This is a genomic window from Burkholderia sp. Bp9016, from assembly GCF_003857765.1.
Lineage (GTDB): Bacteria > Pseudomonadota > Gammaproteobacteria > Burkholderiales > Burkholderiaceae > Burkholderia.
Map to the genome: position 1 here is coordinate 171508 of NZ_QTPY01000009.1, position 56184 is coordinate 227691.

The window sequence follows — 56184 nt, forward strand, 5'->3', positions numbered from 1 at the left end:
ACCGCCTGTGATGTTGACGCCGATACGCTTACCGATATGGGCTGCCGTCAAAGCTTGCGAAGTTGCGATCGAACCCGCGGTCGTCAGCGCCGCCTGGGTGCTCAAGACATCGACGTTCGCATTGAACCTCGTGTTCGCTGTGCGCTGGTCATCGCCGCCTGCACCGGTCGGCGCAGTTCCAAGGTTTGCTTTTTGAAGTGCTGACATGCCAAGCCTTATGGTGCGAAAGTCTGTTCAAACTGAGCGGTGATCGTGTAAGCGCGGCCGTTCTTCACCGGCTCGCTGTACTTCTCACACACGAATAGCCCCTGCGGCCGGAGCGGCGGCGTCCAAAAGAACGACACCGCGCCGGCATGGTCGTCAAGGAACTTGAGGATTTCGGAAATCTTGTCCGCCTTCCCCACGAACCGAAGGTTGTACGTCGACTTCCGGTTGTTCAGCCCATCGGCCGAGCGCTGCGTATAACCGTCGCCAAATGACGCTTTGGCAACCTTCAGCGTTGCGTCGCCGCCGAACCCCTCCACCGTCGGTGACCAGTTAAACGTGTCGGTCATCACCCAATCCCATTCTTGAGTTTCCAGAGCGACCCGCCTTGCCGGCTTTCCGTCGCAATGAGCGCCTGCATCATCTGTTTGAGCTTCTTCACGAATTCAGCGCTCGCCATCATCTGCGACGGATCCCCCGATCCACCTTCGATCGTGACTGGGATATTCAGCATGACGCCCCCATCCTGACTTCCGAACGATCCGCCATCGCCAGCCCGGCCACCACCGACCAAACCGCCGCTCGCAAACTTCGGAAATCCGACGTCACGCCCGCTGTTGATCGCCTCCAGTAACCGGAGCACACCGGGTTTTCGTACGGCAGCAGCACGCACCACGAATTCATCGTTCGAAAGCCACGCAGGAATGCTGTCGCTCGTCGACGTACCCGGACCCGTCACGCGACCGCCGGTTGCCAGGTGGAAGCCGTATGTATTGCCACCACCGCTCGAGACCGCGTTGCTCAGACCACCGGCCAAACCGCCGAGCAGCGACGACGAACTGAACCCGGATGCCCCGGACGCACCTAGGCCGATCGCATTCCCGAGCCAGCCGAACACTGGCGCGAGTGCAGCGCGAGCGGCAAACCGCGCAAGGTCGGCGATCATGCTGTCGACGAGCCCGCGGAAATCCAGCTTGCCGGTCGACGCAAACGACGCGACTGCATCCTCAAGGCTGCGGAACGAACTGGTAAAGGCTTCCTCGGCGCGGCCGGCGGCGTTCTCCGCGGACTCTTGATAGAGCGCTACCGCCCGGCTCGCACCGACGCGCCAATCACGCTGCAACGCGAGTCGCTGATCCAGATAACCGCGCTCACGCTCGACCTGCTCGGCCTCGGCCCGGTTGATGCGTTCAATTTCCGCCTGGTACTCCGGCGACCCGAGCGTGCCGTCCTTCCGCGCGCCCTTCGTGAAATCGTCGCGCCTGCGCCGAAATTCGTCCCCTACACGATTCGTTGCCTGATTGAGCTCGCGCGCGTTGTCGCCCATCGACATCGCGGCGAGCTCGCGCTCGACGTCGCGCTGACGTTCCGACGCGTAGTCGGCAAGCTCGGCGTCGATTTGCGCGCTGCGCTCTTTCAGCTTGTTGATCGCGTCGTGATATCTGACCTCCTTTTCAAGCTGCACCGCCCTGTCGTATGCAGCCCGGATCGACGCCTGATCACGGACCAAGCTCTTGTCGCCGTCGGACAGCTTCGTACGCTTGCCGAGCAGATCGGTCAGCTTCTGGTCGAAGCCGATCCGATCCTTCTCAGACTGCGTGAGCTTGTCTGTCGCGACTGCCTCGACACGCAGCTGCGCGATCCGTTGCTCGATGTTGCCGATCAATCGCTGGCTTTCCGGATCCGCCCGGGATCCTCCCGACCGAGTCTTGTGCCCGAGCCCAGGGGCATTCACGCCGATGCGCGCGACCTGAGCCGCCGACTCCGATACCGTGTCGTCGAACGCCTGCTTGCCGCGAGCCGCGGCGGCCGCACGCGCCGCATCGGCGTTAAATCCGAACTTCTCGAATTTCTTGCTGACCAGATCAGCTTGGAATTCAGCCAACGCGCCAGCGACGACCATCTGCTGATTCATCAGCGCAAGCTCGCGCGTCAGGTTGTCGATATTCCGACGTGCGCCAGCCTCGGCTTTTGCATCCTTGTCCTGGATCGCCTTCTCGAGCGATTTATATGCATCCGCGCGACCGGCGATCAAACCCGCCTGCCGTGCCTCGGCTGCGTTCGCGCCCTTCGTCTTCGCTTCGTATTCGGCGCGCTGCTGCGTGGTCATGCCGATGACGGCAGACGCCTCTTTCAGCTTGTCGACGTATTTGCCCCACGCCTCGGACGCCATGCCGCCCGCGAAGAAATTGTTTTCCTCCGTGAGCAACCTCATACCGTCCGACGTCCCGCGAGCCGCAGCCTCCATCGCGGCAAGCTGGCGCGTGCTCTTGTCGGCCGCCGCGCCCGCCGCATCGATCGACACCGCGGCCTGCACCAGCTCGGCCCGAAGGTCATCGCCGCCCTTCGTCGCGTCGACAAACACACCGACCAACCGAGAAAGCTCGCGCGACTTCTCGTCGACACCAAGGTTCTCCGACTTGATCCGTTTCAGACCGTCAAGGAATCGGTCCAGTGCTACCTGGTTTTCGTCTGTGATAATCGGCGCGCCATCGCCAAACCCCGGAACGATGACGCTCTGCGACGCCCGCGCCGCAAGGCTGCTGTAAGCGGACGCAATGTCGTCCTTCGCCGCCGCCTGCGCCTGCTTGACGCTCTGCCGCGCCGTCTCCTGCTGCAGCGTCGTCAACTGACGATATTTCTCGATCAGTTGATCGAGTGGAGCCTGCATGTCGATCAGGCTCGACGTCGCACTGCTCGCGTGATCCCGGAATACCAGCCAGTTGACGGCCGCACCGAGTGCCACCGTACCGACGGTCGTCAGGATGCCTGGCAGGCCGCCAACCACCGACAGCAACCCAGAACCAACCGTTCGCATCAGCGAACCTGCGCGAGCGGCGGCCGTCTGCGCGACTGCGGCTCGCTCGGTCGCCGCAGCAAGACCGGCAGTCGCAGCCGTCGCGCCCCGTTCGGCGCTTTCGCGCGCCCGCGTCGCAGCAGCCACCTCACGCTCGGCAACGGCGAGCCCTTTCGCAGTTTCCGCCAGCGCCGCGGCATAGCGCGTCTGGTCGACCGTCCCCTTTGCTGCCGCCGCCTCCAACGCGACACGGCGCTGCTGCGCGAGCGCGAGTGACGCCTCGGCCCGCACAAGCTCACCCTGAGCCGACGCCGTCTCGCGCGCGATAACCGCGGCGTATGGCGTGCCCGCAATCCGCGTGCCGATTTCCTGACTGTTCGCGAGGTTCGAGCGCGCCGTCGCGACCTGCGCGACCGCGCTTGCTTCGATCGCTCGCGCCTCTGCGACCTTCGCTTCGGTGTATCGAATCGATCCCGCCGTCAAAGCCGACTGCATGGCGAGGCTTTCGCGCATCGCACGCATACCAGCCAATTCGGCCTGCGCAGCCACTTCCGCCGCCTGTGCGTTCTGCAGCTTTGCCGCCGCCGCGTCGCGGTCGCTCTGCGCCCTGGTGATCGTCACCAAGGCCGCTGCGTTCTCCGCCTGCGCTTTCGCGATCAGCGCCTGGCGCTCGGCATTCCACGCGACCGCCGACTTCCCTGCCGCGACTGCGGTCTGCACGAAATACACAGCGAGCCGGCCGGCCGCGAGCGATGCACTGATCTTCGCGATTTCGTCGATGTGCTCGGCAACGTAAATGATGCCTTGCGACAGCTTCGCGCTAGCGCCGGTAGCTTGATCCGCCTCACCGATATATTTCAGGATCTCCGTATGCAGGCGCGTCATCGACTGATCGACAGTCACCTGCATCTTGGAGAACAGCGCGTCCGTGCTCGTCGCGGCGTTCTTCAACGCGTCGATGAGGTTTTCGACGGTCAGCTTGCCCGCTTCCGCCATCCCCTTCAGCTCGGACGAGCTTCGCCCCATCCCGCGCGCGATTGCCTCGGCGACGCCGGGCAGTTCTTCAAGCACGCTGTGCAGATCCTGGCCGCGCAACTGACCAGACGCGAACGCCTGTCCTAGCTGCACGATACCCATCCGCGCCGTATCGGCCGAAACGCCGGACAGCGCAACCGCCTTGCTGATCGTTTCGACCAGCGGGCCAACCTGCTTGATCGACAAGCCAAGATGGCCCGTGTTGTTTGCGATCCGCTGGTACAGCTCGGCGGTTGCATCCAGCGGCTGGCGCGCCGTGCGCGCGATCTGGACCACATCGTTCTGCGCGATCGCAAAATCGGTCTGGTCGCGCGTGACGATCTTGAGGCGGTTGCTCAGGTTCGTCCACTCATCCGCGTATTCGATGAGCTGGTGCACACCGAACGCCGCGGCTGCAGCCTCGGCATATCCCCGGATAGATCCACGCGCGGCCTCGATCGCGCGCACCGTCACCTGCACGCTCGCAGCGTTCGACGCAAATGCCGCATCTGCGATCCGGCCTCCATCCCGGACCGAATTAAAATACCCAGCGGTTTCCGACCCCATCCGGCTCATGCGCCGGTCGTATTGGTTCGTGTTCGCGGTTACGCTGACGACCAGTTCGCGGAGACTCGTTGACATACTATTTTTCCGCCTACTCTACCAATCTCATTAGGCCTGCGAAGAATGGATCGTCCGCAACCTCCTCAACTTCCACCGAATCTCCACCCCAGTTCGGCATCATGTCGGCGACTTTCACCTTCGCACCCTGTGCCTGGAACACGGCCGACGCGACCATCGCGGCATGCAGGTCGTACCGGTCATCGCTGATCGGCGATTCCGCATCCAGCGCCTGCCACAGCGCAAATTCAGCCGTCGACATCTGCGCGCGCAGCTCGGCAAGCGTCTTGCCGAGCCGCAGCGCCAACGTCAATTCGAGTCGGAGATCGGGGTTTCGGCGGAAGGCTTTTTTCCTTCAGCCTCCGGGTCGACGTTGAGCTTGCCGAGTTCGATCGCCTTGCTGACGACGCGATCGTGTGCGACGCCATACACGGCGGCCACAGCCTCGGCGTCACCGTCCTCGAACATGCGACTCCAGCCCGTATCCGTTTCGGTGAACAGCACGCGGACGAACAGGCGTGCGTAGGCCATCTGATGCACTTCCGGGCTCAGCTCCCCGTACTTCGCGCGCGCCGTTTCTTCATCGTCGCCTACCTCGACGCCGGCGGCCAGGCGAAGCGGCTCGAGCCAGAACGCCCGATCGCCGAGCAGCGGCTCGCGCACCGCGACGGTTTCACCGCCCCATTCCGGCATCGGCAGAAATTCGTGCTTCCAGCCCGCGAGCGGATTGAGAATCGCGGCGCGCAGCACGCCGGCTTTTGCTTTGGTTGTCATCTTCAATTCCTTGTTGGTTCGCGAGATCGATTAGCCTGCCGGCGGTGCAGACGGCGGAACGGCCTTGGGCGATCCGCTGAGCCGCACGCTGTACGTCGAAGCCACGATGCCGTCCACACCGGCCGACCACGTGTACTGACGCACCATGCCGATGAACAGGAACTGCGAGCCGTCCCGGAACGTCACGCGGAATACGCGCTTCTCGCCGGTCGCGCGAGCACCACGGAGAATCCCTTGGCCTTCGTCGTCGGACGAATAGTTGCCATCGATGGAAAATTCGCCGGGATCGGGCAAGCCCATCTCGGATTCCTTTTCGTCGCTCGCGAGCGTCGTCGCATCGATCTCCGACGATTGACCGCCCTGCCATTGGACCGTCTTGCTCGTCGTGTTGAGATCGACGAAAACGAGAGTCTTGTCGTCGAGGTCCGTCGAAACGGTCTTCGACACCTCGACCTTCGTACCTTGCGCCTTGATGCGCTTGCTTTTCTCGGCCATATGCCCCTCAAATTCAAATGAAAAGGCCCGCGCTCGGCGGGCCTAACAGAAACTGAAACGGTCAGAACTGCACGGATATTTCGAGGCTCACCCGGAAATCTCCGGTATCGCTCGAGAAGTCGTCAGGCAGTTCGCTGATACCACCCACGGCGAACCGCCCGCTCGACGATGCCCGATCGATCACCTGATCTGCGATCGAATCGGCCTCCGTATAGGTGCTCGCGTAAACATCGATCTGGAACATGCCAGACTTACCGCCAGTGACTCCGCCAAGCGCCATGTCGCGCTCGCCGCTCACGCGCGACACGACGTAGTACGGCGATACCGCCTTCGATCCAGCGACGCCGACGTACCCTTTCGCGACACCCACAGTGCCGATCGCGTCGCGGACAGCCAATGCGCTCAAAATCCACCCCCGACAACCTGATCGATCGCGCGCGCAATTTCAGTTCGGATTGCCCCTTCGGCCTGAGCTATCGACGCATCGAACGCCGGCCGCATAAACGGCTCGGCCTTCATGTGCTGTGTGCCGAGCTCAATGAAACGCCAATAAAAGGCGTTGCCCGGGGAGTCGCCCTTCCCTTTCATGCGCACACGGACCCCGGCCGTCGCCAAACCCGGTGCATCCTTCTGCCGAAGTGATGCCGCGACGATATTTCGGCGCAGCTTCCCGGTTTTCTTCGGCGCTCGGGCGCGGGCCTGGTCACGAATCACCTTCGCACCGGCAACCGTCGCACGCCGGAGCGCCTTCGTAGAATGCGCCTTCGCCAGTTTCGCGAAATCGGCCTGAAGGTCGGCCATGCCCAAAATTTGTACGCTAGACATACTTCTCCCCCACCTTGACCGACAGATCGAGATAGCCGCGCTTGCGCGCCGGCAATACCGCCGTGATGTCATACAGCCGGCCGTCGTAGCGCACGCGCATCTGTTCGTCGATACCGGCTCGGTAGCGGATGCGCATGCTAGCAATCGCCGCGCCACGAATAGCACCTGAGACGACGTGCTCTTTCCCGTTGAGGAAACGCACGTCAGCCCAAGGCCTCGAATGCTCGACCCATGCGTCCGGCAATGGCTCGTCGTTCTCGTTCACCGCGCCGCTTCGCCGCTCGATGACGATGCGCTCGCTCAGTTTTCCCGCCCGCATTATTTCCTCGCTAGATGCTGATGATCGTGTGACGCCCGATAAGCCGGTTCGTGAAATCTTCGCTCAGCGAACTCACCGTGCCATCAACTTCCGATTCTCGATGCTCGGACAGCGTGCCGAGCTGCAACAGCATCCAGGCGATCAGCGACTCGGGCACAGAGTCCGGCGCCTCGAATGCGCCGCAACGAAACCGAACCTGCACGTCCTCGCCGTACGGAAACATCTTCCGTGCCACGAGGTACGCCCGGTCCATCACGCGATACGATGCTGGCGGCAAGACCTGCCGCACACCGGCCTCATCGAAATACGACACGTCAACGATCTCGATTACGTCGTTCCACAGCAGAATCCGGTCGGGCGGAAATGAATCGACCCGAACACGACACTCCTGCGGCAACAACGGACGGGACAGCGCGGTCTCGAGCGCTTCGCGCGCAGCGACGATATTGCCCTTCAGCAAAATATCGTCGTCGTCGCAATCGATCCGACAATGCGCTCGGGCCAGATCGAGAGTGATCGCTTCCGCCTCAGGGCGCTTCATTACGTCGACGCGTCCCACCGCGACGCGCAGCGGATATGCCACCTGCTCGACCATTTTTTCCTCACGTCGAATGTGCGGCCGCCCCTTAGTGGCGGCCCTGTTCATCAGCCCTGCGGTGCTGCCGGCTGGCCCATCTTCAGCGCCTTCACGGCACCGCCGATGTCGATCAGGTTGCCGCCCTGACGGTTGAAGCCGACGAAACCGACCTGGCCCTTCAGCGTGTAGCGCGAGTCCGTCATGCGGAACATCGTGAGATCCATCACTTCGCGCACGATGTATTCGGAATGGTCGCCGAACGTCAGCGGCTTGGCGCCGGCTTCCGGAACGTCGTATTCCTGCACGATCGTAATCGGGCGATTCAGCAGCCGGTCCGGCGCACCACCCGGACTACCTTGCTCATAACCGGGCGCGAAAATCGGACGCTTCTGCTCATCCTTGATCTTCCGGACGGCCTTGAGCATCTGATCGTGCATGGCGTAACCGCAATTCGGCCGTGAGCGATAGGCCGGATCGACACTGTGTTCGAGGTCGAGCAGATCGTCGTAGGTGATCAGATTCGGCGACTCGGCGGTAACGCCCGTGCCGACGGCTGTCAGCAGACCGACCGGTTGGCTGTTACCAGTGCCCTTGGCGAAATGCCGCGCAGTGATCCGGCCGATGCGCGTTGCCAACAGCCGGATGATGTAGCTTTCCAGGTCGAACATGCTGTCCTGCAGAAGCTCCATCGAAAGAGCGATCGACTTCGACGAATAGCGGAACGCCTCCAGCGACTTCGAGAGGAATTTCGTGTCGCTGTCGCCAGTTTCCTCGTTCTCAGCGACGATCTCGCCCTCTTCCGTCGTTGCGTCCGTAGCCGGGAACATCATCGCCGCGCCGGTCCCCGTCGGCAGTACGGTAGCGAGCTGGCGGAGGCCGCCGAACGCTTTGAGTGCCTCCGACAGCTTGCGATAGAACTCCGGAGCCACGGTATAGCCACCGGCCGCCGGATCACCGGTCGACATGGCGTTCTGGATATCCGGCGTCTGCCGCGCGAGCATGCGCGCACGGTCCTCGTCGGTCAGGGCCAGCACGCCGCGCCGGAGGAACGTGCGAATCGCGCGCGACTCGCCCTCATGCGCACCCGGCGTCTTGACGTGAGCGTTGATCAGGCCCTCGGGATTGCCGGCGAGTGCTTCTTCGGCGAGCCGGTTCATCAGCCCTTCGTGACGCCTGATCTCGGCGCTGACACGATCCATCTCGGCGAGGCCTTCGTCGTACGCCCTTTGCTGATCGGTGCCCCACTTGTCACCCTGGTTGTTTTCCAGCAGCGCGTTCAGATTTTTCGCGAGTGCGTCGCGACGCTCCCGCAGTGCTTGAATTGCAATAGCCATACAGTCTCCATCGACAGAAAAAGAAAGGGCTACCCGAAGGCAGCCCTTTGAATCGACGCGGGAACGCGTCACGAACGTTGTGCAAGCTCCAGTCGTCGCCGCAGGGCATCCATATCCGCTGCCGCTACGGGCGCCTGCGGAACCGGCTTCGGCTCGGGCAACTGCTCCGGCGGGGCGAACGCTGCAGGGCCACGCGCCGGCGTCTGCGCATGCGCCGCGTTCGGCGCACGTTCGTACGCCGAGAGATTCCACGCGGACGCCTGTGCATCCGCGCCAGCGCCCGCGAGTCGATCAGCAAAGCCGCGTTGCACGGCCTCGTCGGATGACATCCACGTTTCGGCGGCCATCCATGCAGAAATATCGTCCTCACTTTGCCCCGTCTCCTTCGCGTAGGTTCGCACCAGCGACGCGTCGACAGCGTCGAGCAGCTTCGCCGATTCGCGCAGATCGCCCGCATTTCCCATCGCGAATGTCCATGCGTTATGAATCATCACGAACGCACCGTCCGTAATCTCGACTTCGTCGGCCGCGAGCATCACGAAGCTGGCCGCGCTCGCCGCGACGCCGTCGACGTGCGCAATCACACGCGCCGAATGCCCGCGGATCGCCGTTTCCATCGCGCGCGCGGCAAACACGTCGCCGCCCGGGCTGTTGATCCGAAGGTGGATCGTATCGGCCGTGATGCCGGCGAGCGCCTGCACGAACGACTGCGCGGAGACGCCGCCCCACCAATCGTCGGTCACGATCACGTCGTAGAGGTAGACAGTCGCAACCGAGCCGTCGTCGCTCGCCTTCACGCTGAATGCCCGCGGCGCCGCGCGGTTGTCATTCAGCAGTTGGAGGATTCGGTTTCGTCGCATCTTTGGTCCCTGAATTTAGTGTGTTTCCGTTCGCCTCCGGCGGCATGTTGAAGCGGCGCCGCACGTCGTTTTGCGTCATCCAGCCCGGCTCACCTGCGCGGCCGAGCGCGATGCGGAACGCCTCAAACCGCGATTTCATGTCGCCAAGGTCGAGCGCGTCGGCGTCGTGTTGAATCGAGCGCTTCGGCTTTCGAACCACCTTCCGACCGACTTCCTGCGCGATCTTCGTGAGGTGCCGGCCCAACGTGTACTTCACGAAGTGCTTCGCAAGCTGCTCGGCCGTCGTGCCGATCGTCGTACCCTTGTCGCTTCGGCCGACCATGTGCGGCATGACTCCGAACACAGAGCACACATCGTCATCGGTCAACTTCCGGTTTTCGATCAACTTCACGTCTGCCGCCGACATCGAAATCTGCTTGATGTCCATTCCGCCGCCGAGCACGACCGGTGCAGAACTGTTGTGCAATCCGCTGTATCGCTGTATCCACTGCTTGCGCAGCAACGCGATCTGATCCTCGTTCAATTTGCTCTCCGACTTGATCACAAGATCGGGACGCAAGTTGTCCGACAGCATCGTGTCGACCAACTGGCCAGCGGACGACGCAACGTTGACCGGCATGCGAAGCACACTGCGGATTTGCGAGAGCCCGCGGCGACCGTCGAATCCGGGGCCAGGAACATGGATCATGTCGTCCTGATCGACCGTCATCACGACGTTGGTGGCCGGATCGAGATACGTGTACACGAGACGACCGTCGACCAGATCAACCCACACCGACAGCGGATGCAACGGTTCGACCGACTGGATTCGCGACGACCAACGCGTAACGCGGTGGATACGCGAAAACAGATCGCCGTGCAGGAGCAGGCCCGTCATGCCGAATTCCCACCCCACCGCTGCCGGCCACCGCGGATGCAGCTCTTCGTTAAACAGCTCCCAATATTCCGATTCCACCGGCAGCACGCCGTTAGGGCCGCGCTCGTACTCGACCAGCGGTGTCGAAGCGACCGCACCGCCGATCAGCGCCACGCAGGAATAGACGGTCGCGACGCTCAACGCACCACGTTCGCTCACCGCCCGCCCTGGTGTCTGCAAGCCGGTCATCCAGTCATATGCATCAGTGCCGGGAACGATCTGGCTCGTCGACACCGCCGAGGCATTCACCTTAGCCGCCTGTCGATCAGCGTTCCATTGGTTCAAAATTCGCGAGCCGCTTGCGTTCGCGCGCGGCGCACCGTTCGTTGCGTTCGTCATAGGATGTAGATTTCCGGGTCCGCTTCGGGCTGATACGTGACCGCACGCGTGGTTGCCATACAGGCCGCGACGATCGGATCGATGCGCCCGTTCGGTCGCGACTTTTTCTTGTCGGGCCGGATGTTGTCATTCGAATCAAGCATCAGCGTCACATTGCTCGCGCACCAACGCATTACCGGATTTCCGCCGTGCCGCATGCTGCCGCCATACACCAGTCGCTCAAGCTGCTTCGCTCCCGGCGAGAGCCCCGACATGTTCTGTTGTACCTGGACCATCGGAATATCTGCCTCGAGCAGCTCGTTCACGATCTGCGTCGCATTCCACGGATCGAACGCAATATCCTGCACATCGAATTTCCGACATGCACCGACGATCGTGTCTCGAATGATCGAATAGTCGGTCACCGCACCAGGCGTAACCGTCAGCCATCCGAGCTCGGCCCACTTTTTATACGGCGCGGCGTCGCTACCCTCCTGCGTATCGACCTTCGCCTCGGGCGCGAAAATATGCGCGACCACATGCCACTCGCCGTCTGGGCCGAGCTCTTCGACAATGTCCCCGCCGTCGTCGTACGGAGGAAAGACGAGCACGAACGCGCTCAAATCTTGCGTACTCGCAAGGTCGAGTCCACCGAAACACCGCCGGCCGGCGAGAATCGCAGGATCGAACGGCGCACCGCATCGGTCCCACACCTGCATGTCGAACCAGCTCAACGCACCGTTGACCCAAACGTTCAGGTCTTTGGTGAGAAAGTTCGCCTTGGCGCTCGGCAGCTCGGCCGCCTTCGCCGCCTGCGCACGCATATAGTCGACCGTCTTCGCGCTGCCTAGGCTCGGGTTCGCCTTGATCCAAACAGCAGGGTCGAATGGATCATCATCATCGTCGAGCGTATAGATGTAGCCGAAGAAGCTGTCGTCGATCTTTTCGCCACGCAGGATCATGACGAGATAGCCACGAATCTCCGTGCAGATTCCGTCGAGGATGTAGCCGGCCGTCGTGATGGCGGAAATTAATGGCTGGAGCCGCGCGCCGAGTGCTGACTCCATCACGTCCCATACCTCACGCGTCTTGTGCGCGTGCAGCTCGTCCACCATACAAACCGATGGGTTCAAGCCGTCGAGCGATTCCGCGTTTGCTGGCAGCGGCTTGAACACGCTGCTGCCGATCACGATCCGCTCTTGGTTCGTCCCGTCGTACACCTTGATCGATCTCGCCAGCCGTTTCGATCGCCGACACCGACGACGGTAGTTATCGAGCGCCGGCTTGAACACGCTCATCGCCTGCTCGCGAGTCGTCGCGATCGTGTACACCTCCGCGCCCTGCTCACCGTCCATTAGGAACAGGTAATCGCCCTGCCCGGCTTTCCACGTCGACTTGCCGTTCTTGCGCGCGACCTCTTCGTACCCAGTGCGAAAGCGCCGCAGCCTGGAATCGAAACGTCGCCAACCGTACATCACGGCTGTCCAGAACCGCTGCCACGGATCAAGCATCAATGCCTGACCGGCGAGCGCGCCCTTGATGTGAAGGAACTGCCGCTCGATGTAGTCGATGACGTGATGCGCATGCCCGGCACTGAACACAATGCCGCGCGCCGGACCGTCGATCAGATCAACGTAGTGGCGCTTGACCGAAAGAAACACGAACTCGCCGACGACAATCTCGCCTTGCAACACCGGCAGGCCGTACTCAACATCCCATCGATGCCGAATCGCTGGTGTCAGGCGGGCAAGCTCGTCGGCCGAGAGCGCGCGTGATTCAGCAACTCTTCGAACAGGTCGTCCTGTTGGTCCGAGTCGTCCATCTTCGATTTCGCGATCAGCATCGACGGCGTCGTCAGGCAGGCTTCCGGCAAACACTTGAGCAGCCCCTCTTTCAACGATTTCGCCGCGTAGTAGAGTTGATGCGGCTGCGAATGGCCGTTCGGCGTTACCGTCATGAACGACCCGTGATTGATCTTCTCGAAATCGCGCAGCTGCAGTTCGACCTTCACCCACCGCACGAAGTCAACGCACACGATCGCCAGCGCGACGCCAGCAGTCCGGTGCGGCACGCCTTCGGCGCGCAACGCGAAACAGAGGTAGTCCCACACCTTGCGGTGCGCAGACTCAAAGTGCACCCCGGGCGGCGGCGGAGGCGATTCGATCGCCTTTCCAACGCCGCCGCCCGATGCGCACGACTCGTCGGCATCGCCGACGTCGGCAAACGGTTGATTCGGACTCATGTGAGGCTTCCCGTAAGCGAGCCGGCGAAAAACTCATCTCGCGTTGCGCGATCGGCTCTATGGGGCGGCTTTCTTAACCCCCCCCTATTCAAAAAGTGGTCCGCGATAAAATGCGGCTGAACGTTCGGTCCCAGGCAAGGGTCCGAAAAATTAAAACCACCCCCCCCTGGTTCGGGGCGACGGCCGGCGCCCGGTCAGCGTCGCCCGCGTCCGCGCGCGGCTTCGCTCGCGGTCTTCGCGTCGTGACACGGTTTGCAGATCGACTGCAGATTGGTCAGCTCGTCAGCACCGCCGTCGGCCTTCGACACGATGTGGTCAACGGCGACTGCACGAGCGATTCGGCCTTTCTTCCTGCACGGCACGCAGAGCCCGTTGTCGCGTGAGAGTGCTTCGCGCCGCAGCTTTGTCCACGCTGTTCCGTATCCTCGGGCGTGACGCGAGCCGCGCAGGCGGTCCGATTGCCAACCGACCGCGTCGGCCGCATGCTCGGCGCAGTAGCCCGGCGTCACAACCAGCCGACCGCAGCCGTAATGGCGACATTGCGTCGGCGCTTTCTTCGGCATCACGAACTCCAATGCAAAAAGCCCTGAGGCTTTCGCACTCAGGGCTTCGTGATTCTTCCGGGCGAGCAGCGGTCCGGCAAAGGCCGCACGCACTCGGTAAAACTCACCGGATCAAATTGTGGATCGAAGTGTAGAACAGCTATTTCGATTCCGCAACACCTTCCGCAATCTTATCGATGATCGTCTGCACTGAAACGTAGCTCGGCGGCGGCGGCACAAGCTTCTCGTCGACAGCACGTTTCGCATGCGCCAGCGCAAAATCGAAGATCGTCGTCGGCCGTACCTTGAGACCGAGCCGCCGACAGATCACGAACGGCGGCTTACCCCAGACGTAGTGCATTTGCAGCAGCTTGCGATCCATCGGCATCAGCTTACGCACCGCGACCTCGACCCTGTTCGCGTCCTCAAGGTCGAGCGTCGAATCGATCGAACGGCCACCGACCGACGGAAAGTAGATATTCGCTACCAGCGAATCGCCACCGCCTTCACCACTGCCGTTCCGCTGCGCACGCGCCCAATTTTCCAACCGCTTTTCAATCGACATTCTTCCCCCGCTTCAAATTTCGTAAATGCCGACGTGCAGCCGGCAATAACCGCGACGCGCCGAGCCTGCGCCGAGGATGGATGTTGCGACGTTGGTGCAGCGCGTACCGTCATCGTCGACATGCGCACAGCATCGATCGTCTTTTCCCTGCTGCTGCGCTGGCTGCCGCTCACGCGTCAACGACTGGTTTCGCTTCGCGCGCAGCTGCTCCCAATTTTTCCGAAGCCGTGCCGGTGAGCGAATCACTGAGCACCAAAAGCCATCCTCAAGAGCCCATGTCCACAGCTTTACGATTTGCTGTGGCTCGAATCCATCGGCCAGCATGCCGTCGACATCCGACGCCCACTCCGCGAGATCGGGTTCGCTCGCGCCCGGATCGTTATCGCGAAGCCTGCGAGCCATCCATGCCGCCAACGCGGCGAAGCCCTCTTGACGATTTCCCTCTCTGCCTGTACCCTCGCCCCCCGGGTATACCACCGGCGTTTGAGAGAGAGATAAGGTTTCGTAATTTCTATTCATTGGGTTGTTAGTTGGAACGTGGTTCCTACAACTTCCCGATTCCACCTCCGCTCCGCCCTTTTTCCGGGTATCAGCTGAACCACGTTCCGCCAATTCGCCGGCGTTACCTGAACCTGGTTCCTCAAATTCCCCGCAGTCACCGGAACGTGGTTCCTGATGGCCTGCTCGCGCACCGGCAATGTCGAGGCTCAGGTCGTCGCGTGCACGCATCGCGACATCCTCGGGCACCGTGAGGCGGTAGTGGCCGTGCGCCCATTTCCTCCCGCTTTTTCGCGACTTCCATCGCCTGATCCATCCCGCTCGCTCGGCCACGCCGAGGTGCTTTGACACGGCGCGCGCGGTCAATGTCGCGCGGCCGGCAATCTCATCGATCGACGGCCAGCACGTGTCATCGATCGAATTGGCGTATTCAGCAATGACGAACAGCACGAGCTTTGTCGTGCCCGGCAAATCGCTCGCTGTCATCGCTCGTCGCCAGGTAAATGATGTTGGCACTCCCGCCATTAATACGCCCCTGTCGGCTCTGCAAAATTCTCGAACCGTGTTAATTCATTTCGGAATGCCAATCGCACAGTCGCGAGCGGCCCATTACGTTGCTTCGCGATGATCAGCTCGGCCATTCCTCGGTCTGCGCTATCCGGGTTGTACACCTCGTCTCGATAAATGAAATAAATTACGTCCGCATCCTGCTCGATCGCACCAGACTCTCTAAGGTCCGACATCATCGGCCGCTTATTCGGGCGCTGTTCGAGCCCCCGATTCAACTGCGAAAGAGCGATCACTGGCGCGTCGAATTCCTTGGCTGTCTTTTTCAACTCACGCGATATTTGCGAAACCTCGCTTGTGCGGTTCTCGCCCGCTCCACCGTCCCCCGACATCAACTGCAGATAGTCGACGATAATCAGACCGAGCTTCCGACCAATCTGCCTCTGCAATCGGCGCAGCTTCGCCTTGAGCTGCAGCGGCGTTATCGAAGCACTGTCGAGAACATAGACCGGTGCGTCGACGAGAACTTGCGTTCCGTGCGTCAGCTTCGACCAGTCATCGTCGCGCAGGCTGGCCGTCCTGAGCTTGTGCTGATTGATGCGCGATGTCCCTGCCAGCATGCGCGAAGCCAACTGTTCATCGGGCATTTCCAACGACAGAACCGCCACCGGAAGACCAAGCGACACAGCGACGCTTTCAGCAATGTTCATCGCAAGCGAGGTTTTTCCCATCGAGGGCCGGCCGGCGACAATGATCAGTTCACCGCCATGCATGCCGTCTGTATGCCGATCGAGATCGACAAATCCCGTAGCAGTCCCACCAATTTGCGTTGCACCGCCAGCGTGATAGCGCTCGTCGATACGCTGAATAACAGCCGTCAGCGCGCTCGATATCGGCCGAAATTCATCGTCGGCCGACTGACTGGTGTCGGCTATTTTCAGCAACTCCCCTTGCACGAGATCCAGCAACTCGACGGGCGATTTCCCGCCGGGCTTCAATACTGCATCTCGCAACCTCTCAGAAACGCGCAACATCCGCCGCGAGATCGAGCGGTTTCGGACGATTTCAGCATAGTGACGAACACCCGCCGCGCTCGGCGTTGCGTGCACCAGATCATTCAAAAATGCGAGCGGCTGATCAACCTTTGCGTCGACGGAATTCAACCGCTCAAAGACGGTTACGACGTCTGCAATTGCACCGCGCTGAATCAGGTCGCGTATCGCCCTAAAAACGAGGGCATGCTCGCCGACCGTGAAATCCGTCTCGGAGACGACACCCGCTATTTCCTCGAGCGCGCCATTGTCGAGCAACAGCGCACCGAGAATGCTCTGCTCGGCCTCTGGCGCCGAAGTACGGGCGTGCGCATCCGATGGGTCGTGTGCGCCCATTCGAAACACCTCAGGGAATTGATGAATTAGGAGCCGCGGCGACGCCGACGGTTTTGAGCGGAACGACGTGCAATCGCGATCGTCTGCTCGATCTGACGTTGCGCTGCACGTCCGACCCGCTCGATAGCTTCGGCGTCGCGCGGATCGATCAGCCCATCGTCGGCGGCCCGCCGAACTTCGTCGGCCAATCCCCCTGCCTTCGTGCTGACGGTTAGCGCAGAGTCGACGAGCGCGCGGATGCAGTCTGACTCAGCATCGGCGAACGTTTCGGTCGCGACTAGCCCGAATCGGGCATTGAACGCGTACACCGCGTCGAGTGCATGCGGCTGCTTTTTCTCGAGCATCCACTCGATTAAGAGTTCGAACATTTCGCCAGTTATGCGCGCGCCTTCAACCTCACGGAGCCGCAACCGCAGATGCTCGCCGGAAATTCGAGTGCCCCGGCGTTCGGTAAGAAACCGGGCAGCGTCTTCCACTTTCCCCGGCGTGTTCGATACGGACGTATACAGCACGTCAATCCATGCGGTTTGACTGTAATGGTGAGCCACATTTACCCCTTGAATTTCACCGTTTTTCATACTGTTAACGTGCTCGCGTTTCCGAGAGAATTGCTCCATCGCCAAACGGAACAACATCATGAGAACGCAGAAATTCAGAATTCAGCACGCGACAGCAACCCCGAAACCACAACTCAAACGACACATGCGCGACGCGATCACGCGCGCAGTGAATGACACGAAGGCAACACGCGCATTTACAGCGCTCATGCATCAGGTATGCGACGCGCCCGCGGTCGAGCTCGCGCACGATCCTGCAAAGGGGGCCGGCGCATGCCCTCCACGTCACAGCCCGTTTGCGCACCGAGGCCAACTAGCACGTCCGGCCGCGCAACAGAGATGAACTGCATTCGGGCTTTCGGGATGCCGTTACGGCGCCACTGAGACACGGCCGCGGCGTCAATCTCGAAGAGATCGGCGACGGCGCCAGTCCCGCCCAGTCGGGTGATGATTTCGCTCGCGTATGCGATGCGCAGGTCGTTTTCCATGGCCGAGATTTAAGCACACTTAATTTCAAAAGTGAAGTGCTCTTACTTGCGTAGGTTTAGCCTGCTGAAATGAACGACCTAGACACCTTCGTAGGACGACTCAGGTACGCCAAGGAACTTCGCGAGGCGGAATTGGGATCGTCAATCGACGATAAGGAAATCGCTGCGAAGGCAGGGGTTTCCCCGTCAGCTGTTTCGCAATGGACGAGCGGCAAAGTGAACGTCGAAAACCTGAAGGCCGCGCCCGTATTCGGCGTCGCACGGTTTCTACGCGTGCGCCCCGAATGGCTTTGGGAAAAGCGCGGGCCGATGAAAGATGCCCAGGACGATCTACCGGTGGAAGCCCAGGCGTTTTACGCGGATCTAAAGCGCGCGATCGCGCTCGGTATGACGGAACTGGCCGTCACTGCGGTACACGCACCACTGCGTGCAGTCCTTGCTATGCATGAGCGAGCTCGCGGTGAGCTACTCGATTTGAACGCACCGACTCCGCCAAGCGGCTCAGGTTCCAGTCGAAAACTGCCGCGCACCTGAATACCCCGACGCGGTCGTGCCCGGCCGCGTACCCCTCCACCGGCATACCCAGCAGCTCGACGTCCCAATCGTAGTCGGACGTCGCATGCGGCCCCATTACCCTGACCATCAGCCCGATATGCGCGGCGTTCGCGCATCGGCTAACCACGGCCAAATCCCCCGGATTGATACGGCCCCCGCCGATCCCTGCATCGCAACTCATCGAAGCCCACCCTCAGTCTTTTTCTTCAAACGGCTTTCAATACTGTATGGATAAACAGTATGCCCGCACTCTAGACCGCGCGTCAACTTAAGCCCGCTAAATTTTCTTTGCAGCGTGAGATTAAGTGTGCTTAAATTCGTCCTCGTCGCAGCGCCGTTGCTGCGCATGTCATAGGCGAGGTTCCGATGCACACCATTTTGATTTGGCGCACCGAATTCACGCGGCTTAAATCCCGCGCACTGCCGGCACGCGACTGGTACCCCTTCGTTGCACTTGCAGCGCTCTATCTGATCGCAAGCGCGATCGCTCCGGAATTTGGCATCTGAGGCCCGACATGAAATCTCGAGCTCAAGTCGCCGACCGGCTCCGCGCAAATTTCTCCAGCGCAGTAAGAAAGGCCGTCGAACACGGCAAGCAGCGCGGGCTCCGCCCCGACCTCTTTGCTGATCACGCCATGCAAAACGTCTGGTACCTGATCGGCTACATCGAGCACCACGAACCGGAACTCGCAAAAGCGCTCGCCCGACTCGTCGGCGACGAGGAATTGCTCACGAGACAGAGGGAGGAAATCCAATGAGCAAACACAGGGCCGCCCCCATGCCCCTCTGGAAAATCGTGCTGCTCTGGCTCGCCGTCGGCGTTGGTTGCGTCGCGTGGACGTACACCGACGACGCACCGAGCACGCCGATCGCAAACACGTACAGCGCGTGAGCCGGCCATGCAGAAAGATCACCTGCCAACCCATCTGCTGCGCGTCGAGTGGCAACTCCTGCACATGCGCGGCGACTTCGACGCCGCGATCCAGCGCGCCAGCGTGCGCGACGCGCTCGAATCGTCGGCTCGAGCTCGCGAAACGCGCGAACGACGCCGCGCTGCCGTGCGCGTCGACGTGAAACGCCTGCAGGCCGGCGACGCGGAGGATTGATCGATGCCACGTTGCCACGTTCGCTGCGCGCACTGCACTGCGCGCCGATGCCTGCGGCGCCATCCCGACCGCTACACACGCCTGCCGGCTTGCCGCACGTGTAACCGCCGCAAATACCGCGTCGACCACTGGATGAATCGCCGGAACACGACGCGCATGCGCTGCGACTGCGCCGGCTACTGGTTTCCGCACCGACGCGGCTCCCTTTTTTGCTGGCATCGAGTTGACGGCTCGAACCGCTATCCCGGCGATACCGATTTCGCCGATCGCAATTTCGACGGCCTCGCGGCCTGACATCACCTGAGAGGAAATCGCATGTCCCTGTTCACATCACTGCACGCGCTCGCCCGAACGACGAGCATCAACATCCTGATCACCGCCGAAGGCGACGAAAACCTCAGAGTCAACGTGACGCCGATGCCGAACGGCAAGGGCGAGAAGCAGCGCTGGCCGCTGTCGCTGCTGGCGACGCCGGAGGAACTCGACGCGGAATTCGCCGCCGCAGTCGATGTGTACGCTCCCGGCGCCACGCCGCTGCTCGACCAGGCGCGTGCGTGCGCGGCCGCGAACCAAAGCGATGCTGCGACCGCGCCACCCGCCCCGACGGCCAGCGAGGCAACCGGCACCCCCGGAAAGCGCGGCCGCGGTCGACCGCCGAAGGCGGCAAAGGCCGACGACACTAACACCCCGCCCGCGAACGATGGCGCGAACGCCAACGCGACGGATCCGCGCCAGATGCGTATCGACGATGCCGGCGAACCGCGCGCCGACGGCGAGACGCCGGCCGCAGAAACGCCGGCAACCGCACAACCCGCGAGCACGGAGCAGCCACAATCGACCGACGCTGGTGTCGACCTGTACTGATCGGAGACAACGACATGCAAATCGAAACGCTCGCTCGCGAATTCTCGTACAACGGCGCCAAGCTCGCCGATCCCGCGCCGACGTTCACGCTCCAGCAGGTCCGCGACTTTTATTCGCAGACCTATCCCGAGCTGACGAACGCCGAGATCGAAGGGCCGGTCATCAAAGGCAATCGCAACGTCTACACGTTCCGGCGCGCTGTGGGCACGAAGGGAGCAGCCGAGCGCGGACCGGAAGCAGGCCTCTCATTAATGATCGGCGCACTCGTTAGCGCCGCCGGTAACGGCATGCCGCACCAGATCGTCTCGTACCTGATCGACATCAGCTCGACCATGTCCGCGCACGTACTCCCGCTGCTCGACGAAGAAGTCGCGTTCATCAATGCGCTCCACGCGCGCTACTGCCCGCAACCGAAATGACACTCCGCGAACTTCGAAAGCACCTGCGCGAGAACACGTTCGCGGGCGAATCGACGCCGCGTGCGCGCGCGAAGCACGTCAACAGTCAACTCGCGCGCCACGTGCAACGCGTGACTCAGCACGCTGACCGCACGTCACCGCGCCTGCGCCTGCCCTCGTCCATCATGCCGGTACTGCCATGATCGCGCCAGCACTCGCCATCCCGGTCATTGCCGCCAGCGTGCCTGTGCGGTACGTCACCGGGAACAATCACGAAAGCGACAGCAATTTCGCACACGAGCTCGCGCTCGCGCTGATGCGCGGCAAGTTGCTCACGGGCGATGATGCCGCGAATGCGGACAGTCACCGTGACGAAACCGAACTCGCGCGCCACGCAATTACCCGCGAATGGCTGGACCGCACCGACGGCCTGACGATCTTCGAGTGGAATTTGCGCGTCAGCGAAGAGCATTATTCGCCGACGCCGTACGCCTCTGGAAGCACTCATAGCGCGTGGTTCTCGATCCACTCCAACCAAGGAGCCGGATCGGCGCCATGCCGCTATCTAAGCGCGGGCATTAACCACCTCGAAAACGTAATGCCCGGCCTCGGCCAAACCGCGCTCGCCGTACTGTACGAGGCATGCCACCACTACTTGCCGAGCGTGTGTACACCGCGCGAGACGCTCTACATTGCCGAATATCAGTACTGGCAAGGTTACGGGAGCGAAACCGACGCGCTCGAAGAGTTGATGTTCATCCACGGCGTGAATCCCAAAACAACATCCGCGGAGGAATTCTTCACTGAGTATTCGGTTCCTCGCCGCGTCGAGTTTTTCCGCGGCGCGCCCGCGTGGATCGCACAGCCAGCGCAGGCACTGAGCACCGCCGATGTGGGATATGCGTCGCTGATTGACGATACCGCCGCGGCCGTTGCCGACGCATGCGACGAAATTCACCGCATCATCGTCAACGGAGGGCCATTTGCCCGCGTCGACTGCCGCGACGCCGGCCGCGGCCCCGTCGATTATTCGCTGTATCTCCTCTGGGATCAGCAGGACGGCACCGACCGCGTACTCGACGATTTCATCGAAGACGAAATGCAGGCCGATCCACTCGATGTCTCGTGCGCGGTACAGCTGTCGCTCACCGGCAACGAGATCGGCAACTGGTTCGCGCGGATGAGCAACACAGCGCGACTTGCGTGTGCAGTCGAAACCCTGCTCGATCTGCTCGCGCTTCGCACGCCCGAAAATGTCACCGTGCAGGTACGCGTATGACGACCGTCGATATCTATTGCGAAGGCAGCACACACCTCGAACTGGATTCGGCACTGCTGCTGTACCGAAACAAGTCAGATACGCACGTCTACGTGACGCGGCATGCCGCTCGCGTCGTCGACGGCGCGCCCACGTTACTCGCCGGCGAGCCGGTCACTCAGCGACAACTTGCGACCTTCGCTGCCGCAGCGGCGAAACACGTCGGCCAACAAGGCTTCGTGCACGAACGCGTGATCTTCGCCGGTTCCGGTGTCGTCGCGTGGTGGATGCCGGCAGGTGTCCGGCACGTCTGGTTCCAATCCGACAAGCCGCTCGGCACTCGCGCGGGCCCGGCACAACAACCCGCATTGCTTTTCATCGCACACGGCGACCGACGACACGTGTTCGCGCTCGCAGAGAATGCACGGCCGCAACGCAGCACCGCCCTGTTTCAGGCGCCGTACTACAACGTCTATTCCTCCGGTTCCGTGTGCACCGGCAACGTCGAAATCGCGAAGCAGCCAAACGCGGCCGACGTCGAGCGGTACGAAGAGGAATTCTTTCGCAGCCGCTTCACCCACCCGAATGCCCCAAAGCTGATTCAGGGCGGCAGCATTTCCACGCTCTGGCGCCAGTTGCTCGACGGCGCCGAATTTCCCACCGAAAGACTGGTCGCGGTCAATCTGACCGTCGAGTCCGCAATTCAATGCCTCACGCAACGGAGCTAACCACATGTCCACCAAAATCGAAGAAATTAAGGCAACGTTCGAAGCAGCAACGACCGACACGCTGCGCTCGCTCGGCGATGCACTCAAGATTTTCAGCGAAGCAGTCGCGGCCGAAGTGCGAGCCGGCCGGTCGCGCCCGATCGCCGCCGACGGCACCGACGCAAACATCGGCCTGGACGAAGCGCTGTTCGACAGCGCCCCTGTCGCCACTGTTCCGCGCCACGCTGAATTTGCGCCGCTGCTCGACGTCGGCCACCGATTCCTGCTCGCAGCCGACGGCCTGTTCGTCGAGATTCGCCGCCCGTGGCTGCACCTGATTCAGCCGGTCGCGCCAATCGAAGGCGCTTGCCCGCGTCCGCCGTACGGATCGATCGACCAAAAAATCGAATTCGCGTTCGGACGCATAAGCGCCGCCGAGCCGCACCTTCGCCGGTTCGCGGCCGACGCCGCCGACGCCGCGCCAAACGAGCACGCCGCATGGATCGTCTGGAACGAGACGAGCAAGGAACTGGTGTACCGCGAAGTCGAAGTGACCAGCTCCACGCCGACCGCGATCACCATCAATCGGCCGACGCTCGCCGACGACGAGAGCCTCGCATTCGATCTGCACAGCCACGGCGCCGGCCCGGCAGGCTTCAGCTCGACCGACGACGCAGACGACGCGGGCGAAGTGAAGATCGCTGGCGTGATCGGCGGTGTCGGAACGGCCAACCCGAGCGTCGCGTTCCGCCTGTGCGCCCTCGGCAAGATGATCACGCTCCGTGTGCCGGTACAAGCCTTCTTCCCGTCGACGGAGAAAGTCGCGTGAACCAACTCGACATGCTCGAACTTGCCGCGCGGGCCGCAGGATGGGAAACGAAGCGTCACACGGTCCGCGACCTCACCGCAATCCACGTCAGACCGCACGCAACCGCCACCTGGCGAGCATTCGATTCGATCGGCTCGCGCGCCGACGCCTTCGAACTGTCGAGCGCGGCCCGTATTGACGTGACGCACTTCGCGGATTACGTGACCGCGCACGCTGGCGCCGGCGCATTCCGCCACTTCACCCACGACGACATCGACGCACGGCATGACGTCGGCGCGCAGCAGTCGGAGCGCGAGCGCGCTACGCGCCGTGCGATAACCGAATGTGCCGCACTGATTGGCCGCGACGTCGGTGCACCCTGGTGGAGGACGGTATGAGCCAGCACAAGACGCCGGCGCGCTTTCTCAGCGATCGACGCGTAACGGTCGCGCTGATCGGTTGCGGCGGTACGGGCTCGCAGATGCTGACGGGGCTCGCCCGCCTCAATCACGCCCTCGTCGAACTCGGCCACCCGGGCCTGCACGTGACCGCATTCGACGCCGACACGATCAGCGCCGCGAACGTCGGCCGGCAGATGTTCAGCCCGGCCGACATCGGCCAGCGAAAAAGCGTCGTGCTCGTGCATCGCCTCAACGCGTTTTTCGGGATCGATTGGTGCGGCCGGCCGGTACATGCCAGCGCCGACGCAATCATCCGCGGCGCCCCGGATCTTGTTGTCATGTGCGTAGACAGCGCAGCAGCCCGCGCGAAATTGGCGCCGGCCCTGAATAAGTCGGGCAGCTACGTTATGGATCTCGGCAACCGCGCGAGCGACGGCCAGGTCATTTTCGGCGCGGCGCCCGACTCGACCGGAAACATCGCCACAGCGGACAGCACGCCGCTACGCTGGCCATACGACGTACTGCCCGAGCTCATCGACACGACGATTCCCGAGGACGATACGCCGAGCTGCAGCCTCGCCGAAGCGCTCGAGCGGCAGGAGCTGTTCATCAATCAGGCCGTCGTCACACAGGGGCTCGCGATCCTGTGGGAATTTTTCCGGCATGCGCGCCTGACGTGGTGCGGCGCGTTTATTAATCTGAAAACCGGCCAAGTGCGGCCCGTATTGGTATAGAGGAAAATCATGACCACAGCTAAGGCCAGCCCAGGAGAAGGCTAAGAATGGACATGAGCGAACTGCAGCAGCTACTCCCCGAACTGCGTCGACTCGTCGCCGCGCTCGAGCAACCGAAGAGGCTCGACGAAACACTGTGGAGCACAGAGCAAATCGCGCAGTGGCTCGGCCTGTCGAAAGCCACTGTTGAATTGCGCGTCGTCACCCGAAAGGACTTTCCCGCCGGCATGCGCCCGGTCGAAAGCCAGCAGGCGCAGCGACGATGGTTCGCAAGCGATGTACTCGAATGGGCGCGACGGAACCGCGGCACGCTGCCGACGCCGAGGCCCGGCCGGCGCCGGAAGACGGACTAATCGAGGCGTGCCGCCAGCTCGGCGGCCGTCTCGTCGTAGTAGATCATCAGGGACTGAATATCTCGGTGGCCGAGCATTTTTGCGAGTGCCAGCACATGTAACTTCTTCGCGAGTCGTGTGGTCGCTTCGTGCCGAGAATCGTGAAAATTCAGATCCGCCATTTCGGGATGCTTCTTCACCACCCTCGCCCGAACCTTACGCCACAAGGCGTCGACACTCCCCTGCGCGACCGGAAAACAGCGGGGTTCTCCTTTGGCCCTAGGCAGCCTGCCCAGCAGCTCTATCGCTCGCCTCGATAGCGGCACGTCGCGCGCATCGCCGTTCTTTGATGTCGGCACGTGCACGTATCGCTTGTCGATGTGGACGTTCGGCCACGTCGCAGCAATAATCTCCCCTTGGCGCATTGCCGTTTCTATCGCGAAAAGAAACGCAATCGCTGTGTACTGCTGCGTCGTTTGAACTGGCCCACCATCCGTCAATCCCAACGCGGTACACATAATCGCAGCGTCTTGGTCCGGCACCCTACGCCGGCGAGGAGGCGGATCCTTTGGACGGGTCACTTCGCGAACCGCGTTCCCACTGGTCCACTTCCACTCGTCATGCGCGGCCTGAAAGACCGCTGACAACAAATTGAGATCCCGATTAACGGTCGACGGCTTGACGACCTTGAGCCGCTTATCTCGCCACTCTGCGATCTGCTCAGGCTTGACGTTCCGTATCAGCACGCCGACGAAATCGAGCTCGTTGCGCAGAAACTCCAACCGCGTCTCGTTCCACTCGTGTTTTGCTAGGTTCGGCGATACCTTATCAAGATACTCATCGAACGCGTCGCTTACCGTCTTCTGCACTTTCGAGTACTGCCGCCGACGGCCGGCGTCGATCTCCGCCTCAAGCTTGGTCGCCCAGGCTACCGCCTCCGCCTTCGTATCGAACGTTCCCGAGTCGCGAATCCCAGCCTTCGCGACCTCCGCGCGCCACGTCCCGCCCCGCTTTCTGTAGCTTGCCATCCTGTGCCCTGGCGTAAATTTGGCGTAAAGGATAGCGGAATTTTGATGGATTTTGGGGAACTCTGGAATCGAACCCGTACCCTGATGCCGCCCGCTGATGGCCGCCAATATTGGGTTTCCGGGAAATTGATAGGGTTTGATAGTAGTTGAAGGAATCACGACCGATTCCTGTCGGGGGGACCAATCTTCCATCTCGTGCGATCCCCAGAATTCCGGCAACCCGTGATAACATAAGGCTTCGCGGGTTTTTTCAATTCCGTATACGTCCCGGGACGTACTGCGACAGCCGGGGGTATTTGGGGGTATCTCTCGGGGTATCCAAGATACCCCTTGGAGGGATACCCCCATGCCCTTGACCGACAAAGCCGTCAAAAACGCGAAAGCGGGCGACAAGCCTGTGAAGTTATTCGACGGCGGCGGAATGTTCCTGCTCGTTACCCCGGCCGGTCAGCGCTACTGGCGACTCAAATATCGCGTCAACGGCAAGGAAAAGTTGCTGGCACTCGGCGTGTACCCTGACGTTTCACTAGCAGTCGCACGCAAAAAGCGTGACGAGGCGCGGGAAAAGCTTGCGGCGGGTATCGATCCCAATGAAGCAAAGAGAGAAGTCAAACGAACGGCGCGCATCGCAGCCGCTAGTTCGTTCGAGGCGGTTGCGCGCGAGTGGTTCGACAATCAGCGCGCAGGATGGACCGAGACCTACGCTGAGAAAGTCATCCACTCGCTGGAGATCGATGCATTCCCGAAGATCGGCTCACGGCCCATCGCCAACATCGAAGCGCCGGAAATGCTGGAGATCATCCGCGCAATCGAAGCACGAGGTGTCCGGGAAACCGCCAAGCGACTGTTGCAGCGTTCGCGCGCCGTATTCCAGTACGCCATCATGACTGGCCGTTGCACCCGTAACCCGTCCGCTGACATCGATGCGGAAACGATCTTAAAAAAGGGGCCGGGCGTACAGCACATGGCCAGAGTGAAGCCGTTGGAGATCCCGCAGCTCATGCGCGACATCGCCGCGTATCCCGGTGAGCCAGTTACCCGACTGGCGCTAGAATTGATGGCCCTTACCTTCGTCCGGACGAAGGAAATGATTCGCGCTCAATGGGCAGAGTTCGACGAGACTGCGGCAGAGTGGCGGATCCCGCCCGAGAGAATGAAGATGCGAGACCCACATATTGTCCCGCTGTCACGGCAATCACTGGCCGTGTTAAAGCAGCTCCGGCAAATCAATGGCGACCGGCCACACGTGTTCTATAGCGTACATGGTCGAGCACCGATTTCGAACAACACTATGCTATTCGCGCTTTATCGCATGGGCTACAAGTCCCGGATGACAGGGCATGGCTTCCGCGGGCTCGCCGCCACAATGTTACGTGAACTCGGATACAGCCGAGACGTTGTAGACCGCCAGTTGGCTCACGCGGAACGCAACCAGGTTACTGCTGCGTACGTTCATGCCGAGTACTTACCCGAACGGCGCGGGATGATGCAACATTGGGCCGATCATCTCGACAAACTCAAACTGGTTCGCAACGACCCGCGCCTGCCTCACTGACCGAGCCACAAGGTGACCCCATCCCAACACACCCTGATGTTTCATCGGTGCGCTCCCTTCGACCGCTCCGCTTGAGCAAACGCCTATGATCACGGTCGATACCCACCGCTGGGACACTCGCTTCGAGTTCGAGGACGTCCAGCTCGCCCTGCACCGCCCGCGGGTTCGCGCGTTCCTAAACGGCGTGGTGCACCCGGCCCTCGCCGCGATTGACGCTGACATCGAGCGCTGAGCCACCATCCAAGAGAGCGGCTGGATGTACGCCGTCGCCGACGGGCAAGCCCTGTTGCAGGCGACGGTCCAGGCGTTCTGCCTCTCCATTCAGTCGCTATGGGAACGCCAACTCCGCAACTGGCTGAACTCCTGCATCGTGCCCGCGCCCCAGAGCATGCGCCAACGCCGAACGGCGCGCGATGGAAGCCTGTCCGAGTTGAGTGGTCTTCTGCTCGAACTCCGAGGCATCGCCCTCACCGCATTCCCCAGCTACGCGGACCTCGACCTGTTGCAACGGGTCCAGGGCACCGATCACGCGGGCCGGCACGTGGAACTACCACGAGCAAATCATCCAGGTTTGGCGTTGGGGGGCGAAGTTGTTGGGGCAATATTGACGAGCGCGATCGTCGATCGTAGGAACAATGGGGCCGTTCGGCCCGGTTGTTCTTTACAGGTTTCGCCCGCTGACGCTCTGCGTCGACGCGACTTAGCCGACGACAAACCGCTGATTCACCGCTCCGCTCCCTGGATATACCGTGCCAACAATGAAAGAGCACTCGAGAACGGGGGCGGGGATGATGAACCAACGACGCATGAGTTTTGCGGGCTACCTGGCGGCGATCGTCGGGAGCGCGCTGCTTCTCAGCGGGTGCGGCGATCGCTCCGTGTCCGGGTCGTACGTATCGCACAACGGCAACCAGGCCGATCTGCTTCAAGTCACCGAAACCCCCGATCACCGCTTCACGGGCACACTGCGCCACGCGGCGCTGACCAGCGACGGCACGCTATCGTCCAGCACTAGCAACGTGAGCGGATCGGTCGACGGGACCAACATCACCCTCACGGTCCTCGCCACGCCGCTCCCTATCGGGCAAAACTTTGCCGGCATGGCAACGAGGAGTGGGATAGACCTCACGGTGCCGGACGGTGCTCAAACGGGCGTACAACACTTCACGAAAGGCCAGCCCTCTGACTTCGACGAGGCGGTCGCAAAACTGGACAAGATGGGCCAAGCGATCATCGCGGCGCGGCAGCACGGTCAGCGCGCCGACCAGATGAACCGCCAAGTCAACGCCCTCACCGACAGTCTGAATCGCTTCGTCGACAACGCAAAGCACCACATCGACCGGCTGCCGCGCGCGAAGGCTTACTATGATCACGCCGTGACGTTCGAGCAGGCGAAGCTCAAACGCGCGCAACGTCTGCAAGCTATCGGCAACGAGGTCGCGCAGGGCCAGGCGGGGGTCATCGTCGGTCAGATGGGGGTGGACAAGGCCCAGATTTCGATCGTTGACGACGAACTGGACCGGGTGCGCAACGAAGCAGCGGCAGCGGAAAACGGGCTCAACGCCCGGATCGACCAGTGGCGCGGAACATGCCTCGACGGTGCTGCTGCGGTCAAAGCCGCCGACGTTATTCCCGACATGGGTTCATGCAAAGGGCTAACGCGAGCCGTGTCTGCGTACAACGCCGTGCTCCCCACGCTGCACAATGCCTTGGCTGCAGCAGGCCAGGCCAGAACCCAAGGCCATACCCGGTTGACGGCGATCTGGACAACCGCCAACTCGGTGCAGTGACCCGCCCCATCGCATCCGCTCACACAGGTTTCTGCGTTCGGTTAAAATCAAAATGAAGCCCCGGCAACGCTGGTGTTCCGCCGCCTTGCCAGGTGGGTTTGCCCCTGCTCGACCAATGAGCGGAACATAAAGGAGTCACTCCATGGGCGCGAAGAAAGCTGCCGAAATAGCCGAATCAGTCGTTAACCGTTTGTTCAGCGACCAGATCGACCGTACCGGGCATTCCGCCAAACGCATTGCTGCGGATGGCAAGAAAACCGGCGATTACGAAGCAATCGCCAGGGACATGAACGAAAGTTCGCGACGTAACAACCCGGATTCTCCAGCAACGTTCACGGCGGATGATGCCCGCGTGGTTGCTCGATTCTTCGATGCCAACCGCAGCCGCCCCGTCTATACCAAGGCGCAAAGCAAGGCGCGGAACAAGAGTGCAGCGCCAGCAACGACGCCGTCCGGTGCCGGCGCACCTGACGGCTTCCAGCCGACGTAAGACAACGGGGCCTCACAGCCCCGTTTTTCTTTACATGCTGATGCCGCGCCCGGTGTCCCGCTGCGGGACCGGGCGTTTGGCTGCCGCCCTCTCCTGCTCCCGCATTTTGACCTCGGCCTGCTGCACCGGCTTGGCCTCGGCCTGGCGCTGTGCCTCGACCTTCGCCGCCCCCTGGCGTGCTTGCTCGGTCTGCCGCTCTTCCATCATCTGCCGCACCGCGTCGCGGCTGAGCCTGCACGCACACGTTCGATAGGAGCATGTTTTCAGCGAGCGAACGAGCGGCCTGGGCCGTGTCGGGCGTGATGAACGAAGCGGCGACGAGTAGTTCCGGCAGCGATCACGGCCCCGCCAAACGTCGAAAAGCTACGCACGTCCCGATGTCGGAATCGACGAGATCAGCGCAGCGCCACACGATGTCTTGTGACCGTCAAAAGCAACCGCGCGACCATCAATACGGACGTTTTCGTCGCCTTCCACGATTTCGCAATGGTCGTGACCAGACATGGGGCAAGTGCAACGGTCCCCGACACATGCGACGGAGCGCCCCATCACCGTTGAATTCTCGCGGCCAGTTTGAACACGCCCACCATGCGAAGTCGAGTCACCGACACGTATTACCCCGCGCATACGCGCCTCCCAAACTGGTTAATGCGGCATCCGATATCGGAAGGGATTCGGGCCACGATGCTCCGAATTCTTGGCCTTGGTTGCCTCGTCCGGGGGACTGACCATCACTATGCTCGCTCGACCATCGTCCATCAGATTGATCGTCGCACTACTTCCGCCGTCCTCATAGTTCGCGATAGTCGCGAGCGACAATTGGACGAGCGCCGAACTAACGCCAGTATTACCGATGCGCCGACCGACATCGTAGCCCTCCTTGACGTTACCGAGGTCGATACCTTCCGTGTTCCCGTGCAACGCTTGCGTAAGTGGGATCGTCCACTCGCGATCTTGAGTTGTGTCATAAAACACTCGCGTGGGCTTTGCACCATCCGGTAGCGTCGCCACTGCTTGCTTCCAGCCCTCCTGCAACTGCTTCACTTGTTCCGCTCGCTTCAACAGCTTCCCGTTGTCATCGGTCAACTTGATGTCGACAGGGCGATGAAGGTAGCCCAACAGAGGCGCCTCATCGAACTCCTCGACTTGCCAGTTGGCCCAGCGGACCGGTAGGTACGGACTAGACTTGAATTCTCCTGGTCCCTTGTTGGTCACCTCTTTCCACAACTCGGGCAATTTCGATATCCACCAGTCGGAGCGCATTGTCGGAGGACCATAAAAGTGCCCTCCGGCTTCGGCCTCTACCTTCTCGGAAAAAGCACTATCCTCCTTCCAGTAGAAGTTCCACAGCTTGACGACGTCGTATTGTGTTTTTGTGCTATCAATATCACCTGGCATGTCGACCTGATACGGGCGAACAAGTTTATTAACCCGATCCGTTCTTGCGACAAGCAATGCGCTCATGCTATCGACGACAGGTGGAATAAACGCGCCCTGCGGCTCTTTAGCTGCTCCGGGTGTATTTAGCCCCCAACGATTAACCATACCATCTTGACTCATCACTAGTGCAGCCGGAACATCAGGATGCTCATCGAAAAATTTAAAAAGCTTGTCGATAGCAGGTGCCGCGCTGCTGGCATTGGCGTCATCCAACCAAAGAAATTGAGTAACGCCAAGCCCGGCCTTTTGGCGCACATCGGAAATTTCATATGCCGCTCGATAGTGGCTGTCAGCCCCTTTGGGCGGCCCATAAATAATCACAGGAACTGGCCAGTGATCAACAGCTTCGCCAGCGGCATATTTAAATGAGGCACCAGCAGCCACTTCTGCAAAGATCCTACGTTCATCCGGATTTTCCCCGTAATCCTTCGGGTCGGAGGAAAGAACCGTCTCGTAATTATTCGATTTTGCGACAATTTGCTTCCAGATCGTGTCTTGGTGTCGCCCTGTTACCGCCAGCCCAACCGCACGAATCTCCAATGCGTATTTGGCCCCCGTCCCTGCCAAAATTTTAGCGCTCTCGGAGTTCGTCTGCGGCGTGGCCACTTCAGCGGCCGCCGCAACAGGCTGCACCGTTGCTGCCCGACCTTCGCCATGCGACGCTCGCCAGATCCACTGCCCAGCATATGCAGCGGCAACCAAGCCTACAATTACCAAAAAACCGTTGCGTATCGTACTGCCCATATGCGGATCCTCGATGCCAGTGTTTTCCCAGTAGTGATATGACCGCACCAGCGTAACAGCCGTCCAAGCCAACGCCAGCGCGAAAAGTATCAACACGTACCCGCGCAACCGGGGGCGCGACAAAGGTGACAAGCTTACATTCATTGGCGTTTCTCGCGTTGAGCAAATGTCTCCCCGTCCACCATCTTTGGTGGTGTTTTAGGAACAATGTCGAACGGAAACTCCCCCCGAGAATAATACTTAGAACTTTTTTCAATTATCACTTGAGACGAACCAAGCAAACTTCCATAACACTTGTTATTCTGAACTTCTTTAAGCTTTGTTGAATCCAATTTCCAGTCAGCAATCGCCACCAACAGCTTCCTCATATCTGGATCATCGAGACTGCGTGCTTGACCAATCGCAACATCCATAGCCGCAACACGTCGCATGTTATTCGAATCTCGATAAATCGCGGAATGGTATGAATTATCGTCCCATTTACCACTATCCGTCTCCAGTCGCGCGCGTGTCTCGTTGGGCGATTCCTCACGCTCCCAATTTATTCCATACCCGTCGGCCGCACGAACGACGTTTGTTTGATCCTCGGGGTCCGCAATCTTGCTGTTATACCACTTCATGATCGCCGGGCTACCTTGCTTACGTACATCTTCGGGCAAGTCCGCCAATGGAATAAACTTCACCTTAGCTTTTGGATTACCGAGAAGCGTGTCACGCGCCACGTAGTCCGGCTTATCCTTACCCGCCTTGCGCTCCGTGCCGCGAATTGCTTCATCACCATAGAGATTTGGCTGATACGGCGGAAACAACTCATCTGCGTTGATCAAGCGCTTCTCGAACTTGTGGTCATCCCCAAGGTATTGCCCGTCATAGTATTCGGGTTTTTTCCCGACAAAACGAGGCCGACCGTATAAATCGGTAGGAACCTTCGACCAGAGTCGCTGGTAGAACCGATGAGCCTTCAGCACGTCCATTGCTTTTAGCGTCGTTGTAGATTTCATCGGCATCCCCAACACCTTGCGTGTTCCCTGCCACACTTCATCAACAGTGTCAGGCACGCCATGTGTGCCAATACCTTTGACCGTGACGAGATCCACCGTGGTGTCCTCAGTACAGAAGTACAAGTACACTTTTCCTCGGTTGTCCCGTTCCGTGAACGGATAGGCCTTTCCATCCTTGTCTTTTCGGCTTGCCTGCACGGGACTCCATCCGCGTCCGGTACGCCCCTGATGATCTGGGTTATCGTCCTTACAGACGAGTTGCGATAGCGGCGGCTCCGCGTGTGGATGTGCGGTGATTGCCTGGACAATGTTGATGAGAGTATTGAGCTTGCCGCGAAGCGTATAAGGAGTCGCACTCGGTTGAGCAATCTGGGCCATCGCAGGCTCGGTCAGGCTATACGGACTGTCGGCCAAGATCACACAGTCAGCACATCGCGAGCCGTCCTCGTTACTCTCCGCAAGCATCGCCTGCGCAAGCAGCGTAATAACGGTCCCTTGACTATGGGCCATTACCGTCACCGTTTCGTTCGGGTCAACTCTCCGGATCTCGCGAATCAACATTGCGAGACGTACCGCGGCCAGAACGTAGTAGTGCCGCTTCGGGCTTGACGAACTGTACTGGTAGTCGCTCATGAATAGACCAGCACCCCAGTTGGCAGCGTTGTCCATCCAGCCAGCATCGTACATTGCCGGAATATTCGTGGTTGCATTGTTGAACATCCCACCGCCTTTCGCGAACTTCTTGCCCAAGCGGTTTCCGTTGCCGTCCTGATACTGACCACGAAACGTCGACGGATTTTTTTCCCCGCCTTTGATCTCACCGTCCGACGCTCGATATCCCCAATAAAACGGGATAAACATACTATGAGTCTTGTCCTGACCTTCAGTGATTTCGGTTCGCTGATAAAGATAGGTGTCCGGATCGTACTTGATGTCCTTCCACTGATCAAAGTTGGGATTTTCACTCTTATACTTCACGGCCTTGTTAAAGAGTGCACCATACACACCCGGCTTCAGATCGCTGCGACTGAGGCGTTCGTTCAACCCTTCGCATAACCCCTGCTCGATGTGATCATAGTTGGCGCCCGGATCATTAACGCCATGCAGGAAAATTACAACGCCTGGCCGATCGGCCGGAATCTGGACGTTTCGCGGGCCGGGACGATTGGACATCGTCACAGCCATGCCCTGCGAAACAACGGTCGGTTGCGAGGTATTGGTCATCGTCGTAGCTAGCTCAAGCGAGCGGATTTTTCAGGATATCGATCTTGACGATCCGCATCGCATCGTCCGATACGAGATCTGTCAATCCGTCGGGGCCACTCTTGCCTTCGACGACGCGCCCATCATCCAGCGTCATTCGATATGCGCGGTTCGCGGCAACCGGCGTGTCGCCGTCTTGTCCCGGAAAATGCAATCGGAAACGCTGATCGGTTGGTTGGTTGGCGAATGAAGTCTTCGAAGCTTGTTGCGTTGATGGCCCGCCCCATTGATGCGAAGCTGATAGCAGCTTGATATCGCCGTTCGTGCCGAGCGTCACACCATCGCCGATCTTGATATAGCTGCCATCCTCAGCGACTAGCCGAATCGTTGGTGCGGTCACCAACACCTCGTTTTCGTTGGTCGCGATCTTAACCCCCTTCTGCGCATTCGCCGTTAGCGAATCAGCCTGAGCCTGCAGCAACATCGGACCTTCGCCTGCGACGGCTTGCACACCCGTGCCACGCGCAAACAACTGCATGCCCTGACCCGCAGTTGCGTTAAAACGCTGGCCGCTCATCAGTTGGAGATGCTGCTGCGCGACCTGATCGATGTTCTCACCCGCGTAGGTAACATGCGTCTTTGGAGTGACATTGACCGACCCAGCCTGCGCGCCTAACGCCATCAATGCCTGCGAAGTTGCTGCCGGCCCAGATCCGGACTCCGACGTACCGCTGCTTGGTGCCCAGCTCTTGAAAGCTTGCGAAACAGCGGCCTGCCCTGCCGTATCAGCAGCTTGGCCGCCGTGCTGCCCGGCGTAATCACCGAGCGACTTAAATAGCTCAGTACATTCACCAAGCAGTTGAAGTAATTCGTCGCGGTCGAGTTGCCCGCCGCTCGCCTGCGACCGCGCATAGGTCGTCAGAAGAATGCCTTGCGCCGCCCGTAAGGCGGCCGCTGCATCGGTGCGCAGTTCCGCGCCTTCGCCACGATCCTGCCCCACACCGTTGTCACGTGGTTGGGTCAGGTAGCCAAGGTTCAATTGGGTATGCGCATGCTCACTCGCCAACTGGCTGGAAATTTGCCCCGGTGTATCGTCCAGCCTGAGCTGGTTATACCGCTTGCCCTTAATTTCCTTTGTCTTGATCCCGGACACATAACGGTTTCCCGGCAATGAGCCGGTATGGGTAAATGTAGCCGGCTGATTCACGCCGTTCCCCAGCACCGAAATGATCACCAACCGGTCGGGATCGCCTCCGATGCTGCCCAGCAAAACCTCCATTCCGGCGCGAGGCAGGAACGAAGCCCCGAACTGTGCGCCCGCTAGGCTCGATGCAACGCGTATCGGAGCACTATCACCAACGTTGTCGTTAGTGCCAGCGCCTTGCGCGTGGGTGTGATCCGCCGGATCGAGCCCTTGGATTCGCACGTAAACTCGGCCGAGTTCGTCGCAGACGACTTCCTCGCCATCACGCGTCACTATCACACCAGTCATCAGGTGCACCGGCGGTAAATCGATTTTCGGATCGTAGGCCGGTGTGAGCGGCACACCACGGCGCACGCAGGTGAATGTATTTTCGTAACGCGTGTCCGCCTCCTCCGCCGACGCAGACGGCCGCGGTCGTGATTGGAACGCAAGATTGTGGCTTGCAGCGAACAGTGCCTGCACGCGTTCGGTCAATCCCTTTGGAAGATTGTTCCAGACCTCGTGATCGATCGATGTAAGGACGAACTGTCTCTTGTCGATCGGCTGCATATCCAAGTCTGGATCGCCGGCCAGGGTGATCCATGTGCCAACGGCAAGATCGCGTACGCCGCTTGCTCCGTCGTACTGCTCAGCCTCGAATTGATGCGCCAGCATCCGCGCGCGCGTGAGCCGTTCATGATCGTCCCACGAGTCACCCGCATGCGGGACGTCGATCGCCACGTCGGTCAAGAGCTTCGCAAGATCATTGCCGGCCTCGCCCTGATCAACGCTGCCCGCCACAGTCGATTCGTCGATTCGAGCCTTCTTGTAGTCCCACGATGGGCGGCTGATCATGCCCGGCACCAGCCGCGCATGCAGCGCAAACAACGTGACCGTATCGCGCTCCTCCGTGCCGGCATCACGAGGGTGCAGGCGCACCGTACCGGCTGGCGCTTGAGGTAGCGACCCGGGATCATCGCAACACACCAGTGTATGAGTCGGTGTGTCGTCATGGGTAGTGCGCTCGCTCTGAGCCGTCCCGGCTTTGGCGAAAACCGTGATCCCTTCACGACGCAACAGGCGACGTACGAATTTCGCGTCTGATTCGTTTACCTGTCGAGTTAATTCGCGAGCCGGATAGCGATCCCGGCTCAGACCGGACAGGTCGAACTCAAACGCACGAGCAAGAGCAGGACTGCGCTGCCGCCATTCGTTGAACAGCGTACCCAGGATGTCAACAACACTCAGCTTGCGAAACACTCGAGAATTGGTGCGCTTGTCCATCAGGGATAGAGCGTCGCAGACTGTGAGCTGGTACACACAGAGTTCGCCGTCGCTCTGGCCAATCTGTACGTCCTGGACGATCGCGTTGATCAAATGAAGCTGACCACGGTCAGTGACAAGCCGCACCGAGACAGGCACGCCGATGAACAGCTTCGGTGAAAGATCATGGCGAGCTGATACGCAGGTGAGGTGTCCGTGGATGCCGGCCATTAACCCCTCGCGAACGTTTGCGTGCTGAAGCGCAAGCAAATGCCCTAAGGTACTTTGCAACCGACCAAAGTTCAGCGCTACAGGACGCCTATTCCAGTCAACCGCCCCCGCGGCAAAGCTACTTATGGTTTCGGATAGTGACACAGCCGCCCTCTCGATTTTTTTTTCGATTTCGTATTGATTTAGGCGATCAACCCACATACCGGGACGAGCGAATCACCATTTCGTACATTACAGGATACCAAATCTACAGACGAGAGCAGGAGATTGGCGCAGCACCTGCATGTACATAGGCCTCATTTAACCAAAATTGACAGGCTGGCACGCAAATGTACCGAACCTTTCATGGCAGAAAGATTGTCAATTGCTTCGCTAATCGTGCCAATTGAAATCTATGCGAAGAAGAGCACCCAAAGCGCGTCCCTTCCATAGACATAGCTTCTTGCAAGCCGCTGTCCGTCTCTCGAAGGGTCACGTCGCTCAAAGAAGCAATGCGTATCCAACTGGTGGTTGCTGCCCGTCACATCCAACCGTCCGCGTCCCGCCGATCTAGATCGATGCTCGGCCCCATCCGTCATCAACATCATCCCCAGGCTGCAGGCTGGCACGGCAACCCAGCAAGTACGAAAACACCGCCCCGGCGGTCACAAATCGTTGCAGCGATGGTCAGCTCTTCGCCTGCCATGTCGCGCCTCTACAAGTCTTCGCTATCCGGGCTGATCGGGAATCCGAGGAAGCCCTGAACCCCTTGCCTCGGCTTAGTCGCTTCTCTCACGCTATTCGCTTGGGATCGGGGGCGTTTCGAGTCAATGCTGGCCATACCGCTTTGCGTCGACTTCGTGTTCGGACCTGGCACCGGTTGACACCGTTCCGCTTCCCGTCCGCCGTGCCGAGCTCGTCCCTTTCCATCCGCACGACGCATCGCATATCTCAGAGAATTGAGGCTCACACCGATGCCGTCTTGTGCTGCTTGTTCAACCAGTTCCAGCAGCGTGTAACCCTTTTCACGCGCTGCGCTGATTTGCTTTCGAATCGACTTGACGCCATCCCCGACCTTGACCGACTGCTCGTCTTTGGGTTTTTCCGGCAGTGCGTCAAGTCTGCGACCAAACGCTTCCCACTGCGCTCGCGTGAAACGTCTGGATACCGACATGACTCGCTCCGACATATACCGTTGATAGCATCTTGCGCAGGCATCAACTCAACGTCAACACTGGTTGAATGCGGTTTTCAGATGAAAAGAACGCATCAGAAACCAGAGGAATGTCTCGGAATGCAAAATATTTTTATCTTGTCGTCCATGTCCCATTCGACACGCGCGGAAGCACACCCGCCCTCTCATTCGTGCACACGCACGTAAATCTCGGCGACCATCATACGCTTGGCACGTCACCCCCAAGAACACCGAGAATGCATTCGATCGTACCAGCGCACGGACGCAACATGCACCACTAGCTCCCTGCAATTTGCGACGCCTTCGCGATACAGTTGCCGCTACCTTGCGTAGATGGTCGCAGCCAAGCGACCTTAGATCAGTTGCGATTCGCAGTCTGACGACACGGTGCGATTCGTCGAGCACACCATACCGACGATGCGGTCTAACACGCTACCGTCCACTCATCTACAGCTATCGCACTTGGGATCGATCGCCTATGCATGCCGGGCTAACTTTCTTGCGCTGCCAGCCTCACACTGCGACACATTGCGATTGCAGAGGACGCGAGTTTTCATTGCACACGATCTGCACATCGCGCGCGTAAAAATCACGTTAACGCCAAGAAAAATATGAAAAGCGAAGTAGTGCAGGATAGGCTTGCGCCGGTTTTGGGCGCCATGCACATGGAACTCTACGCGCACCATTGATAGGTCGAAGCAGTGAGGCTCAATTATCGGTATGGGCAGCATGTACGCCGCCGACTCACCATGACGGCAACTGAGAGCGTCTGGGTCCCACGTCCATGTTGATTGCGCCGGTGTAGCGGTGGCTGCGGCACGAAGTCGCGCCGAACCGGCAGCGAACGGTGTGTGCGGTTCAACCGCCGACAAGTTGCAGTCAGGGAGGTGTCCCCATATTCGCCCGCCTCGGCCAGTTACATCATCACGTTGCGATCAATTGTCCTCGGTGCCGTCCGACTCCCCCGACACGGGTCCGTTAATCGCGTCGACCAGCGCTAGCACGCCCCTCTTCTCCCGACTCTTCAATTCTCTGAAGCCTGCGAGAAGTCGCTCCTCCTCATCGGCAAGCCGGAGCGTCGCAGGATTTGACGTTTGACCAGTCAGCAGATACTGAACATCAACCCCGGCCTCTGCAATTCCAACCAGGTAGTTGGCGTCCGGGTACCGCAAACCCTTCTCATAGTTGGACTGCGCCTGTTTTCGAACGCCACCAGAGTTGCCCAATTCGTCCTGCGTCATACGCAGGCGCCGCCGCTCCTGCTTCAGACGCAGCGCAAAGTTATCCAAACGTGGATTCGCAGTTGACATATACGTTTTTGTTGACTAGCGTGATAAGTACACGATCGAGCTTCGACGTTATCGCGTGCAGGAAAATTCGACTGCATACGCCCCGAAAAACAGCAGTCCTTTGCTGGAGTAGATGCTATGTCATTCACCTACGAAATCTGCGGCACCTTGTCCGTTCTCGACAATTTTCGGCACAGTCATGCCCAACAGTTCGCCGAGAGTATCGCGAACCCGGCCGATGTCTATTTCGCGACCGATGCCGTCACGCACTCCTTCATGACCCGTATTCGCGGTGCGCTCACCGACGACGAAGCGGAGTCAGTCGAAGACACACTGGAAGAATTCTCCCAAAAATGGGCGCGGACCGGCGCCATCTTCAAACGCGTGCGGTATGGAGAGCCGTCGTTCGTTCCCGTCGGCCTCGCCGAACACGTCGAGCTGCTTGAGGAACTCGCCTACGAGCATCTGCAACTGGAGGCCTTCCTGCGGCGCCAAGCGCAGATTCTGGACAGGTTCCGGCAGCCAGCGCCCTGACACGCGCGACTTGATACGCCATTACCGACTGCAGACCTAGGATAACCGAATCAGCTGAGGATACGATGGAAGAACCAGCACGCTACGTCTTGTCGGGTGCGCTGCCCGTCCATGACGATTTGGAAGACGAACAGCTTGATCGGGTGTCCCGACATCTAGGCGGCATTGCCTCGGTGTACCTGAGGCACGACGAGGTGGCACACGCCGTCTCACTGCGCATCTCCGGCACGCTGATGCGTGACGACATGCGCTACATCGAGCAGCGCATCGAGCGGTTCGCCGAAGAAAACGCCCGCGCCGCTGCGATTCTACTGAGCGAGTGGAACTGCGAAACGAGCGAGCTCGTCGTGGGCATGAACTGGGACGCCCAATGCCTGATCCGACTCGGCGCAGTACAGGAACAACTCGGGAAGCTCACCGGACGGTACTTCGACTTTCTACTGCGACTTGAACCACCCGACGCTCCCGCCCACGGCAGCCCACTCCTGTGCGTCTCGGTCGGGACCGGCAATGAATAGCATGTCGACAGATGAGCAGATTTGGGCCGCAATATGCCCGCGGCATCTTGCGTCGCGACGAGGCGGGTTTGGGCCAGCGGCAGAATGTGCCGAGCATCGTCCTGCGCGAGCCCTCTACAGATCACCCCCTGGGGGTATTTTTGGGGGTATTTCTTCAAAGGTTGCCGGCTATTCCCATAGCCGGCGGACCAGCATGGATTCTGTCGGGGAGACCAGTCAAGCCGGCTTGGCGCGCGAGTTGACGAATCTGACGAAGAGCCTCGTTATCGCGACACGCTGGGCACTCGACCATCGTATCGAACAGATAGGATCTGCATCGGCTCGATTCGTGTCCCTGACGACATCGAAATCGATACTGCGCGTGCCAACCTTTTCTATTCTGGCTCCAGCAACTTCAGTCCATATGGGCGAAGTGCCTGGCGCATTCGTTTCAGCTGATCGACCGACAACGTTGCAGCTCCGCGTGATTGCTCTCGCATACCCAACTGCAAAAATGGCACTGCCAAATCAATCAGTGAAAATTCGAATCGACCGTACGACACGGCACAATCAACACTTGGCTCAAAACCGTAGCCGCGCATGACTCCCGCCGAACCGGGCGCCGCCCTATGCGGCGCTCTCGTAGCCACGATCTCCAGGAAGCCGCGACATTCGTCTTTTAGCCGGGCCAGTCATCGAGAGGGATGAACTGCATCTGCTTTGTTCCATCGACGATCGTATCCAGAAATTCTGAGAATCCATCTGCTACATAGTAGAGATTGCCACATTCGGCCACCTCTGCGATATCCGGCTTAGCAGTGTCGTCCGCATGCAGATGCGTTCTATCCCAATAAAGAACTTTGCGAGCGTCACCGAACTTCGCAAGTGCGTAGTAATTACCTCCCGGATCATCTCCGATCACAAAGAACTCATTCAGGAATCCAACCTCATCTCTGACTCGTTCATTTTGCTCCACCAAATCAAAATTACCATTGCTTGCACCGAGTCCAAATAGCGATGAAAATGAAATAATCCCATTATCGACACCTGAAAAGTCGAGATCTAGATAATCAGCGCCATCGATAAATAAACCATTCCACTTTCGCAATAAATTCGCATATTCCACCGGAATACCGAATCCAATCTGCGATTCCAATTTAGCGAAAAGCGGCTCCGCAGGCTTTACTCCATACAGAACTGGCACATTACCTCCTCAACACGACGGTTGGCTCTTCAGATTAGAGACGCCACCTCGATGGGTGAACTCACCGTGAATATCTTTCGGGACTTCCTGCATAGTTACCATGTTCTCGTGGTGGTGCCAAGTATTGTTTTTGTAATCCGCCACACTTCCAGCCTTAGCATCGGCCTTTCCAAAATCCCCTGTTGGCGCCTTACTATGATTCCCTTGCAACCCCTCGACATCCACAGATCTAACCGCGTACGGGCTGAAATCAGGATAGCCATTTGGATATCGGACAACAGTACCCTTTGCGTTGGTATATACCCACGTCCCCGACTCTACCTCGACGTGGACGGTCCCACCTTTATCGAGCCATTTCGTCACATCTGGCGAATTCAGAGGCTTCTCCCCGAACCAGCCCCACGGATCGACCCATCCGGTCGGATTGGGCGCATATGCATACAGATTATCACCACCCATCAACCCGATCGGATCGTGGTTGATGAACCGACCTACATCCGGATCATAGAACCGGAAAGTATTGTAGTGAAGGCCCGTATTTTCATCGGCATACTGTCCCGCGTAGCGGAGCGGCTGATCCGTGCGTGCCGCAGTCAGTTGTCGACTGCTCGGCTCGACCTTGCCCCACGCCGTATATTGCCCTGCCCACGCCAGATCTCCAGCCTCGTCGGTCACTTCCAGCGGTGCGCCAACCAGATCCGTATGGAAGTGGTATATCCGCGACGCTCGCTTCGCCGTGTCGATCGCTGCCGCCGCCAGTGCCTCTGCGATAACTGCATCGACGCGTGCCGCTGGAGAGTAGGACGCATCTGGGCTGTACACATAGCTGCTTACCCCAGTCTCGCGCACTTCCTGCGCGAGCCGTAACCCCTCCCACACAAACCGCTTCGTCTCGCTGCGCAGTTTCACGCCACGCACATCGAAACTGGTATCCGTCTTCGCAATACGCCGCCCAATCGGGTCGTATTCGAAACGGGTTTCGACTGCACCGCGCACGTTCTGCGTTCGGACTGCGATCAGCCGATTCTGCCCGTCGTAAGTGAAGCGCTGCGTCTGGTTCGCTCCGCGCAGCTTCGTCACCAGATTGCCGAACGGATCGTACTCGAAGCGCAGGTCTTGCCACATGAGCAGGCGGTTGCCTTCGACGTACCCGCGGCTCCTGCGCTGCGCATCGTCGAGCAGGTTGCCGGCGGCGTCCCACGTGAATTCTTCAACCTGCCGGTCCATCGTGTTCACCCGACGGGTCAGCTGTCCTGCGGGATCGTAGTTGTACTGTGTACTGCCACGCATGCCGTCACTCATCTCGATCAGCTCGCCAGCAGCGTCGTACCCGTAGTTGCGCCACAATTGACCGCGCCCACGGCCCAACACTTCGGGTTGGAATCCAGCCGACTGCCAAACCTTCCGACCGAGCGGATCGTATGCGGAACGCTGAGTCAACCGCCCCTGTGTGCGCATCACCTCACGATGCAGATCGTCGCGCTCGAAGTCGCTCACCACCTGATCGCCACAACGAATCTGGTGCACATGACCGGAGCCGTAACGCAGCATCTGCAAGGTCTGATCGTGAGGCAGCGCGAGCGTTGTCACGTTGTCAAGCGCATCGAGCGCATATTCGACTGTGCCATTCACACCGTGCTCGGCAACAAGACGACCCGCTTTGTCGTATTCGAAGCTCACGACGTCCGGCGTGATGCCAAGTGCAATACCTGCTGGAGTTGGCGTACGCTCAACCTTCACCGTCCGGTCACCCTTGTCGCGCTCAAAGCGGGTCACCTCGGTCGGTGTATGCTGGACCTTCAGATTGCCCATCCGGTCGCGCTCAAAGCGAATAGTGCGAATCGGGCGAATCGTCGTTGCGTCGCTGATCGGCGCCCCTACGATGTCAAGAGCAAGCAATTCGCCAGCGTCCCCATACTCGAACCGCCGCTGCACACCGTCAGGTCGCGTTTCGGTCAAGAGTCGGCCGCCGGCACTGTACGTGAACGTATAGCGCGCGTGGTCCTGCTGAAGCTCGCGAAGCCGGCCCTCGGCATCGTACCGATAACGGGTCCGTCGCCCTGCGGGATTGATCGCCTCGACGAGTTGCCCGCGAGCATTGCGCAGCGACTGTTGGACTCGTCCACCAAGGCCAACGTGCCGAACCATAAACCCAGCCGCATCATATTCAAAGGTCTCCGAACTTCCATCGGGATAGGTAATGCGGCGCGGCTCGCCGGTCGGACGCACATCGTACGTGATGCGTTGACCAAGCGCGTTCTCTCGCAGAAGTGGCAGGCCAAACAGATCAAAACGGGTTCGCGTGGTTTTACCAGAGCAGTCAGTGCGCGCAACGAGCTCGCCGAGCCGATTCCACTCCAGAGTCTTACGTCCCCCGAGTGCATCAATGTGCGCGATCGGCAGCGAGGTCAGTCCCTTCGGATACTCGTAGCGGTTTTCGCGACCAAGCGGATCCTGACTCAACAGCAGTCGACCTTGTGGATCGTATTCGGCACGCCAGGTGCCACCGTCAGCCCCGACAACCTCCACGGGCCGCATGCTGTTACCGTCATAGCGAGTTCGAGTCGTGCGCCCAAGTGGATCCGTCTCGGCGACGATCCGACCCGCGTCGTCGTACTCGAATGCTGCGGTGCGTTCACCCGGCAGCATCAGCATCACAGGCATACCTGCGTCGTTGTACTTGATCCTGTAAAAGCCGCCGTCGAGGTCGGTGTACTCGACAATCTGGAATTGCGCGTCGAAGCGCCAGTGTGCGGTGCGACCATCGGCGTGCCGAACATGGGTCTGCCGACCTTCGACGTCGTATTCGAACACCCAGTCCTCGCCCTCGCTGGTGCGCGTCGCGACGACGCGCGGCTGGCCTTCGATCGTCGACCATGCGTAGCTCGACGTGAAGCCCAGCGCGTTTGTGTGGCTCGCCATCAGGCCGTTGACATACGCAAATTGCCGCACAACCGACCCGTTCGCGTCCGTCACCAACGCTAGCTGGCCGTTCTCGTCGTATCCGTAAGCGACGGCCAGCCTGCGCTCATCGCCATGAACGAGCGTAATCGCGCTAAGGCGCCCGTGTTCCTGCTCATAATCGAGCACAGCTTGCAGCCCGCCGCACGTCAGAATCTCACTGACGCGCCCACGGCTGTCGCGCTCGAACTGGTACCACTGCCCCGCCTGATCCTCAATACGGCGTACCCAAGCGATGCGCCCCGAGTCCGGATCATATCGACCGAAATCGTAATACCGCTCGCCGAGGTCGTGCAGAATGTAGCGCCCGTCAGGCGTACAGGTCAGGTACCGTTGCTCGGCCTCGCTGAACGCCGCTTGTCCGGCACGCAGCAAAGGAAATCCACTCTCGCGCCCTTGCGCGTCGGTGTACCAGAGGCGCCCGTCGCGGGCGTGCAAACGAAGCTCCCACGGCAGCACCCAACCGCGGCCGAGCGTTCCCGCGTACTCAATGCCGCTCGAATAGAACCGCTTGATCGCGACCGGCATTGGACTCTGGATCACGTAGTCGGTTTCCGAGTCGGCCAGCAGAATCTTCCGCCCGGTCGTCACGTCGACCGGGTTGCCGAACAACCCGCCGATCGCCTTATTGATCGCGGGCCCAGCGACGTAGCGACCCACAGCTTCGCCGAGCACGTAGCCGCCGATAAACTTCGTTGCACACGGCATTACGGCGCGCGACAAGCCACCGGCCTGCTTCAACAGTCCGCCCAACCCGCCGACCAGACCCGCCAGCACGAACGCCCATTCCGTCGCGGTACGTAGCCAAGGCGGCACTTCGTCATCAACCGGCAGGTAAGTCTGGGTGCCGCCGTGAAAAAACGTGTCGTGCGAACCGTCGGCGATCGTCGCGCCGCAGGTAATCTTGTCGTCCTTTCGCGCCGCGGGACGCCCATTGATGAAAATGTTCGTCGAGCCTTGCGCGACAAGCGGAATGGGATTGTGCTTGCTGCAAGCCACGCCGCTCAGCGTCGCATAGGCCGCCGACAAGGAGTTGACGTAGACGTCCGGTGAACCAGCAATGATGTTGCCGGATTGCGAACTGAACATCTTCCCGATCGACTCCCCTATTGATAGGAGAGCCTGCGCTCCGATACCGGCCATCATGCCCGCCAGCAACGCCACGCCGAAGCCGCATGTGAATGTGGCGAAAGCGACTGCGGCGATCAGGGCGATGCCCAGCACGGCTCCGACCAGAAAGCCCGCAAGCGCGCTGGTGTGATCGATCGGATCAGTGACTCGTGCGGCTTCGTACACGATGATTGTCCTTTGCTGTTGTTATACCGACTCTTGTTCTGCCGGACGGTAGCCGTCGAGCCAGTTGCGCCACAATGCGTCGAGCGTTTCGCCGAAGCTCTTCGCGCTCGATGCGGTAAAGATCAGCACGCGCCCCGGGGCAACAATGAACGCACCTTGCCGTTGAAAAACGGTCTTCGGACCGTTCCGATAGGCAGCGTCAATGCGCTCCCCAGGCACTCCATCCGTTTCAGGTCCAAGCCGTTCAGACTGACGCGAAAGCACCCGGTGTCCCTGCAACCGCGATTTGAGCAGCGCGATCTGACGATCGATATACGGCGCAAGGGTCTCTCCGTCCTTGAGCCAGTCGCGTGCGACACTGAGGTTCGGCTGTGCGGCCGTATCGGCCGGCACGAAGAGATTGGTCGTGCGATCCTCGAAACCGTCCGGCAGAACGATGCTGCCTTCGTGAATCCGGATACGGTTTTCGGAATCCGTCATGCTGGTTCTCTCGAAATATTTGGAAATTGGAAGTTGTCGATATCAGCGTCCGCACCCGCCCAAACTCATTCGCCCGGCAGCGCAGCGGTGGTTTCACGACGCAAGCGCACGCTGCCCAACAGCAATGTGAGTTGCGCGATGAACCACGCGTAAAACGCGATCCCGAAGCTGGAAATCGGTGTCGCGCCTGCTTCGTTGAAATACCACTTCGACGTGAGCAGCGAACACAGTGCGCAGGCGAGCGCCGCAGCCGAAAACAGGCTGGCGCGGGCATATCGGTTCCGGGCGAGCTGAACGATCGCAACTAGATAGAGCGGATTGGCGAGCCATGCGGGATTGAGCATGAGCAGGCCCCACCAGCCCTGAACGAGAACCGACATCCCGCTAAGCGGCGCTTCCTTCTCGAAATACATCGCAGGCAGCATCAGGGAGAATATGTACAGCGCCCCGGACACTCCAAGGACTGCCTCTCGCCTGACACGCGGCGCCGAATCAAAAGCGCTCATCATTTCCGGAGTGCGCGTTCAATCCGTTTGGCCGGCCGGCGTCACGACTTTCTCACCGCGCGCGCGCATCGCTGCGCGTTGTGCCTTAGGATCCAGCGGCGGCCAGGGCGCGCCGACCGTGACAATCTTGCGACGGATCTCTTCGATGCGCGTCCGCGCGGGAGAATCCGCAGTTGTGTGGTTCTTCAACTCGTTCTGCAGCACCCACCCGTACGAAACGCCAAGCTGGCTGGCGACCTTGGGATCCGCGCCGTGCGCAAGCAGATAGTCAACGACGTCCCACTGTTGAATCATCGTCGCCTCGAAGATCGCCGTCTTACCAAGCGAATCTCGGGCATTCACGTTCGCCTTGTGCTCGATCAGCAGCTTCAGTTGGGGCAACAGCCTGTTCTCGGCCACCGCGAAAATCATTGGCGTGTCGCCGTTGTATAGCCAGTTGGGATCGAGCCCGCCGTTCAGCAGCACGCGAAGGAGATTCGGCGTATCGGCCCGCAACGCGACATCGGCCACCGAGCCGCCGCTGGCGCCCACCGGCGCCTTGGGATCCGCCCCGTTCTTCAGGAGCACCGAAATGATCTGGTAGCGCGGATTCGACGCATCGTTCTTGACCGGGACGATTTCCTGCACTGCATACGACAGCAGCGTCGTATTCTTCGCGCCCGGCGCATTCAGATCGGTCTTCGGCGCGAGCTGCTGAACGCGGCTGAGATCGCCGTCATGAATGGCCTGAGCCAACGTGAGTTGCTGCCCCGAAAAGAAATCTTCCGGTGCGTAACGTTTGAAGCCAGTCATGTTCGTCCCTTGGGCTTGAGTGGGCCACCAGAGCGGCGAGGTCACTCCAACGAGTGCGGCAATCGCGCCGGCGGCTATTGCTTTCTTGTATCGCATCAGTGAGATGAATTCAGTTGGGAGACGAGGTCGAGTTGATCCTTCGCGACCTGCTGGTTGATCCCGTTCGTTACGTCACCCATCAGGTGACGTCCGACCGTGGTCACGCTCTCACCGTCGAGTGTGACGGGGCTGCCGACCGCTTTGGGCATCAGCGCCGCCGTACCGTCGCTGATCGGACCGAGTCGACCTTCCTGCAGCCCCGTCAGGATGTCGCCATCGACCCGGTAGGCCGTGATGTTGGCCGCCTGAGCAGTCCCGCCGTATTGCGCAACCGTCTCCGGATTGAGACCCGCTGCATTGAAGGTCACGGCTGAACCGCCGCTGGCCTGGGCTGCTGCGGACGCCAGCCCCCCACCCAGCGAGTGCCCGGTGAAATCGACGCCGGACGACGCACCGGCGGATTCGAGGTCCTTGCCGATCGTGACAGCATTGCGGTAGTACGGCGCATCCGCGCCGAGCCCTTGCGCCATGTTGTTGGACATGTCTTCGCCGAAGAGCTGCTGCGTCCCCTTGAACGCGACCGTCGGCTTCATGCTGTCGCCGAAGACTTTCGGATCGGGGATATACATTTGCGAACCGAAATTGCTGCCGGTTTTCTCGAAATCGCTCGGCTTCAGTCCGAATGCCTTGAGCGCTTCCGGATCGTTGCTGGCCATCTTCCATCCGGTCGGCGGCGGATCGTTCGGGTGATAGACGTGATCGGCGAGTTTCGCCAATTGCTGTGCTTTCAGCGAACTCGCCAGCTTGGCTGCGGCCGCGCGAGTCGCGGGGTCGGGACTCGCCAGCCCCTTCGCGATGGTTGCTTGCTCGGCCGCCCACTCAAGCGCGAGGGCTTGTTCAGCTGACTGCGCGCTGCCCCGATTCAGATGGATGACCGGTCCGTCGAGATAGATGCCGTTCGCGTTGATGACAATCGTCGAGGGACCGAAGGTCAGCTTGATGCTGTCCGGCGTCATCGTGACGACGCCTTCTCCGACGCGATGCTCGATACCGTCGCTTGCCTGATGACTCTGCATGCCGGGCCCGGCTTTGCTCGCGATGGCCTTCGTGTTGATGACGTTCGCCGTGGTGTCGCGAGTCAGCGCGATGGTTTCCTTCAACCCGCCTTGCGCGATCTGCTTCGTCTCGCTGCCCTTGAGCAGAGAAATGGTACGTGCGCCGGCCTCGACCGTGTGCGTTTCCGAATCCTTGATGACCGTGTTCATATCCTTCTGCGCGTGCAGAAAGACTTCTTGCGCACCGTTCACGTCGGAAAACCGCAGCTCGTTAGAGCCCGCGCCTTTGTGCGTCTGGCTCTTGATCCCCATCGTTTGCCCTGCGGCGCCGTGGTATGGATTGCCCTGCTCGCCGTTGTACACGCGCCCCACGATGACCGGATTGTCGGGATCCCCCTGATTAAACGCGACCAAGACCTCTTGGTTGATCCGTGGGATCGCGGCCGCGCCCCACCCGTCGCCCGCCCACGGCTGTGACACACGGATCCACATCGAATCCGAGCCATCCATCTTGCCGCGGCGATCCCACAGGAAGTGCACCTTCACGGCACTCCCGTTGGTGTGGATTTCTTCGCCCTTCGGGCCGACCACAATTGCCGACTGCGTGCCGTGAATGACTGGCTTCGGGGTATTTCTGGGCGAACGATATGGAAACTTCTTTGGGAGCAGAGAAAATGTATTGCGGTACGGCAGATTTGCGTTGTGTTCCGTGTAGTCGTTCACCGCCTCGTGACGCACGTGCAGAATGGCGTATTCCTGATTGTTCGCCATGACGGGATGGTTCGTCACCGTCACGCTGCCTGCAGACGTCATCCGCCACGCATAGCCGCCGCCCGTATAGCGATGCGCGCTTGCTTCTTCCGCTTGCATCGCAATGCGTGCGTAACGGTCGCCGTCATCGCCGTAGTCGAACAATGACTGATGTTCAAAACGCTCCGTTGTCTCGAGCCCCGCATGCCGGAGATTCTCCGGCTCGGCCTGCGCCAGCATCAGCGGCGACGACGGATTCTGGTGATTGAAGTCGCGAAAGGCGATCTTGCCGACGCCGAAACGTCGACCTTCATGCAACTGGTCGATACCGTTGTCTTCACTCGCCGCGGTGGCGGCATACGGCAAATTGGCCAACCCAGCGATTGGGCGGAAAACGAAATTCGTATCGCCGATGACAAGGAAGTGCTTTTCCTTCTCGTACCGGTGCGTCCAGATCAGGCCTTCCTGCTCCATCAGACGCGCACAGAAGTTGTAATACGACTCCTGGTACATCACGATGTATTCGAGCGGCTTCTGCGCGGTCCGGATGTCGAACTCGAAATCGGTGAACCCGTGATCCTGGAAAATCTCGGTGAGGATGTCCTGAGCGGTCTTGTTCTGGAAAATCCGGCAGTCGGTCGAACGCGTCAGAAACCAGAACCACGGCGCCACCGTCATTTGATATTGCGTCACCTTGCCCGGGTTGCCGGCCCGGTCGAACGACGTGACGTAGCCGTCGAAGTAGCGAATGCTATCGGCAGCACCTGACGAAACGATGCGTTGCAGCGTCGACTGCCGCGCGCTCTGGTCGAGTCGGATCTTGATCGGTTGACCGATCAGGTGGTCGGGTGTCAGATCATGCTGGTGCGACAGCAAATCGAGGTGGATCTCCGGCAGCCGGTTCACGTGTTCATCGATAACCGCGGTGCTGACCAGCAGCACGTCCGGACCAAGCGGCGAGTCGATCGTCACGTATCGGTTCAGCTGCGTCAGGCGAGCGACGCCACCTGTAGCATTGTTAAGCGCGTCCGCAATAGCGGCGGGCGTCTTGTTCATCAATGAGAAGCCGGTCTGCGCAAGCTGGACAGCACGTTGCACGGTGTCGAGATGACCGGCGACGCCGGCGAGCGGGCCAATCTGGCCTGCCACCGTGGACGCAACCGGCCCGGCAAGGCCGCCAAGCGCGCTCAGCGAGCCCAACAGATTCCCGCCGGAACCGACCGGAACACCGCCATTCGGGGCGAAACTCATTTGAATACCCTTTATTTTCGTCTCAGGTTCTGTCCCCAACTGGCTTACCAGCGCGAGGCCCCGCTAATGTAGGACAAAACGTTTGCGAACGAAAGATGTCTGAAATACTCCTTTGCAATTTCCTTTCTCTCGCATTCGCCCAGGTCGTCTATCAGGCAAGTGGCTGGCTTCCCGGGCAGGGTTCACCGCGTCGCAGCACCGCGCCCGTATCGGCCGAAAACAACACAACTTGCACGAAGCTGGTAACCGGCACATAGGGCGTAAAAAATCGCTCCATCGCGCGACCCAGCCCATCAAGACTGAACCGCAGAAAGCGCTGCTCGTCGATCACGAGCCGAATCTCCAGCCCTTGTACAAAAGCAGAAGCGGGCTTGCCGGGCATCCAACGACGTATGCGAGCGTTTGACAGAGACACCAGGGCATCGAAGCGGCGCCCGGCGTCGGGCGCAAACATCGCAAAACGGGTACACAGCCGCTTGAATTGAGCGAGGCCATCGGCATTCAGCCGTATCGCCTGTGGAACCAGCCAAAACAGCAGCTCCCAAAGCTCCCCCCGACGAAAAACCGGCGCGGGGCTTGCACTCGGCGGAGCCAGCAGCACAATCTCGTCAGCGGAGTCCCCATCCCGTAGCGCCAGCTTCCGCTCGCGCATGCCAACCAGATTGCCATTCGTGCAAGACAAGGTAACGTCGAGTTGGCGCCGCGCGGCGGGATCGACGGGTTGACCGTTGGCGCCCACAAGGGCGAGCTCCAAGCCGCGGAGCACCTCTCGGTTCACCGCGACTGCCCGTTCGTGCGGCGCCTCCTGACCTGGCTTGGGCGGTTCGGTGGCCGCCTTCGGCGCACGTCGGGACTCGTCGCGCCAAATCATCCAGTACAGTTCAGGCGCGGCCCCAAGCGCGTGCTGGAACGACTCGAACGGCGGCAGAATCGCGGTGCCTTCGGCGGTCGTTACGCGCACCTGGTCAACCGACCAAACTTCCGTCGTAACCGCTGTTTTGAGCGAAAACGGCTTAAGCGCGTAGTGCGCCAGGCCTGTCTTCGTTTCGATCGGCTCGGCGTTGCTCGAGAACAGGTTAACTTCGGCGCAAGCCAGCGGCACACCTGCGCGTTGTTGCAACTGTCCCGCACGGTCTACCGTTACGAGTCGGTCGCGCGGGATCAAAGTGCACTGGAAATGCGCATCAAGGAGATCACGGAAGTGCGAGTGCATGACGGTGCGCCGCGCGTGTACGTGATGCTTCGCCGGGAAGGCTGGAGAGACAATGGCCAAGCCCCTTCGCAGCGCCAGAGACAGGGCCGGCCAGCAATACCGGGCGCGCATCGTAAAGAGATTGCCCCATTCGTTTGACACGGAGGTAGCACTCCGCGTACACTTCGCGCCGCGGGGTGGAGCAGTCTGGCAGCTCGTCGGGCTCATAACCCGAAGGTCATAGGTTCAAATCCTATCCCCGCAACCAATTTCGAAGCCCGCTCTGCGTCAGCAAGCGGGCTTTTCTCATTCGCCCCGACGATTGCCGCCAGATCGGTAAGCGCAGAATGCCCGGCGTCTTCGACGGCTGTTGTCGCCCCCGGTGCGGTAGACGTAGCGGCCCTGATCAACCCGCTGTCGACAGTCGCAACCCGGCGCTCGGTGGAGCTGTATCCGTTCGGTTTATGAAGGCAGTGCGGTAAACGGGCTTGTACAAAGGCACCGTCCGGCGCTCCTCACTGCATCAACCCCGTCCTGACCTGCGGCATCAAGCTCGCGCTCGCCCCGGCCACCGTCAACGCCCCCGCCAACGACGCCCCGGCCGGCAGCGCCAGCGCGGTGCCATCGCCAAACTGGTTCGCATCGACGACGATCTGGCTCGCCGCGCAGCCGTTCGTCAGCAACTGCACCGGCGAGCCGACGATCGAAGCGAACGTATTCCCCGTCACGCTGAACGAGCACACGTTCCCGTACGCCCGAAACCCCGAATACCCGACTCCCGACACCCGGTTATCGGTCACCGCGACGTCCGACACCGTCCCCGACCACGTATCCAGTTCGATCGCAGCCTGCTGCGTCGGCTGAAGCCCGTTGTTCACGGTCGAGTTCTGGATGTTGGTGACGGTATTGCCCTTGATGACGACATTCGACGCCCCGTATGTCTGCCAGCTGTCTTCCTGCGCGACGAGGATGCCCGCCGCCTTCTGAACGCCGTCGACCGTGTTGTTCGAGATCGTCACGCCCTGCCCGCCGACGACTGAAATGCCGCGCCCCCAAGCGTTGCCCGACACCGCGTTATGGTCGATCAGCACGTTGCTGCTCAGACGGCCGTCGCCGATATAGCTGACCACGGCGATCAGATCGTCGCCGGTGCCGGTCACCGTGTTGTTCTGCACCAGCACGTTGGTCGAACCGTAGGTCGTATGGATGCCGTCGGCGAGCGTCGCCCGCACGGTGTTGTCCACGATCGCGACGCCGCTGCCGCCGAACACGAAGATCCCGGCGCTTGCACCGCCCTGGATCGTCACGCCGAGCACCTGAACGTCCGTGCCCGTCACCTCGACCTTGGTCGACTCGGGCGTCGTGAGGCGCGTCGTGCCGGTGCCGGCCAGCGTCACGCCGACGAGCGTCGAACCGGTGCCGCTCATCACGATCGTCTGGTCGGCCGGATTCGTGGCGGCCAGCGTCGCGCCGTATCCGGAAATCACCGCCTGCGGCACCGTCACCGCGAGCGAATGCCCGACGACGTAACGCCCCGGTGCGATGATCAGGCGCTGGCCGGCCTGCAGGCTGTCGATTGCCTTCTGCAGTGCGTCGGCCTGATCGCTGCCGTCCGTGGCCGGAGCGATCGTCATGTCCGCGATGACAACCGGCTTGGCGCCGTTGACGGGCTGAAGTGTCGCGCCGGCCGTGCTGGACGAACCGGCCGTCGGCACAGCACTGCCGGAATTCGTCGATGAAGTGGATGTGGCCGATGAAGCCGAAGCGCCGGATGCCGCGCCGGCAGGTTCGGCCGGCGATGTCGATGTGCTCGCAACTGTCTGCGGTGCGGGCCCCGCGTTGTCGTCGCCGCCACCGCATGCGGCAAGACCAAGACAGAGCGCGGCAAGCGTTGCCCGATCGACTGTACGCATACGATGTTCCACTAGCCCAAGGTGGCCTCATCGTAAGTACGCCAGGCTACTTTGTAAATAAATAATCTGGCGTGCTTCGCATCAACCGTTCGGTATCCTCTGTCATTCATCGCAGCGTCATCACGACGACATGCGACATGCGCTCGCGCGTCTACGTGACAGTCGAACTGGGGATATGGATTCAGGCAGGCGACGGCGCAAGCCGTCGTGATCGGGAAATATCGTGCAAACCGCACGCAGCCACGCGGCGACAGGCGCCCCGCGCGGCCGCGCCAATACCGCTTTACTGCGTCACTGCATGCTGCACGTCCTTCGACGCATGCCACACGCGGTAGCGCACGTCGAAACCGTCCGGCACGTACACGACGAGCGGCAGACGGCTGTTGTAGCGCAGCAGCTGGCCGTCGCCGCGCACCTGGACGAACCGCTGCTGCGGCGCCTGGCCCGGGCACGCCATCAGCGTCGATGCCGGCCCCTTCACGTCGGTCAGCCGATAGTACGTATAGCCCCAGCCCTTCACGTCCTCGGCGGTCAGCTCGCCGCCGAACCATTGCTGGTTGCAGTCGGTCTGCAGCGTCTTGCCGATCATCAGCTCGACGCGAGCGTCGCCCTCGTTCTCGAGCGCGGGCAGCGCGATCACTGCACGCTGCTGCCCGGCCGCCGGCTGCGGGAACATCTTGATCGACTCGGCCGACACGGCGGGCGCCGATGCGGGCCCGGCCGCGCACGCGGCGGCGGTCGTGACGCAAATGGCGGCCAGGACAGCCCGGATCGCGAATTTCATCGATATGCTCCTCATAAACAAAATAGGCCCCGGATGCTAACACTTTCGTCGCAACGGCTTACGAATCTGTAATTTGACGACACAATTGCAAACAGCCGGCAATCTCCGCGCGCGGTACTTATAGGGGAACCAAGGGAGAACATCATGCTGAAGCTCATTGCTGCCGCCGGCGTCGCCACGTTGCTGGCCGGCTGCGTCGTCGGTCCGGGGGCCGGATACGGCTACGGACAGCCCTACTATTCCGATCCCGGCTATGCGTACGGCCCGTCACCGGTCTACGGCACAGTCAATATCTGGGGCGGTGGCGGCGGCGGACGCGACTGGGACCGCGGACGTCGCGACTACCATCGAGGCGGCTGGGGTCACGGCGGCGGACGTCGCAGCGACTGGAACGAAGGCGGTGGCGGGCGCGGTCATGGCGACGGCGGCGGTCATCGCCACTGAGCCAGGCGGTCCAATTGCAACCGTTTGTATCCGCACGCCGCCTCGCGCGGCGTGCCGTGTAGCGCACGAGAATCTGTATTCGCGAAATGACAAAGGCCCCCGCATCATGCGAGGGCCTTGCTTTTTGTCGTCCTGCGTACCGGCGGCTCGATCGGCGCGTACCACGCCGCGCCGAATCCGGCCATCCTCCCGCTTACCAGCCGGCCGGCTGTGCATAGCCACCCGATACGGGCGCACCGCACACGTACGCACGCTGATAGCGGTCGTAGCAATAGTTCGGGCCGTCGCCCTGATACTGCGCCTGCTGATAGGTCGGATAGTCCGGCTGCTGATACGCCGGTGCCTGGTAGTAGGCCGGCGCCTGATACACGGGCGCCTGGTACGCGACGGGCGGATTGATCGCGGACGTCACGATCGCGCCGAGCACCGCGCCGCCGATCAGCGCGCCGATGACGGCGCCGCCATCGCGGCCGTGTGCGGACGCCGGACCCGCCGCGACGAGCGAACCGGCGAGGACACATACTGCGGCAATTTTTTTCATGATGGACTCCCACGCGAAGTGGTACTGGATGCGATGCATTGTGGCGGCACCCGGCCGTAATAGATGCAGCAAGTGGTAACGCGCCATTACGGGTATCACGCACGCCGAAACGCGGCACCGCCGTGCTACGATTTTCGGCATACAGGAGACGCCTTCATGCAGCCCGAAACCGCCCGCCGTTTCGATACCGAATTCGCACCGCGCATCGCGCAGGCAATCGCCGCTTTCTTCGCCGATCACGTCCAGGCCGACGTCATCCCGTACGGCGGACACGGGCAACCGACGCGCGTACGAATCCGCAGCGCACCGCACGAGCATGTGAGCGGCTATGTGCATCCGCTGAACCTCGAGCTGACCTGGGACGGCGATGAGATCGAACGGCTGATGGAGCCCGACGGGCCCGCACGCTTCGAGCACTACCTGGGCGCGCTGCCGAGGAAGCTGAGCGCATGGGAAGGCGCACGCGACATCGATCTGGCATCGCGCACGCAGGCCGACCCGCTGGTGCGGCTCGGCGGCCTCGACTTCGAAGGCTGAGCGCGCGTCGACG

Annotated in this window: 59 protein-coding genes, 1 tRNA gene and 1 pseudogene (1 of these 61 only partly in view); 23 read left to right on the forward strand and 38 right to left on the reverse strand. The window is 60.6% G+C overall.

What is annotated here, in order from left to right; genetic code table 11:
* The 20 genes from DIE13_RS13525 to DIE13_RS13620 form a co-directional block, all read right to left on the reverse strand.
* Positions 1 to 207, reverse strand: partial view of a hypothetical protein gene (locus DIE13_RS13525; RefSeq protein ID WP_124827671.1) — the start only. 1014 nt of this gene lie to the left of the window's left edge; the window shows 207 of its 1221 coding nt (coding positions 1-207); its start codon is at positions 205 to 207; its stop codon lies beyond the left edge, outside the window.
* 8 nt (positions 208 to 215) lie between these two features.
* Positions 216 to 554 (reverse strand): phage tail protein, encoded by a 339-nt coding sequence (locus DIE13_RS13530; protein WP_124827672.1) that lies wholly within the window; start codon positions 552 to 554, stop codon positions 216 to 218.
* The gene (locus DIE13_RS13535; RefSeq protein WP_124827673.1) at positions 554 to 4657 is read right to left on the reverse strand and encodes a phage tail tape measure protein; all 4104 of its coding nucleotides are present in this window, start codon (positions 4655 to 4657) and stop codon (positions 554 to 556) included. Before DIE13_RS13535 ends, DIE13_RS13530 begins: the two co-directional genes overlap by 1 nt.
* Positions 4658 to 4670: 13 nt before the next feature.
* On the reverse strand, positions 4671 to 4949 hold the full coding sequence (locus DIE13_RS13540; RefSeq protein ID WP_124827674.1) for a DUF4035 domain-containing protein: 279 nt from the start codon (positions 4947 to 4949) through the stop codon (positions 4671 to 4673).
* Complete coding sequence (locus DIE13_RS13545) at positions 4946 to 5410, reverse strand: phage tail assembly chaperone (protein WP_124827675.1); 465 nt, start codon at positions 5408 to 5410, stop codon at positions 4946 to 4948. Before DIE13_RS13545 ends, DIE13_RS13540 begins: the two co-directional genes overlap by 4 nt.
* A gap of 30 nt (positions 5411 to 5440) precedes the next feature.
* A complete protein-coding gene (locus DIE13_RS13550; RefSeq protein WP_124827676.1) occupies positions 5441 to 5905 on the reverse strand; it encodes a phage tail tube protein in 465 nt (154 codons plus the stop codon).
* A 61-nt stretch (positions 5906 to 5966) separates the two neighbouring features.
* On the reverse strand, positions 5967 to 6311 hold the full coding sequence (locus DIE13_RS13555) for a DUF3168 domain-containing protein (RefSeq protein WP_124827677.1): 345 nt from the start codon (positions 6309 to 6311) through the stop codon (positions 5967 to 5969).
* Complete coding sequence (locus DIE13_RS13560) at positions 6308 to 6730, reverse strand: HK97-gp10 family putative phage morphogenesis protein (RefSeq protein ID WP_124827678.1); 423 nt, start codon at positions 6728 to 6730, stop codon at positions 6308 to 6310. Before DIE13_RS13560 ends, DIE13_RS13555 begins: the two co-directional genes overlap by 4 nt.
* Complete coding sequence (locus DIE13_RS13565; RefSeq protein WP_124827679.1) at positions 6723 to 7049, reverse strand: phage head closure protein; 327 nt, start codon at positions 7047 to 7049, stop codon at positions 6723 to 6725. The genes DIE13_RS13560 and DIE13_RS13565 overlap by 8 nt, the downstream gene beginning before the upstream one ends.
* A gap of 10 nt (positions 7050 to 7059) precedes the next feature.
* Positions 7060 to 7644, reverse strand: a complete 585-nt coding sequence (locus DIE13_RS13570; RefSeq protein WP_124827680.1) for a head-tail connector protein — start codon at positions 7642 to 7644, stop codon at positions 7060 to 7062.
* A gap of 50 nt (positions 7645 to 7694) precedes the next feature.
* Positions 7695 to 8960, reverse strand: a complete 1266-nt coding sequence (locus DIE13_RS13575) for a phage major capsid protein (RefSeq protein WP_124827681.1) — start codon at positions 8958 to 8960, stop codon at positions 7695 to 7697.
* A gap of 68 nt (positions 8961 to 9028) precedes the next feature.
* Positions 9029 to 9820 carry a head maturation protease, ClpP-related gene (locus DIE13_RS13580; protein WP_260435051.1) on the reverse strand — a complete coding sequence of 264 codons (792 nt, stop codon included), beginning with the start codon at positions 9818 to 9820 and terminating at the stop codon, positions 9029 to 9031.
* The gene (locus DIE13_RS13585) at positions 9786 to 11075 is read right to left on the reverse strand and encodes a phage portal protein (RefSeq protein ID WP_124827682.1); all 1290 of its coding nucleotides are present in this window, start codon (positions 11073 to 11075) and stop codon (positions 9786 to 9788) included. The genes DIE13_RS13580 and DIE13_RS13585 overlap by 35 nt, the downstream gene beginning before the upstream one ends.
* A complete protein-coding gene (locus DIE13_RS13590) occupies positions 11072 to 12748 on the reverse strand; it encodes a terminase large subunit (RefSeq protein WP_124827683.1) in 1677 nt (558 codons plus the stop codon). The genes DIE13_RS13585 and DIE13_RS13590 overlap by 4 nt, the downstream gene beginning before the upstream one ends.
* 44 nt (positions 12749 to 12792) lie before the next feature.
* A complete protein-coding gene (locus tag DIE13_RS33410) occupies positions 12793 to 13296 on the reverse strand; it encodes a hypothetical protein (RefSeq protein ID WP_124827684.1) in 504 nt (167 codons plus the stop codon).
* A 194-nt stretch (positions 13297 to 13490) separates the two neighbouring features.
* A complete protein-coding gene (locus DIE13_RS13600; RefSeq protein ID WP_124827685.1) occupies positions 13491 to 13859 on the reverse strand; it encodes an HNH endonuclease in 369 nt (122 codons plus the stop codon).
* A 139-nt stretch (positions 13860 to 13998) separates the two neighbouring features.
* Entirely contained in the window at positions 13999 to 14403 is a 405-nt protein-coding gene (locus DIE13_RS13605) for a hypothetical protein (protein ID WP_124827686.1), read from the reverse strand.
* 12 nt (positions 14404 to 14415) lie between these two features.
* Positions 14416 to 15387, reverse strand: coding sequence for a helix-turn-helix domain-containing protein (locus DIE13_RS13610; RefSeq protein ID WP_124827687.1), 972 nt, complete (start codon positions 15385 to 15387; stop codon positions 14416 to 14418).
* A 38-nt stretch (positions 15388 to 15425) separates the two neighbouring features.
* Complete coding sequence (dnaB, locus tag DIE13_RS13615; protein WP_124827688.1) at positions 15426 to 16796, reverse strand: replicative DNA helicase; 1371 nt, start codon at positions 16794 to 16796, stop codon at positions 15426 to 15428.
* A gap of 26 nt (positions 16797 to 16822) precedes the next feature.
* Positions 16823 to 17434, reverse strand: coding sequence for a phage regulatory CII family protein (locus DIE13_RS13620; protein WP_311768330.1), 612 nt, complete (start codon positions 17432 to 17434; stop codon positions 16823 to 16825).
* Between the two features lie 476 nt (positions 17435 to 17910).
* Here DIE13_RS13620 and DIE13_RS13630 point away from each other — a divergent pair, with 476 nt between their 5' ends.
* From DIE13_RS13630 to DIE13_RS13685, 13 genes are all read left to right on the forward strand, one after another.
* On the forward strand, positions 17911 to 18375 hold the full coding sequence (locus tag DIE13_RS13630) for a helix-turn-helix transcriptional regulator (RefSeq protein WP_124827689.1): 465 nt from the start codon (positions 17911 to 17913) through the stop codon (positions 18373 to 18375).
* 387 nt (positions 18376 to 18762) lie between these two features.
* Complete coding sequence (locus tag DIE13_RS32875; protein WP_185731200.1) at positions 18763 to 18903, forward strand: hypothetical protein; 141 nt, start codon at positions 18763 to 18765, stop codon at positions 18901 to 18903.
* An 8-nt stretch (positions 18904 to 18911) separates the two neighbouring features.
* Positions 18912 to 19154 carry a hypothetical protein gene (locus tag DIE13_RS13635; RefSeq protein ID WP_124827690.1) on the forward strand — a complete coding sequence of 81 codons (243 nt, stop codon included), beginning with the start codon at positions 18912 to 18914 and terminating at the stop codon, positions 19152 to 19154.
* Complete coding sequence (locus DIE13_RS32880; protein ID WP_185731201.1) at positions 19151 to 19288, forward strand: hypothetical protein; 138 nt, start codon at positions 19151 to 19153, stop codon at positions 19286 to 19288. The genes DIE13_RS13635 and DIE13_RS32880 overlap by 4 nt, the downstream gene beginning before the upstream one ends.
* A 7-nt stretch (positions 19289 to 19295) precedes the next feature.
* Entirely contained in the window at positions 19296 to 19502 is a 207-nt protein-coding gene (locus tag DIE13_RS13640; RefSeq protein ID WP_124827691.1) for a hypothetical protein, read from the forward strand.
* A gap of 315 nt (positions 19503 to 19817) precedes the next feature.
* Positions 19818 to 20366 carry a PRTRC system protein E gene (locus DIE13_RS13650; protein ID WP_124827693.1) on the forward strand — a complete coding sequence of 183 codons (549 nt, stop codon included), beginning with the start codon at positions 19818 to 19820 and terminating at the stop codon, positions 20364 to 20366.
* A gap of 14 nt (positions 20367 to 20380) precedes the next feature.
* Positions 20381 to 20785 carry a PRTRC system protein C gene (locus DIE13_RS13655; RefSeq protein WP_124827694.1) on the forward strand — a complete coding sequence of 135 codons (405 nt, stop codon included), beginning with the start codon at positions 20381 to 20383 and terminating at the stop codon, positions 20783 to 20785.
* Positions 20786 to 20963: 178 nt separating this feature from the next.
* Complete coding sequence (locus DIE13_RS13660) at positions 20964 to 22043, forward strand: PRTRC system protein F (protein ID WP_124827695.1); 1080 nt, start codon at positions 20964 to 20966, stop codon at positions 22041 to 22043.
* Positions 22040 to 22750 (forward strand): PRTRC system protein B, encoded by a 711-nt coding sequence (locus tag DIE13_RS13665; RefSeq protein ID WP_124827696.1) that lies wholly within the window; start codon positions 22040 to 22042, stop codon positions 22748 to 22750. The genes DIE13_RS13660 and DIE13_RS13665 overlap by 4 nt, the downstream gene beginning before the upstream one ends.
* A gap of 4 nt (positions 22751 to 22754) precedes the next feature.
* The gene (locus DIE13_RS13670) at positions 22755 to 23558 is read left to right on the forward strand and encodes a PRTRC system protein A (RefSeq protein WP_124827697.1); all 804 of its coding nucleotides are present in this window, start codon (positions 22755 to 22757) and stop codon (positions 23556 to 23558) included.
* Between the two features lie 11 nt (positions 23559 to 23569).
* On the forward strand, positions 23570 to 23935 hold the full coding sequence (locus DIE13_RS13675) for a hypothetical protein (RefSeq protein WP_124827698.1): 366 nt from the start codon (positions 23570 to 23572) through the stop codon (positions 23933 to 23935).
* On the forward strand, positions 23881 to 24672 hold the full coding sequence (locus DIE13_RS13680; RefSeq protein ID WP_260435052.1) for a PRTRC system ThiF family protein: 792 nt from the start codon (positions 23881 to 23883) through the stop codon (positions 24670 to 24672). Before DIE13_RS13675 ends, DIE13_RS13680 begins: the two co-directional genes overlap by 55 nt.
* 47 nt (positions 24673 to 24719) lie before the next feature.
* A complete protein-coding gene (locus DIE13_RS13685) occupies positions 24720 to 25025 on the forward strand; it encodes a helix-turn-helix domain-containing protein (RefSeq protein WP_124827699.1) in 306 nt (101 codons plus the stop codon).
* On the opposite strand, the gene DIE13_RS13690 is transcribed toward DIE13_RS13685, so the two are convergent.
* On the reverse strand, positions 25022 to 26191 hold the full coding sequence (locus tag DIE13_RS13690; protein ID WP_260435053.1) for a tyrosine-type recombinase/integrase: 1170 nt from the start codon (positions 26189 to 26191) through the stop codon (positions 25022 to 25024). The two genes, DIE13_RS13685 and DIE13_RS13690, sit on opposite strands and share 4 nt — an antisense overlap.
* Before the next feature lie 187 nt (positions 26192 to 26378).
* Here DIE13_RS13690 and DIE13_RS13695 point away from each other — a divergent pair, with 187 nt between their 5' ends.
* From DIE13_RS13695 to DIE13_RS13705, 4 genes are all read left to right on the forward strand, one after another.
* Positions 26379 to 27587 carry a phage integrase central domain-containing protein gene (locus DIE13_RS13695; protein WP_124827700.1) on the forward strand — a complete coding sequence of 403 codons (1209 nt, stop codon included), beginning with the start codon at positions 26379 to 26381 and terminating at the stop codon, positions 27585 to 27587.
* A gap of 85 nt (positions 27588 to 27672) precedes the next feature.
* A complete protein-coding gene (locus tag DIE13_RS32885; protein ID WP_175761482.1) occupies positions 27673 to 27819 on the forward strand; it encodes a hypothetical protein in 147 nt (48 codons plus the stop codon).
* 556 nt (positions 27820 to 28375) lie between these two features.
* Positions 28376 to 29377: a hypothetical protein gene (locus DIE13_RS13700; protein ID WP_124827701.1), complete on the forward strand. Its 1002-nt coding sequence runs from the start codon at positions 28376 to 28378 to the stop codon at positions 29375 to 29377.
* Positions 29378 to 29519: 142 nt separating this feature from the next.
* Positions 29520 to 29867, forward strand: coding sequence for a hypothetical protein (locus DIE13_RS13705; RefSeq protein WP_124827702.1), 348 nt, complete (start codon positions 29520 to 29522; stop codon positions 29865 to 29867).
* Between the two features lie 30 nt (positions 29868 to 29897).
* Here DIE13_RS13705 and DIE13_RS32890 read toward each other — a convergent pair whose 3' ends face one another.
* The 7 genes from DIE13_RS32890 to DIE13_RS13735 all read right to left on the reverse strand — a co-directional run bounded on the left by DIE13_RS32890 (position 29898) and on the right by DIE13_RS13735 (position 39416).
* A complete protein-coding gene (locus tag DIE13_RS32890; RefSeq protein WP_175762585.1) occupies positions 29898 to 30074 on the reverse strand; it encodes a hypothetical protein in 177 nt (58 codons plus the stop codon).
* Between the two features lie 156 nt (positions 30075 to 30230).
* Positions 30231 to 30494 (reverse strand): PAAR domain-containing protein, encoded by a 264-nt coding sequence (locus tag DIE13_RS13710; protein ID WP_124715503.1) that lies wholly within the window; start codon positions 30492 to 30494, stop codon positions 30231 to 30233.
* An 18-nt stretch (positions 30495 to 30512) separates the two neighbouring features.
* Positions 30513 to 32195: a DUF2875 family protein gene (locus DIE13_RS13715; RefSeq protein WP_124827703.1), complete on the reverse strand. Its 1683-nt coding sequence runs from the start codon at positions 32193 to 32195 to the stop codon at positions 30513 to 30515.
* Positions 32192 to 34276: a DUF3274 domain-containing protein gene (locus DIE13_RS13720; RefSeq protein WP_124827704.1), complete on the reverse strand. Its 2085-nt coding sequence runs from the start codon at positions 34274 to 34276 to the stop codon at positions 32192 to 32194. Before DIE13_RS13720 ends, DIE13_RS13715 begins: the two co-directional genes overlap by 4 nt.
* Before the next feature lie 13 nt (positions 34277 to 34289).
* Entirely contained in the window at positions 34290 to 37076 is a 2787-nt protein-coding gene (locus DIE13_RS13725) for a type VI secretion system Vgr family protein (RefSeq protein WP_409333473.1), read from the reverse strand.
* 550 nt (positions 37077 to 37626) lie between these two features.
* A complete protein-coding gene (locus DIE13_RS13730) occupies positions 37627 to 38085 on the reverse strand; it encodes a hypothetical protein (protein WP_124827706.1) in 459 nt (152 codons plus the stop codon).
* 956 nt (positions 38086 to 39041) lie between these two features.
* Complete coding sequence (locus tag DIE13_RS13735) at positions 39042 to 39416, reverse strand: helix-turn-helix domain-containing protein (protein WP_234745565.1); 375 nt, start codon at positions 39414 to 39416, stop codon at positions 39042 to 39044.
* A gap of 117 nt (positions 39417 to 39533) precedes the next feature.
* On the opposite strand from DIE13_RS13735, the gene DIE13_RS13740 reads away from it, so the two are divergent.
* Together DIE13_RS13740 and DIE13_RS13745 are read left to right on the forward strand one after the other, a co-directional pair.
* The gene (locus DIE13_RS13740; RefSeq protein ID WP_124827707.1) at positions 39534 to 39929 is read left to right on the forward strand and encodes a hypothetical protein; all 396 of its coding nucleotides are present in this window, start codon (positions 39534 to 39536) and stop codon (positions 39927 to 39929) included.
* A 65-nt stretch (positions 39930 to 39994) separates the two neighbouring features.
* Positions 39995 to 40447, forward strand: a complete 453-nt coding sequence (locus DIE13_RS13745; protein ID WP_124827708.1) for a hypothetical protein — start codon at positions 39995 to 39997, stop codon at positions 40445 to 40447.
* Between the two features lie 658 nt (positions 40448 to 41105).
* On the opposite strand, the gene DIE13_RS13755 is transcribed toward DIE13_RS13745, so the two are convergent.
* From DIE13_RS13755 to DIE13_RS13785, 7 genes are all read right to left on the reverse strand, one after another.
* On the reverse strand, positions 41106 to 41630 hold the full coding sequence (locus DIE13_RS13755; protein ID WP_124827709.1) for an SMI1/KNR4 family protein: 525 nt from the start codon (positions 41628 to 41630) through the stop codon (positions 41106 to 41108).
* 9 nt (positions 41631 to 41639) lie between these two features.
* Positions 41640 to 45887 carry an RHS repeat-associated core domain-containing protein gene (locus DIE13_RS13760; RefSeq protein ID WP_124827710.1) on the reverse strand — a complete coding sequence of 1416 codons (4248 nt, stop codon included), beginning with the start codon at positions 45885 to 45887 and terminating at the stop codon, positions 41640 to 41642.
* Positions 45888 to 45908: 21 nt separating this feature from the next.
* Entirely contained in the window at positions 45909 to 46367 is a 459-nt protein-coding gene (locus DIE13_RS13765; RefSeq protein ID WP_124827711.1) for a DUF1795 domain-containing protein, read from the reverse strand.
* Between the two features lie 65 nt (positions 46368 to 46432).
* A complete protein-coding gene (locus tag DIE13_RS13770; protein ID WP_124827712.1) occupies positions 46433 to 46876 on the reverse strand; it encodes a hypothetical protein in 444 nt (147 codons plus the stop codon).
* Between the two features lie 15 nt (positions 46877 to 46891).
* Entirely contained in the window at positions 46892 to 47761 is an 870-nt protein-coding gene (locus DIE13_RS13775) for an ankyrin repeat domain-containing protein (protein WP_124827713.1), read from the reverse strand.
* Positions 47761 to 50760: a type VI secretion system Vgr family protein gene (locus DIE13_RS13780; RefSeq protein ID WP_124827714.1), complete on the reverse strand. Its 3000-nt coding sequence runs from the start codon at positions 50758 to 50760 to the stop codon at positions 47761 to 47763. The genes DIE13_RS13775 and DIE13_RS13780 overlap by 1 nt, the downstream gene beginning before the upstream one ends.
* Before the next feature lie 151 nt (positions 50761 to 50911).
* Positions 50912 to 51862: a type VI secretion system baseplate subunit TssF gene (locus DIE13_RS13785; protein WP_244097718.1), complete on the reverse strand. Its 951-nt coding sequence runs from the start codon at positions 51860 to 51862 to the stop codon at positions 50912 to 50914.
* Here DIE13_RS13785 and DIE13_RS13790 point away from each other — a divergent pair.
* Together DIE13_RS13790 and DIE13_RS13795 are read left to right on the forward strand one after the other, a co-directional pair.
* Positions 51842 to 52027 (forward strand): annotated as a pseudogene (locus DIE13_RS13790) (IS3 family transposase); the annotation flags it as partial. The gene DIE13_RS13785 and the pseudogene DIE13_RS13790 overlap by 21 nt on opposite strands.
* A gap of 116 nt (positions 52028 to 52143) precedes the next feature.
* Positions 52144 to 52220 (forward strand) — tRNA-Met (locus tag DIE13_RS13795).
* A 247-nt stretch (positions 52221 to 52467) separates the two neighbouring features.
* On the opposite strand, the gene DIE13_RS13800 is transcribed toward DIE13_RS13795, so the two are convergent.
* A complete protein-coding gene (locus DIE13_RS13800; protein WP_409333474.1) occupies positions 52468 to 53667 on the reverse strand; it encodes a right-handed parallel beta-helix repeat-containing protein in 1200 nt (399 codons plus the stop codon).
* Between the two features lie 481 nt (positions 53668 to 54148).
* Positions 54149 to 54649 (reverse strand): serine protease inhibitor ecotin, encoded by a 501-nt coding sequence (gene eco / locus DIE13_RS13805; protein ID WP_096502123.1) that lies wholly within the window; start codon positions 54647 to 54649, stop codon positions 54149 to 54151.
* A 144-nt stretch (positions 54650 to 54793) separates the two neighbouring features.
* On the opposite strand from eco, the gene DIE13_RS13810 reads away from it, so the two are divergent.
* A complete protein-coding gene (locus DIE13_RS13810; protein ID WP_124827717.1) occupies positions 54794 to 55093 on the forward strand; it encodes a hypothetical protein in 300 nt (99 codons plus the stop codon).
* Between the two features lie 193 nt (positions 55094 to 55286).
* Here DIE13_RS13810 and DIE13_RS13815 read toward each other — a convergent pair whose 3' ends face one another.
* The gene (locus tag DIE13_RS13815) at positions 55287 to 55673 is read right to left on the reverse strand and encodes a hypothetical protein (protein ID WP_124827718.1); all 387 of its coding nucleotides are present in this window, start codon (positions 55671 to 55673) and stop codon (positions 55287 to 55289) included.
* A 117-nt stretch (positions 55674 to 55790) separates the two neighbouring features.
* Here DIE13_RS13815 and DIE13_RS13820 point away from each other — a divergent pair, with 117 nt between their 5' ends.
* Positions 55791 to 56171, forward strand: coding sequence for a DUF5594 family protein (locus DIE13_RS13820; protein WP_124827719.1), 381 nt, complete (start codon positions 55791 to 55793; stop codon positions 56169 to 56171).
* Positions 56172 to 56184 lie beyond the last annotated feature (13 nt).

What these genes read in the sequence shown, in the direction of transcription:
- DIE13_RS13530 (WP_124827672.1), bottom strand. Translation starts at nt 554, where the DNA reads ATGACCGACACGTTTAACTGGTCACCGACGGTGGAGGGGTTCGGCGGC.
- DIE13_RS13535 (WP_124827673.1), bottom strand. Translation starts at nt 4,657, where the DNA reads ATGTCAACGAGTCTCCGCGAACTGGTCGTCAGCGTAACCGCGAACACG.
- DIE13_RS13545 (WP_124827675.1), bottom strand. Translation starts at nt 5,410, where the DNA reads ATGACAACCAAAGCAAAAGCCGGCGTGCTGCGCGCCGCGATTCTCAAT.
- DIE13_RS13550 (WP_124827676.1), bottom strand. Translation starts at nt 5,905, where the DNA reads ATGGCCGAGAAAAGCAAGCGCATCAAGGCGCAAGGTACGAAGGTCGAG.
- DIE13_RS13560 (WP_124827678.1), bottom strand. Translation starts at nt 6,730, where the DNA reads ATGTCTAGCGTACAAATTTTGGGCATGGCCGACCTTCAGGCCGATTTC.
- DIE13_RS13565 (WP_124827679.1), bottom strand. Translation starts at nt 7,049, where the DNA reads ATGCGGGCGGGAAAACTGAGCGAGCGCATCGTCATCGAGCGGCGAAGC.
- DIE13_RS13570 (WP_124827680.1), bottom strand. Translation starts at nt 7,644, where the DNA reads ATGGTCGAGCAGGTGGCATATCCGCTGCGCGTCGCGGTGGGACGCGTC.
- DIE13_RS13575 (WP_124827681.1), bottom strand. Translation starts at nt 8,960, where the DNA reads ATGGCTATTGCAATTCAAGCACTGCGGGAGCGTCGCGACGCACTCGCG.
- DIE13_RS13580 (WP_260435051.1), bottom strand. Translation starts at nt 9,820, where the DNA reads ATGCGACGAAACCGAATCCTCCAACTGCTGAATGACAACCGCGCGGCG.
- DIE13_RS13585 (WP_124827682.1), bottom strand. Translation starts at nt 11,075, where the DNA reads ATGACGAACGCAACGAACGGTGCGCCGCGCGCGAACGCAAGCGGCTCG.
- DIE13_RS33410 (WP_124827684.1), bottom strand. Translation starts at nt 13,296, where the DNA reads ATGAGTCCGAATCAACCGTTTGCCGACGTCGGCGATGCCGACGAGTCG.
- DIE13_RS13600 (WP_124827685.1), bottom strand. Translation starts at nt 13,859, where the DNA reads ATGCCGAAGAAAGCGCCGACGCAATGTCGCCATTACGGCTGCGGTCGG.
- DIE13_RS13605 (WP_124827686.1), bottom strand. Translation starts at nt 14,403, where the DNA reads ATGTCGATTGAAAAGCGGTTGGAAAATTGGGCGCGTGCGCAGCGGAAC.
- DIE13_RS13610 (WP_124827687.1), bottom strand. Translation starts at nt 15,387, where the DNA reads ATGACAGCGAGCGATTTGCCGGGCACGACAAAGCTCGTGCTGTTCGTC.
- dnaB (WP_124827688.1), bottom strand. Translation starts at nt 16,796, where the DNA reads ATGGGCGCACACGACCCATCGGATGCGCACGCCCGTACTTCGGCGCCA.
- DIE13_RS13620 (WP_311768330.1), bottom strand. Translation starts at nt 17,434, where the DNA reads ATGATGTTGTTCCGTTTGGCGATGGAGCAATTCTCTCGGAAACGCGAG.
- DIE13_RS13630 (WP_124827689.1), top strand. Translation starts at nt 17,911, where the DNA reads ATGAACGACCTAGACACCTTCGTAGGACGACTCAGGTACGCCAAGGAA.
- DIE13_RS32875 (WP_185731200.1), top strand. Translation starts at nt 18,763, where the DNA reads ATGCACACCATTTTGATTTGGCGCACCGAATTCACGCGGCTTAAATCC.
- DIE13_RS13635 (WP_124827690.1), top strand. Translation starts at nt 18,912, where the DNA reads ATGAAATCTCGAGCTCAAGTCGCCGACCGGCTCCGCGCAAATTTCTCC.
- DIE13_RS32880 (WP_185731201.1), top strand. Translation starts at nt 19,151, where the DNA reads ATGAGCAAACACAGGGCCGCCCCCATGCCCCTCTGGAAAATCGTGCTG.
- DIE13_RS13640 (WP_124827691.1), top strand. Translation starts at nt 19,296, where the DNA reads ATGCAGAAAGATCACCTGCCAACCCATCTGCTGCGCGTCGAGTGGCAA.
- DIE13_RS13650 (WP_124827693.1), top strand. Translation starts at nt 19,818, where the DNA reads ATGTCCCTGTTCACATCACTGCACGCGCTCGCCCGAACGACGAGCATC.
- DIE13_RS13655 (WP_124827694.1), top strand. Translation starts at nt 20,381, where the DNA reads ATGCAAATCGAAACGCTCGCTCGCGAATTCTCGTACAACGGCGCCAAG.
- DIE13_RS13660 (WP_124827695.1), top strand. Translation starts at nt 20,964, where the DNA reads ATGATCGCGCCAGCACTCGCCATCCCGGTCATTGCCGCCAGCGTGCCT.
- DIE13_RS13665 (WP_124827696.1), top strand. Translation starts at nt 22,040, where the DNA reads ATGACGACCGTCGATATCTATTGCGAAGGCAGCACACACCTCGAACTG.
- DIE13_RS13670 (WP_124827697.1), top strand. Translation starts at nt 22,755, where the DNA reads ATGTCCACCAAAATCGAAGAAATTAAGGCAACGTTCGAAGCAGCAACG.
- DIE13_RS13675 (WP_124827698.1), top strand. Translation starts at nt 23,570, where the DNA reads ATGCTCGAACTTGCCGCGCGGGCCGCAGGATGGGAAACGAAGCGTCAC.
- DIE13_RS13680 (WP_260435052.1), top strand. Translation starts at nt 23,881, where the DNA reads ATGTGCCGCACTGATTGGCCGCGACGTCGGTGCACCCTGGTGGAGGAC.
- DIE13_RS13685 (WP_124827699.1), top strand. Translation starts at nt 24,720, where the DNA reads ATGGACATGAGCGAACTGCAGCAGCTACTCCCCGAACTGCGTCGACTC.
- DIE13_RS13695 (WP_124827700.1), top strand. Translation starts at nt 26,379, where the DNA reads ATGCCCTTGACCGACAAAGCCGTCAAAAACGCGAAAGCGGGCGACAAG.
- DIE13_RS32885 (WP_175761482.1), top strand. Translation starts at nt 27,673, where the DNA reads ATGATCACGGTCGATACCCACCGCTGGGACACTCGCTTCGAGTTCGAG.
- DIE13_RS13700 (WP_124827701.1), top strand. Translation starts at nt 28,376, where the DNA reads ATGATGAACCAACGACGCATGAGTTTTGCGGGCTACCTGGCGGCGATC.
- DIE13_RS13705 (WP_124827702.1), top strand. Translation starts at nt 29,520, where the DNA reads ATGGGCGCGAAGAAAGCTGCCGAAATAGCCGAATCAGTCGTTAACCGT.
- DIE13_RS32890 (WP_175762585.1), bottom strand. Translation starts at nt 30,074, where the DNA reads ATGATGGAAGAGCGGCAGACCGAGCAAGCACGCCAGGGGGCGGCGAAG.
- DIE13_RS13710 (WP_124715503.1), bottom strand. Translation starts at nt 30,494, where the DNA reads ATGCGCGGGGTAATACGTGTCGGTGACTCGACTTCGCATGGTGGGCGT.
- DIE13_RS13715 (WP_124827703.1), bottom strand. Translation starts at nt 32,195, where the DNA reads ATGAATGTAAGCTTGTCACCTTTGTCGCGCCCCCGGTTGCGCGGGTAC.
- DIE13_RS13720 (WP_124827704.1), bottom strand. Translation starts at nt 34,276, where the DNA reads ATGACCAATACCTCGCAACCGACCGTTGTTTCGCAGGGCATGGCTGTG.
- DIE13_RS13730 (WP_124827706.1), bottom strand. Translation starts at nt 38,085, where the DNA reads ATGTCGGTATCCAGACGTTTCACGCGAGCGCAGTGGGAAGCGTTTGGT.
- DIE13_RS13735 (WP_234745565.1), bottom strand. Translation starts at nt 39,416, where the DNA reads ATGTCAACTGCGAATCCACGTTTGGATAACTTTGCGCTGCGTCTGAAG.
- DIE13_RS13740 (WP_124827707.1), top strand. Translation starts at nt 39,534, where the DNA reads ATGTCATTCACCTACGAAATCTGCGGCACCTTGTCCGTTCTCGACAAT.
- DIE13_RS13745 (WP_124827708.1), top strand. Translation starts at nt 39,995, where the DNA reads ATGGAAGAACCAGCACGCTACGTCTTGTCGGGTGCGCTGCCCGTCCAT.
- DIE13_RS13765 (WP_124827711.1), bottom strand. Translation starts at nt 46,367, where the DNA reads ATGACGGATTCCGAAAACCGTATCCGGATTCACGAAGGCAGCATCGTT.
- DIE13_RS13770 (WP_124827712.1), bottom strand. Translation starts at nt 46,876, where the DNA reads ATGATGAGCGCTTTTGATTCGGCGCCGCGTGTCAGGCGAGAGGCAGTC.
- DIE13_RS13775 (WP_124827713.1), bottom strand. Translation starts at nt 47,761, where the DNA reads ATGCGATACAAGAAAGCAATAGCCGCCGGCGCGATTGCCGCACTCGTT.
- DIE13_RS13780 (WP_124827714.1), bottom strand. Translation starts at nt 50,760, where the DNA reads ATGAGTTTCGCCCCGAATGGCGGTGTTCCGGTCGGTTCCGGCGGGAAT.
- eco (WP_096502123.1), bottom strand. Translation starts at nt 54,649, where the DNA reads ATGAAATTCGCGATCCGGGCTGTCCTGGCCGCCATTTGCGTCACGACC.
- DIE13_RS13810 (WP_124827717.1), top strand. Translation starts at nt 54,794, where the DNA reads ATGCTGAAGCTCATTGCTGCCGCCGGCGTCGCCACGTTGCTGGCCGGC.
- DIE13_RS13815 (WP_124827718.1), bottom strand. Translation starts at nt 55,673, where the DNA reads ATGCATCGCATCCAGTACCACTTCGCGTGGGAGTCCATCATGAAAAAA.
- DIE13_RS13820 (WP_124827719.1), top strand. Translation starts at nt 55,791, where the DNA reads ATGCAGCCCGAAACCGCCCGCCGTTTCGATACCGAATTCGCACCGCGC.